This window comes from Nocardia terpenica (assembly GCF_013186535.1).
In the GTDB taxonomy this organism is placed as follows: domain Bacteria; phylum Actinomycetota; class Actinomycetes; order Mycobacteriales; family Mycobacteriaceae; genus Nocardia; species Nocardia terpenica.
The window spans coordinates 2328881-2386551 of record NZ_JABMCZ010000003.1 but is presented as its reverse complement, the minus strand read 5'-3'; the positions used below and the strand labels follow the sequence as shown (position 1 = coordinate 2386551).

57 protein-coding genes and 1 riboswitch (1 of these 58 cut by a window edge) are annotated in these 57671 nt (G+C 69.5%); of the genes, 22 read left to right on the top strand and 35 right to left on the bottom strand.

The genetic code is table 11. The features are described from left to right. Positions 1–100: 100 nt before the first annotated feature. The 3 genes from HPY32_RS32625 to HPY32_RS46650 form a co-directional block, all read right to left on the bottom strand. Positions 101–853, bottom strand: coding sequence for a class I SAM-dependent methyltransferase (locus HPY32_RS32625; protein ID WP_067578642.1), 753 nt, complete (start codon positions 851–853; stop codon positions 101–103). Positions 854–948: 95 nt separating this feature from the next. Beyond that, complete coding sequence (locus HPY32_RS32620; RefSeq protein WP_067578640.1) at positions 949–2049, bottom strand: amidohydrolase family protein; 1101 nt, start codon at positions 2047–2049, stop codon at positions 949–951. Between the two features lie 81 nt (positions 2050–2130). Beyond that, on the bottom strand, positions 2131–2262 hold the full coding sequence (locus HPY32_RS46650; protein WP_373686696.1) for a DUF3761 domain-containing protein: 132 nt from the start codon (positions 2260–2262) through the stop codon (positions 2131–2133). Between HPY32_RS46650 and HPY32_RS46645 the strand changes: the two genes are divergently transcribed. Continuing rightward, positions 2207–2533: a hypothetical protein gene (locus HPY32_RS46645; RefSeq protein WP_067578638.1), complete on the top strand. Its 327-nt coding sequence runs from the start codon at positions 2207–2209 to the stop codon at positions 2531–2533. The two genes, HPY32_RS46650 and HPY32_RS46645, sit on opposite strands and share 56 nt — an antisense overlap. A gap of 259 nt (positions 2534–2792) precedes the next feature. Here HPY32_RS46645 and ffh read toward each other — a convergent pair whose 3' ends face one another. From ffh to HPY32_RS32580, 7 genes are all read right to left on the bottom strand, one after another. Next, positions 2793–4364, bottom strand: coding sequence for a signal recognition particle protein (ffh, locus tag HPY32_RS32610; protein ID WP_067578636.1), 1572 nt, complete (start codon positions 4362–4364; stop codon positions 2793–2795). A 120-nt stretch (positions 4365–4484) separates the two neighbouring features. Then, entirely contained in the window at positions 4485–4796 is a 312-nt protein-coding gene (locus HPY32_RS32605) for a hypothetical protein (protein WP_231951333.1), read from the bottom strand. A gap of 155 nt (positions 4797–4951) precedes the next feature. Continuing rightward, entirely contained in the window at positions 4952–7390 is a 2439-nt protein-coding gene (locus HPY32_RS32600) for a [protein-PII] uridylyltransferase (RefSeq protein ID WP_373686686.1), read from the bottom strand. Between the two features lie 53 nt (positions 7391–7443). Continuing rightward, positions 7444–7782: a P-II family nitrogen regulator gene (locus tag HPY32_RS32595; protein ID WP_067578627.1), complete on the bottom strand. Its 339-nt coding sequence runs from the start codon at positions 7780–7782 to the stop codon at positions 7444–7446. Positions 7783–7786: 4 nt separating this feature from the next. Beyond that, positions 7787–9139 carry an ammonium transporter gene (locus HPY32_RS32590; protein ID WP_156674285.1) on the bottom strand — a complete coding sequence of 451 codons (1353 nt, stop codon included), beginning with the start codon at positions 9137–9139 and terminating at the stop codon, positions 7787–7789. A 225-nt stretch (positions 9140–9364) separates the two neighbouring features. Continuing rightward, complete coding sequence (gene ftsY / locus HPY32_RS32585) at positions 9365–11182, bottom strand: signal recognition particle-docking protein FtsY (RefSeq protein WP_171983143.1); 1818 nt, start codon at positions 11180–11182, stop codon at positions 9365–9367. A gap of 63 nt (positions 11183–11245) precedes the next feature. Continuing rightward, on the bottom strand, positions 11246–11653 hold the full coding sequence (locus tag HPY32_RS32580) for an RpiB/LacA/LacB family sugar-phosphate isomerase (RefSeq protein WP_067578621.1): 408 nt from the start codon (positions 11651–11653) through the stop codon (positions 11246–11248). Between the two features lie 161 nt (positions 11654–11814). Between HPY32_RS32580 and HPY32_RS32575 the strand changes: the two genes are divergently transcribed. The 3 genes from HPY32_RS32575 to HPY32_RS32565 all read left to right on the top strand — a co-directional run bounded on the left by HPY32_RS32575 (position 11815) and on the right by HPY32_RS32565 (position 13798). Next, positions 11815–12204, top strand: a complete 390-nt coding sequence (locus HPY32_RS32575) for a DUF2237 family protein (protein ID WP_067578619.1) — start codon at positions 11815–11817, stop codon at positions 12202–12204. Between the two features lie 90 nt (positions 12205–12294). Next, a complete protein-coding gene (locus HPY32_RS32570) occupies positions 12295–12831 on the top strand; it encodes a hypothetical protein (protein ID WP_067578617.1) in 537 nt (178 codons plus the stop codon). Between the two features lie 55 nt (positions 12832–12886). Beyond that, positions 12887–13798, top strand: coding sequence for a glycoside hydrolase family protein (locus tag HPY32_RS32565; RefSeq protein ID WP_231951332.1), 912 nt, complete (start codon positions 12887–12889; stop codon positions 13796–13798). A 5-nt stretch (positions 13799–13803) separates the two neighbouring features. On the opposite strand, the gene HPY32_RS32560 is transcribed toward HPY32_RS32565, so the two are convergent. Further along, positions 13804–14595: a TetR/AcrR family transcriptional regulator gene (locus HPY32_RS32560; RefSeq protein ID WP_067578616.1), complete on the bottom strand. Its 792-nt coding sequence runs from the start codon at positions 14593–14595 to the stop codon at positions 13804–13806. Between the two features lie 343 nt (positions 14596–14938). Here HPY32_RS32560 and HPY32_RS32555 point away from each other — a divergent pair, with 343 nt between their 5' ends. Further along, positions 14939–15769: an SAM-dependent methyltransferase gene (locus tag HPY32_RS32555; protein ID WP_067578614.1), complete on the top strand. Its 831-nt coding sequence runs from the start codon at positions 14939–14941 to the stop codon at positions 15767–15769. Positions 15770–15775: 6 nt separating this feature from the next. On the opposite strand, the gene smc is transcribed toward HPY32_RS32555, so the two are convergent. After that, positions 15776–19408 (bottom strand): chromosome segregation protein SMC, encoded by a 3633-nt coding sequence (gene smc, locus HPY32_RS32550; protein WP_067578613.1) that lies wholly within the window; start codon positions 19406–19408, stop codon positions 15776–15778. Between the two features lie 88 nt (positions 19409–19496). After that, complete coding sequence (locus tag HPY32_RS32545; RefSeq protein ID WP_156673894.1) at positions 19497–19937, bottom strand: hypothetical protein; 441 nt, start codon at positions 19935–19937, stop codon at positions 19497–19499. Positions 19938–20143: 206 nt separating this feature from the next. On the opposite strand from HPY32_RS32545, the gene HPY32_RS32540 reads away from it, so the two are divergent. Then, complete coding sequence (locus tag HPY32_RS32540) at positions 20144–21376, top strand: acyl-CoA dehydrogenase family protein (RefSeq protein ID WP_067578610.1); 1233 nt, start codon at positions 20144–20146, stop codon at positions 21374–21376. 3 nt (positions 21377–21379) lie between these two features. Continuing rightward, complete coding sequence (locus tag HPY32_RS32535; RefSeq protein WP_067578608.1) at positions 21380–22516, top strand: acyl-CoA dehydrogenase family protein; 1137 nt, start codon at positions 21380–21382, stop codon at positions 22514–22516. Between the two features lie 76 nt (positions 22517–22592). Here the strand turns inward: HPY32_RS32535 and thpD are convergent, their stop codons facing one another. The 6 genes from thpD to HPY32_RS32505 all read right to left on the bottom strand — a co-directional run bounded on the left by thpD (position 22593) and on the right by HPY32_RS32505 (position 27512). Beyond that, entirely contained in the window at positions 22593–23474 is an 882-nt protein-coding gene (thpD, locus tag HPY32_RS32530; RefSeq protein ID WP_067578606.1) for an ectoine hydroxylase, read from the bottom strand. Between the two features lie 26 nt (positions 23475–23500). Next, positions 23501–23893, bottom strand: coding sequence for an ectoine synthase (locus tag HPY32_RS32525; protein ID WP_067578604.1), 393 nt, complete (start codon positions 23891–23893; stop codon positions 23501–23503). A gap of 2 nt (positions 23894–23895) precedes the next feature. Continuing rightward, positions 23896–25158: a diaminobutyrate--2-oxoglutarate transaminase gene (gene ectB, locus HPY32_RS32520; protein ID WP_067578602.1), complete on the bottom strand. Its 1263-nt coding sequence runs from the start codon at positions 25156–25158 to the stop codon at positions 23896–23898. Further along, positions 25145–25699 (bottom strand): diaminobutyrate acetyltransferase, encoded by a 555-nt coding sequence (gene ectA, locus HPY32_RS32515; RefSeq protein ID WP_082871066.1) that lies wholly within the window; start codon positions 25697–25699, stop codon positions 25145–25147. The genes ectB and ectA overlap by 14 nt, the downstream gene beginning before the upstream one ends. A gap of 87 nt (positions 25700–25786) precedes the next feature. Next, a complete protein-coding gene (locus tag HPY32_RS32510; RefSeq protein WP_067578600.1) occupies positions 25787–26713 on the bottom strand; it encodes a HAMP domain-containing sensor histidine kinase in 927 nt (308 codons plus the stop codon). 88 nt (positions 26714–26801) lie between these two features. Then, positions 26802–27512, bottom strand: coding sequence for a response regulator transcription factor (locus tag HPY32_RS32505; RefSeq protein WP_067578598.1), 711 nt, complete (start codon positions 27510–27512; stop codon positions 26802–26804). Between the two features lie 309 nt (positions 27513–27821). Between HPY32_RS32505 and HPY32_RS32500 the strand changes: the two genes are divergently transcribed. The 3 genes from HPY32_RS32500 (at position 27822) to HPY32_RS32490 (ending at position 29904) form a co-directional block, all read left to right on the top strand. After that, a complete protein-coding gene (locus HPY32_RS32500) occupies positions 27822–29048 on the top strand; it encodes a L,D-transpeptidase (RefSeq protein WP_067578596.1) in 1227 nt (408 codons plus the stop codon). A 176-nt stretch (positions 29049–29224) separates the two neighbouring features. Further along, complete coding sequence (locus HPY32_RS32495; protein ID WP_067578595.1) at positions 29225–29590, top strand: type II toxin-antitoxin system RelE/ParE family toxin; 366 nt, start codon at positions 29225–29227, stop codon at positions 29588–29590. Beyond that, positions 29587–29904, top strand: a complete 318-nt coding sequence (locus HPY32_RS32490; RefSeq protein WP_067578593.1) for a helix-turn-helix domain-containing protein — start codon at positions 29587–29589, stop codon at positions 29902–29904. Before HPY32_RS32495 ends, HPY32_RS32490 begins: the two co-directional genes overlap by 4 nt. An 89-nt stretch (positions 29905–29993) precedes the next feature. Here HPY32_RS32490 and HPY32_RS32485 read toward each other — a convergent pair whose 3' ends face one another. The 5 genes from HPY32_RS32485 to HPY32_RS45065 are packed head-to-tail and all read right to left on the bottom strand — an operon-like array spanning position 29994 to position 34921. Continuing rightward, a complete protein-coding gene (locus HPY32_RS32485) occupies positions 29994–30902 on the bottom strand; it encodes a potassium-transporting ATPase subunit C (protein WP_067578592.1) in 909 nt (302 codons plus the stop codon). After that, the gene (gene kdpB / locus HPY32_RS32480) at positions 30902–33055 is read right to left on the bottom strand and encodes a potassium-transporting ATPase subunit KdpB (RefSeq protein WP_067578590.1); all 2154 of its coding nucleotides are present in this window, start codon (positions 33053–33055) and stop codon (positions 30902–30904) included. Before kdpB ends, HPY32_RS32485 begins: the two co-directional genes overlap by 1 nt. Position 33056: 1 nt before the next feature. After that, the gene (gene kdpA, locus HPY32_RS32475; RefSeq protein ID WP_067578588.1) at positions 33057–34730 is read right to left on the bottom strand and encodes a potassium-transporting ATPase subunit KdpA; all 1674 of its coding nucleotides are present in this window, start codon (positions 34728–34730) and stop codon (positions 33057–33059) included. Continuing rightward, positions 34731–34817: a K(+)-transporting ATPase subunit F gene (gene kdpF / locus HPY32_RS45070; protein ID WP_269456487.1), complete on the bottom strand. Its 87-nt coding sequence runs from the start codon at positions 34815–34817 to the stop codon at positions 34731–34733. Then, positions 34814–34921, bottom strand: a complete 108-nt coding sequence (locus tag HPY32_RS45065; RefSeq protein WP_231951331.1) for a potassium-transporting ATPase — start codon at positions 34919–34921, stop codon at positions 34814–34816. The genes kdpF and HPY32_RS45065 overlap by 4 nt, the downstream gene beginning before the upstream one ends. Positions 34922–35186: 265 nt before the next feature. On the opposite strand from HPY32_RS45065, the gene HPY32_RS32465 reads away from it, so the two are divergent. The 7 genes from HPY32_RS32465 to HPY32_RS32435 all read left to right on the top strand — a co-directional run bounded on the left by HPY32_RS32465 (position 35187) and on the right by HPY32_RS32435 (position 41385). Further along, on the top strand, positions 35187–35336 hold the full coding sequence (locus tag HPY32_RS32465; RefSeq protein ID WP_156673893.1) for a hypothetical protein: 150 nt from the start codon (positions 35187–35189) through the stop codon (positions 35334–35336). Further along, positions 35333–37828, top strand: coding sequence for an ATP-binding protein (locus HPY32_RS32460; protein WP_067578585.1), 2496 nt, complete (start codon positions 35333–35335; stop codon positions 37826–37828). The genes HPY32_RS32465 and HPY32_RS32460 overlap by 4 nt, the downstream gene beginning before the upstream one ends. A gap of 64 nt (positions 37829–37892) precedes the next feature. Beyond that, complete coding sequence (locus HPY32_RS32455) at positions 37893–38591, top strand: response regulator (RefSeq protein ID WP_067578583.1); 699 nt, start codon at positions 37893–37895, stop codon at positions 38589–38591. Between the two features lie 80 nt (positions 38592–38671). Then, positions 38672–39127 (top strand): OsmC family protein, encoded by a 456-nt coding sequence (locus HPY32_RS32450; protein WP_067578581.1) that lies wholly within the window; start codon positions 38672–38674, stop codon positions 39125–39127. A 1-nt stretch (position 39128) separates the two neighbouring features. After that, positions 39129–39410, top strand: coding sequence for an acylphosphatase (locus HPY32_RS32445; RefSeq protein ID WP_231951330.1), 282 nt, complete (start codon positions 39129–39131; stop codon positions 39408–39410). A gap of 25 nt (positions 39411–39435) precedes the next feature. Beyond that, positions 39436–40215 (top strand): hypothetical protein, encoded by a 780-nt coding sequence (locus tag HPY32_RS32440; protein ID WP_231951329.1) that lies wholly within the window; start codon positions 39436–39438, stop codon positions 40213–40215. Then, a complete protein-coding gene (locus HPY32_RS32435) occupies positions 40216–41385 on the top strand; it encodes a glutathionylspermidine synthase family protein (protein WP_067578579.1) in 1170 nt (389 codons plus the stop codon). On the opposite strand, the gene HPY32_RS32430 is transcribed toward HPY32_RS32435, so the two are convergent. From HPY32_RS32430 to HPY32_RS32400, 7 genes are all read right to left on the bottom strand, one after another. Next, on the bottom strand, positions 41386–42411 hold the full coding sequence (locus HPY32_RS32430) for a PHP domain-containing protein (protein WP_269456467.1): 1026 nt from the start codon (positions 42409–42411) through the stop codon (positions 41386–41388). It abuts the gene before it with no gap. Then, a complete protein-coding gene (locus HPY32_RS32425) occupies positions 42411–42992 on the bottom strand; it encodes a dihydrofolate reductase family protein (protein WP_067578577.1) in 582 nt (193 codons plus the stop codon). Before HPY32_RS32425 ends, HPY32_RS32430 begins: the two co-directional genes overlap by 1 nt. 58 nt (positions 42993–43050) lie before the next feature. After that, a complete protein-coding gene (gene mutM / locus HPY32_RS32420; RefSeq protein WP_067578575.1) occupies positions 43051–43917 on the bottom strand; it encodes a bifunctional DNA-formamidopyrimidine glycosylase/DNA-(apurinic or apyrimidinic site) lyase in 867 nt (288 codons plus the stop codon). A gap of 18 nt (positions 43918–43935) precedes the next feature. Next, positions 43936–44673, bottom strand: coding sequence for a ribonuclease III (gene rnc / locus HPY32_RS32415; protein ID WP_067578573.1), 738 nt, complete (start codon positions 44671–44673; stop codon positions 43936–43938). 21 nt (positions 44674–44694) lie between these two features. Continuing rightward, positions 44695–44877, bottom strand: a complete 183-nt coding sequence (gene rpmF, locus HPY32_RS32410; RefSeq protein ID WP_067578571.1) for a 50S ribosomal protein L32 — start codon at positions 44875–44877, stop codon at positions 44695–44697. A gap of 2 nt (positions 44878–44879) precedes the next feature. Beyond that, entirely contained in the window at positions 44880–45548 is a 669-nt protein-coding gene (locus tag HPY32_RS32405; RefSeq protein ID WP_171983142.1) for a YceD family protein, read from the bottom strand. Between the two features lie 119 nt (positions 45549–45667). Beyond that, complete coding sequence (locus tag HPY32_RS32400; RefSeq protein WP_067578567.1) at positions 45668–46414, bottom strand: DivIVA domain-containing protein; 747 nt, start codon at positions 46412–46414, stop codon at positions 45668–45670. 217 nt (positions 46415–46631) lie between these two features. Here HPY32_RS32400 and HPY32_RS32395 point away from each other — a divergent pair, with 217 nt between their 5' ends. Together HPY32_RS32395 and HPY32_RS32390 are read left to right on the top strand one after the other, a co-directional pair. Continuing rightward, positions 46632–47228 (top strand): GtrA family protein, encoded by a 597-nt coding sequence (locus HPY32_RS32395; protein WP_309247562.1) that lies wholly within the window; start codon positions 46632–46634, stop codon positions 47226–47228. Between the two features lie 287 nt (positions 47229–47515). Continuing rightward, positions 47516–48493, top strand: a complete 978-nt coding sequence (locus HPY32_RS32390) for a type IV toxin-antitoxin system AbiEi family antitoxin domain-containing protein (protein ID WP_309247561.1) — start codon at positions 47516–47518, stop codon at positions 48491–48493. Between the two features lie 90 nt (positions 48494–48583). Here HPY32_RS32390 and coaD read toward each other — a convergent pair whose 3' ends face one another. The 4 genes from coaD to HPY32_RS32370 all read right to left on the bottom strand — a co-directional run bounded on the left by coaD (position 48584) and on the right by HPY32_RS32370 (position 54032). Then, positions 48584–49069 (bottom strand): pantetheine-phosphate adenylyltransferase, encoded by a 486-nt coding sequence (gene coaD / locus HPY32_RS32385; protein ID WP_067578563.1) that lies wholly within the window; start codon positions 49067–49069, stop codon positions 48584–48586. Between the two features lie 9 nt (positions 49070–49078). After that, entirely contained in the window at positions 49079–49648 is a 570-nt protein-coding gene (gene rsmD / locus HPY32_RS32380; protein WP_067578562.1) for a 16S rRNA (guanine(966)-N(2))-methyltransferase RsmD, read from the bottom strand. A gap of 10 nt (positions 49649–49658) precedes the next feature. After that, positions 49659–53063 (bottom strand): pyruvate carboxylase, encoded by a 3405-nt coding sequence (locus HPY32_RS32375; RefSeq protein WP_067578560.1) that lies wholly within the window; start codon positions 53061–53063, stop codon positions 49659–49661. Between the two features lie 96 nt (positions 53064–53159). Continuing rightward, a complete protein-coding gene (locus HPY32_RS32370) occupies positions 53160–54032 on the bottom strand; it encodes a glycosyltransferase family 2 protein (protein WP_171983140.1) in 873 nt (290 codons plus the stop codon). A gap of 199 nt (positions 54033–54231) precedes the next feature. After that, positions 54232–54425: riboswitch (cobalamin riboswitch) on the top strand. A gap of 139 nt (positions 54426–54564) precedes the next feature. On the opposite strand from HPY32_RS32370, the gene metE reads away from it, so the two are divergent. The 3 genes from metE to HPY32_RS32355 all read left to right on the top strand — a co-directional run. Further along, positions 54565–56835, top strand: coding sequence for a 5-methyltetrahydropteroyltriglutamate--homocysteine S-methyltransferase (metE, locus tag HPY32_RS32365; protein ID WP_067584569.1), 2271 nt, complete (start codon positions 54565–54567; stop codon positions 56833–56835). A gap of 70 nt (positions 56836–56905) precedes the next feature. Continuing rightward, positions 56906–57091, top strand: a complete 186-nt coding sequence (locus tag HPY32_RS32360) for a DUF1737 domain-containing protein (RefSeq protein WP_067578556.1) — start codon at positions 56906–56908, stop codon at positions 57089–57091. A 123-nt stretch (positions 57092–57214) separates the two neighbouring features. Continuing rightward, a protein-coding gene (locus tag HPY32_RS32355; protein WP_082870615.1) for a short-chain fatty acyl-CoA regulator family protein crosses the window boundary here: on the top strand, positions 57215–57671 show its beginning. 965 nt of this gene lie beyond the right edge of the window; the window shows 457 of its 1422 coding nt (coding positions 1–457); the start codon lies at positions 57215–57217; its stop codon lies off the right edge, out of view.

The following is a 57671-nucleotide window of genomic DNA, read 5'->3' as shown; positions in this document are numbered from 1 at the left end:
TGCTCAGCTTCAGCTCCGTGCGCCTGGGCGGCCGGTCACCTCATTCCGGGCTACCTCGAGACCATTCTTGCATTCCGCTCCGACTGCGGTCCGGTATCCCTTACATCCTCGCGGGCGCCGTGGCGGAGATGGCCCTGGTGGCCACCCACGGCCCGCCGCACCACATCCGCCAGCCCAGCGATCGCACCGTGATATCGAGCGCACCGGCCTCGGCGAGAGTGTTCCGATATTTGGGCAGGTTGCGGATGTCGGCGATGAGCAGGCGACCACCGGGACGCAGCACGCGCAGCGCCTCGCGGACGGCATCGGCCCGGCCCTCGGTGGAGTTGATGTTGTGGATGGCGAGGCTCGAGACGACCACATCGAACTCGCCGTCGCGGAACGGAAGCCCGGTCATATCGCCGGTGCGCAGCTCGATGCGATCGGCGACGCCCTCGGCGGCGGCATTGCGCTCGGTGGCGGCCTGCTCGTTGCCGGACTGGTCGACCGAGCGCCACAGATCGACGCCGACCGCGCGGCCGTTCGGCAACCGACGGGCCGCGGCCAGCAGCACGGCGCCGCGCCCGCAACCCATATCCAGCAGGCGCTCGTCGCCGCGCAGGCCCAATCCGTCCAGCAGTTCGCCCCAGACCTGGAACTTGCCGCGGCGAGTGGCATGCATGTACAGCACGAACTGCACCGTCATCGCCACGGCCAAGGCGAAGAAGAACCAGCCGACCGCCGAACTGAAGGCCGGGCCCAGGGTCACCGCGAGCACCAGATAAACCACGGCGAACCCGCCGAGCATGAGCGCCACCGGCGGTGCGTCCACCCCGTACTGCCCGCGCCGCTCCTCCGCCGAGACCACACCCATCGCCTCGTCCTCTCACTCCGACTGCGGTCCGTTATGCCATAACATCGCCGTCCATGGCGAGGGATACGGCCGCAGAGACGGATACACCCCGCCCGTCAGCGATGTCCGGTGACCGGATCGCGGCGTGGGTACACCCGCCCGCGGAGCACCACGTAGGCGGGTGTGTCCAGTGCGGACCGGCCGCTGCGTGGGTCCGCCTCGTACACAACGAAATCCGCGGGGGCGTCGGGTTCGATGCTCGGGCGGCCGAGCCAGGCGCGGGCCTTCCAGGAGGCGGCGGCCAATGCCTCGTGGCGGGTGAGGCCCGCGGCTGCCAGGGCCTCGATCTCGTCGGCGATGCGGCCGTGGTGGATGCCGCCGCCCGCGTCGGTGCCGGCGTAGATGGGTACGCCCGCGTCGTGGGCGGCGGCCACCGTGTCTCGGACGCGGCGGTGCAGGTCGCGCATGTGGGTCGCGTAGGCGGGGTATTTGGTTGCGCCGTCGGCGATTTCGGGGAATGTCGCGATATTGATCAGGGTGGGTACGAGCGCGGTGCCGTGCCGGACCATCGCCTCGATGGTCTCGTCGGTGAGCCCGGTGCCGTGTTCGATGCAGTCGATGCCCGCGCCGATCAGGCCGCCGAGCGCGTCCTCGCCGAAGACGTGCGCGGTGACGCGGGCGCCCTCGCGGTGGGCGGCGTCGATGGCCTCCTTCAGGATCGCGTCGCTCCACAGCGGGCGCAGGTCGCCCGCCGCGCGGTCGATCCAGTCGCCGACGATCTTGACCCAGCCGTCGCCCCGCCGCGCCTGCTCGGCGACGATGTCCGGCAGATCCCGCTCGTCGTCCAGCTCGATGCCCAGTTCGCGGATGTAGCGCTTGGGCCGGGCGATGTGCCGCCCGGCGCGGATGATCTTCGGCAGGTCCGCACGCTCGTCGATGAAGCGGGTGTCGATCGGGGATCCGGCGTCGCGCAGCAGCAGCGCGCCCGCGTCGCGCTCGGTCTCGGCCTGGGCGATCGCACCGGCGCGATCCTCGTGCCCGCCGCCGTAACGGATGCCGACGTGGCAATGCGCGTCGACCAGTCCGGGCACGATCCAGCCTGTCGCACACAGGGTTTCGGCGTCGCGAATCGGCTCGAACGAGATCCGGCCGTCGCACACCCACAGATCGCGCACCTCGTCGTCCGGGAGCACCACTCCCCGCAGATGCAGCCGCATACCGCCTCCTGGTCGCCGTTCCCCTGGAAAGAGCAGTGGCATGACCGAGATCATGCCACCGTCGATTCCGGAGTGCGCCGGTCAGAAGAACACTGCTACACCACCGTGGCTCGAGCAGGTGCCGGAGCGGTGCGTGCTGAAACTGTAGGTCCCGTCCTTGCACTGCGCGGTCGCGCCCGGCGGCGGCGCCGAGGCCGATTCGGGGCGATGCACGCACTGCCCGTTCGAATTGACATACGAGCTCCGGTCGCAGCTGGCGGCCGGCTGCGGCACCGCGCCGAGATCGTTCGGGGCGGGTGCCGGTGCGGCCGACATCGGTGGCTCGGTCGTTCCGGCGGCCGGGAGCGGGGCGGCGGGGGCCGCGATCGTCGTCGGTGCGCTACTCGGGAGCGGGCCGCCGGAGGTGTTCGCCGAGGGTGTGCAACCGGCCAAGGCGATCGCCGCGGCGCCGCCCACCAACCAACCCGCCATGCGGAGCGTGTAATTCATCATTGTCCTTCTTCTGCGCCGCTGCCGGAGTTCACCGGCACGACGACGCGACCTTTGTTCACGGAATGCACGGTGCGTGATCTCAGGTCGAAATCGCCTGCGGCACAGGAAGATCAACAGGGACTGGCGCACGATACGCCCCCGATGTCGACGCCGCGACCGACGACGTTACGGCCGCCAGTCGAGCCCTCCTGACACCCGCCGACGCCGAACAGGGGCGAGCCGATCGGCTCGCCCCTGAATCCTGGCGCTGGCTAGTTCTTGGGGAACTTCAGCTTCGACAGATCGATGCCGTCGAGGCCCGGCGGCAGCTGGTCGAGACCGGCGGGCATGTCCGACAGGTCGGGGAAGCCCGCGGGCATGCCACCGGGCAGGGCGGGCATGCCGGGGAAGCCGCCGCGCATCTTCGGCGGGGTCGGGCCGCGGCCGCCCTTCTTGCCCTTCTTCCCCTTCTTGGCGTTCTTGCCGCCGCGGCGGGAGCCGGGCAGGCCCATCTGCCGACCCATGGCGGCCATCATCTTGCGGGCCTCGAAGAAGCGGTCGACCAGCTGGTTCACGTCCGAGACCGCGACGCCGGAGCCGTTGGCGATGCGCAGGCGGCGGGAGGCGTTGATGATCTTCGGGTTCGCGCGCTCGGCCGGGGTCATGCCGCGGATGATGGCCTGCACCCGGTCCAGTTGCTTGTCGTCGACCTGGGCGATGGCGTCCTTCATCTGGCCCGCGCCCGGCAGCATGCCTAAGAGGTTGCCGATCGGGCCCATCTTGCGGATGGCCAGCATCTGCTCGAGGAAGTCCTCGAGGGTGAGCTCGCCGGAGCCGATCTTGCGGGCGGCGTCCTCGGCCTGCCGCTGGTCGTAGACCTGTTCGGCCTGCTCGATGAGGGTGAGCAGGTCGCCCATGCCGAGGATGCGGCTGGACATGCGGTCCGGGTGGAAGACGTCGAAGTCCTCGAGCTTCTCACCGGTGGAGGCGAACAGGATCGGGACGCCGGTGACCTCGCGCACGCTCAGCGCGGCGCCGCCGCGGGCGTCGCCGTCGAGCTTGGTGAGCACGACGCCGGTGAAGCCGACACCGTCGCGGAACGCCTCGGCCGTGCTGACCGCGTCCTGACCGATCATGGCGTCGAGCACGAACAGCGTCTCGTCGGGCTGCACGGCGTCGCGGATGCCCGCGGCCTGCCGCATGAGCTCCTCGTCGATGCCGAGGCGGCCGGCGGTGTCGACGATGACGATGTCGTACTGCCGCTGCCGGGCCTCCTCGACACCGGCCTGCGCCACCTCGACCGGGTCGGCGGCCGTGACGCCGAGCGCGTTCTCGCCGCCGCCGATCGAGGTGCCCGGATGCGGCGCGAATACCGGCACCCCGGCCCGCTCGCCGACCACCTGCAGCTGGGTGACCGCGCCCGGGCGCTGCAGGTCACAGGCCACCAGCAGCGGCGTATGCCCTTGGCCCTTCAGCCATTTCGCGAGCTTGCCCGCGAGCGTGGTCTTACCGGCGCCCTGCAGACCGGCGAGCATGATCACCGTCGGCGGGTTCTTGGCGAACTGCAGCCGCCGCGTCTCGCCACCGAGGATGCCGACCAGCTCCTCGTTGACGATCTTGACGACCTGCTGCGCCGGATTCAGCGCCCCGGAGACCTCGGCGCCCTTGGCGCGCTCCTTGATCCGGGCGATGAACTGTCGGACCACCGGGAGCGCTACGTCGGCCTCGAGCAGGGCCAGCCGGATCTCGCGGGCGGTCGCGTCGATATCGGCCGGTGACAGACGCCCTTTACCGCGCAAATCCTTGAGGGCACCGGTCAACCGGTCGGACAGTGATTCGAACACCGATCGCGCTCCTGGGGTTACTCGAGGGACATCACTCGACATACCAGGGTACGGGGAACGCGCGACCTGACGGATTCGCCCCGGCCAAAAGCGTGCCGGGGCAAGAGTGAGTGCCGCGCCCTACTCGAGGGTGCGGCGGCGGGGGCGGGGGGTTTGGCGGATGTCGCGGTCTTCGGAGGTGACCATGCCTACGGCTTCGCGGGCGGTGAGGCCGAGTTCCAGGGCCATGTTGTCGAGCATGGACCATTCGGCTTCGGTCGGCTCGGTTCGGCTGACCGTGGCGGCGATGGTCATGGCGGTGACGGCCTGTTGGCCGGACAGGGTGCGGCCGGGCAACCAGGAGACCACCCAGCGATCGCCGCCGACGCAGCGTGCGATGTGCTGCGTTTCATCGCTGGTCATCATCGACGCGGAGACGACCTCAATTGCCACCGACCCGCTCCCCTCACGCACCGAGACAACCGGACCCGTCCGATAGTAGAGTGGCGCAGGTCACATGCGACAGAGGTTGCGGCAAATGGCAAGCAACAATCTTGTTAACCAGCAATCGACCAGTTTGCCGGCAACTTTCGGGTCGGGGCGACCATTCAGTAACTGCCCCCGGACCCGGTGTCGGCGTCCGTTTCCCCCGGCTTCTTCGGCTCCGGTTGCGGAACCACCGCGAGCACCGCGGCCTCGATCTCGGCCCGCCGCCGCGGCCCGTCGGAGTCCCCCAGATCCAGACAGAACACGTCCACCACGGCCGCGCCGTGGGTGACCACCTTCGCCCACCGCACATCGGCCCCGGCCCCCGACAGCGCCGCCGCCAACCGGCTGAGCAGCCCGATCCGGTCCTCGGCGCGCAGTTCCAGCAGCACCTGGCCGGGCATCGAGGTGTCGGTCCACAGCACGCGGGGCCGGGCGTGCGCGTACGGGCTGGGCCGCAGCCCGGCCTCGCGCTCCTTCTTCGCCAGCACCGCCGCCAGGTCCAGGTCGCCGTTGATCGCGCGGATCAGCTCCTGGCGCAGCAGCCCGGCGTCGGGCGGATCGCCGAATTTCGGGGTGACGACGAAGGTGTCGACGGTCGCCTCCCCCGCGCCGCCCAGCGACGCCGACAGCACCCGCAGCGAATGCAGGGCGAGCACCCCGGCGGCCTCCGACAGCAGGCCCGGCGTATCGGGGGCGATGACGGTGACGACGTGGGTGTAGCGGCCGTCGCCGGGCCGCAGCTCCACGTGCACGCCGCCCGCCTTGGCCTTGTCGAGCAGTTCGGGCGCGATCGGATCCGGTTGCGGCTGCGGCTCTCCCGCCATGGCCAGTCGGCAGCGGCGCACCAGATCGCCGATGAGCGACGCCTTCCAGTCGCCCCACACGCCCGGCCCGGTGGCCAGCGAGTCGGCCTCGGCGAGCGTGTTCAGCAGCTCCAGCAGCTGCGGATCGCCGCCGAGCGCGTCGACGACCATCCGCACCGTCGCGGGATCGGCCAGGTCGCGGCGGGTCGCGGTGTCCGGCAGCAGCAGATGGTGCCGGACGATCGCGCCCAGCGTGCGCACGTCCGAGGGCCACAGTCCCAGCCTGCGGCCGATGCTGAGGGCCAGTTCGGCGCCGACCACGCTGTGATCCTCGGTGCGGCCCTTGCCGATATCGTGCAGCAGCGCGCCGAGCAGCAGCAGGTCCGGGCGGGCCACGCGGGTGGTCAGCGCGCTCGCGTAGGCCACGGTCTCGACCAGGTGCCGGTCCACGGTCCAGATGTGCACGGCATCGCGCGGCGGCAGATCGCGCACCGCGCCCCATTCCGGAAACAGCCTGCCCCACAGGCCCGTCCGGTCCAGCGCCTCCACCGCGTCGACGGTGCCGCGGCCCGCGCCCAGCAGCACCAGCAGGTCGTTGACCGCCTCGCGCGGCCAGGGCTCGCGCAGCTCGGGGGCGTCCTCGGAGAGGCGGTTGAGCGTGGTGGCCGCCATCGGCAGCCCGCTCTGCGCCGACGCCGCCGCCACCCGCAGTATCAGGCCGGGATCGCGCCGCGGCCGGGCGTCGCGGGCCAGCACCACCTCCCCGGCGTGCTCGACCACGCCTTCGTCGAGCGGACGGCGCACCGGCATGCGGCGCAGCCGCGCCAATCCGCGTCGGGGCAGGGCGTTTCCGGCCGTGCGCAGGCCGACGTCGACGGAGTAGCCGACCGTGCGGGCGGCGTCGCTGAGCGTGCGGGCCAGGTCGAAACGATCGCCGATGCGCAGCGCGGCGCCGATCTCGTCGGCGTCCTGGGCGCGCAGCTGGTCGCGGGAGCGACCCGCCACCCGATGCAGTTCGGTGCGCACGTCGAGCAGCCGCCGGTGCGCCTGCTTCAGGCCGCCGCCCGGCACGTCCGGGCCGAGTCCGGGCATGGCATCGGTCAATTGGGCGATGGCGAGCGCGTCGAGCAGCTGGATGTCGCGCAGGCCGCCGCGCCCGTTCTTCAGATCCGGTTCGGCGCGGTGGGCGATCTCGCCGTTGCGCTTCCAGCGAGCCTGCGCCTGCTCCACCAGATCGCCGAAGCGGGAACGGATTCCGGTGCGCCACTCGCGGCGCACCCCGCCGATGAGCAGATTGCTCAGCTCGGCGTCGCCCACGATGTGGCGGGCGTCGAGCAGGCCGAGCGCGGCGGTGAGGTCGTCGGCGGCCACCCGCAGCGCCTGCGGCACCGAACGCACGCTGTGGTCGAGCTTGAGGTGGGCGTCCCACAGCGGATACCAGAGCCGGTCGGCCACCTCGGCGACCCGCGCCGGATCCACATCGTCGTGCAGCAGCACCAGATCCAGGTCCGAATACGGCAGCATCTCCCGGCGACCCAGCCCGCCGACCGCGACCACGGCGAGGCCGCTGTCGCCGGTGATGCCGAGCTCGGCCCCCTTGGCGGTGAGCCACAGATCGTGCAGATCGACCAGCGCCCCGCGCAGCGCCTCGGCATCGAGACGGGGGTGGCGGGTGTCGCCGCCGTCGAGCAACTGGTCCCGCGCCCGGACCAGATCCGTTGCGCCGCCCGAGAGTTCGTCACGCGCCTTGCCCACAACCCACCACCCCGCCACTCGATATCCGGTTCCGCCGCCGCCCGTGGTCGTCGCTACAGCGCGTCGGCGCCGCGCTCCCCGGTGCGGACCCGGATCACCGAATCCACCGGCGTCACCCACACCTTGCCGTCGCCGATCTTCCCGGTGCGCGCGGCCTCCACGATCACCTCGACGACCTTCTCCACCGAGGCATCGTCCACGACCACCTCGACCCGCACCTTCGGGACGAAATCGACCGAGTACTCGGCACCGCGGTACACCTCGGTGTGCCCCTTCTGCCGCCCGTAGCCCTGGACCTCGCTGACGGTCATGCCCAGCACACCTGCCTGCTCCAACCCGCTCTTCACGTCCTCGAGCGTGAACGGTTTGACGATCGCGGTAACCAGTTTCATTTCGTCATGCCTCCTTGACGGCGGTCCGGGCCGTGCCACCTACAACAGCGAAATCGTATGCCGTTTCGGCATGCTCCGATTCATCCATACCCTGGAACTCCTCTTCCTCCGAGGCCCGCACGCCGGTCGTGAGCTTGAGGATGTAGGCCAGGATCAGCGACACCACGAAGGAGAACGCCAGCACGGTGAACGCGCCCACGGCCTGCTTGCCGAGCTGGGCGAAACCGCCGCCGTAGAACAGCCCGCGGGCCCCGTTCAGCGCCGCCGACGCGCCGGATTCCGGGCACAGGAACAGGCCGATCATCAGGGTGCCGACCACACCGCCGACCAGGTGCACGCCCACCACGTCGAGCGAGTCGTCGAAGCCGAGCTTGAACTTGAGCCCGACCGCCAGCGCGCACAGCATGCCCGCGACCGCGCCGATGGCCAGCGCGCCGAGCACGTTCACCGACGAGCAGGAGGGCGTGATGGCGACCAGGCCCGCGACGATGCCCGACGCCGCGCCGAGGCTGGTGGGCCTGCCGTCGCGGATCTTCTCCACCAGCAGCCAGCCGAGCATGGCGGCACAGGTGACGAAGGTGGTGGTGAGGAAGGTGGAACCGGCCAGGCCGTTGGAGCTCACCGACGACCCGGCGTTGAAACCGAACCAGCCGAACCACAGCAGACCGGCGCCCAGCATGACGAAGGGGAGGTTGTGCGGGCGCATCGGCGACTTGGGCCAGCCCTTGCGGCGACCCAGCACCAGGCACAGCGCCAGGCCCGCGGCGCCGGCGTTGATGTGCACCGCGGTGCCGCCCGCGAAGTCGATGGCCTGCAACTTGTTCAGAATCCAGCCGCCCTCGTGGACCAGGTTGCCCGCCGGATCGCTGACATTGCCGTCGAACACCCAGTGCGCGACGGGGAAGTAGACGACGGTCACCCAGACGGCGGCGAAGATCAGCCACGCGCGGAACTTCAGCCGGTCGGCCACGGCACCGGAGATGAGGGCCACGGTGATGATGGCGAACATCAGCTGGAAGGCGACGAAGACGGTCATCGGGATGGTGCCCGACAGCGGGATGTCGGCCCCGTGCACGGCGGCGGCGCCGGTCGAGGGGTCGGCGGGCGCGGCCTTGACCCCGTTGCCGCCGATCAGTCCCTTCAGGCCGAAGAACTGGCCGGGATCGCCGAGGACGCCGAACGTGTTGTTGCCGAACGCTTCCGAGAAACCGTAGAGCGCCCACAGCACGCCGACGATGCCCATCGCGCTGATGCTCATCATGATCATGTTCAGGACGTTCTTCGACCGGACCATGCCGCCGTAGAAGAATGCCAGTCCCGGTGTCATCAGCAGGACGAGCGCCGAGCTCGCCAGCATCCACGCGGTGTCACCGGTGTCGGGAACACCGACCAGGGGATACGCCACCTTGTTTCCTCCTCATCTCGGGCCCGGCCAGACCTCGGCAACGAGCCTGCAGAGAAGGTTCGCGAGTGGGTGTTTCCTCCGTGCCGCCGTGATGTTTCACATGCGTGAACGGATGAGCGCCTTGTGTTTCGACCGTATTTCGCGCACGGTCGCGTATTCCCGTCCGGAAAGACCTGGTCAGCCCAGCAGTGCGTCGACGAAGGCGCCCGGCTCGAAGGGAGCCAGGTCGTCGGCGCCCTCGCCCAGGCCGACCAGTTTCACCGGCACGCCGAGTTCGTGCTGGACCTGGAAGACGATGCCGCCCTTGGCGGTTCCGTCGAGCTTGGTCAGCACGACGCCGGTGATGTCGACCACCTCGGCGAAGACGCGGGCCTGGGTGAGGCCGTTCTGGCCGACCGTGGCGTCCAGCACCAGCAGCACCTCGTCGACGGCGGCCTTCTTCTCCACCACGCGCTTGACCTTGCCCAGCTCGTCCATCAGGCCGGTCTTGGTGTGCAGGCGGCCCGCGGTATCGATGAGCACGACGTCCACGCCGTTATCGATGCCGGTGCTGACCGCGTCGAAGGCGACCGAGGCCGGGTCCGCGCCCTCGCGGCCGCGCACGGTGTCCGCGCCGACCCGCTCGCCCCAGGTCTGCAGCTGATCGGCGGCCGCGGCGCGGAAGGTGTCGGCGGCGCCGAGCAGCACCCGGCGGCCGTCGGCGACCAGCACCCGGGCCAGCTTGCCGGTGGTGGTGGTCTTGCCGGTGCCGTTGACGCCGACGACCAGCAGGATCGACGGGTGATCGTCGTGCGGCAGGGCGCGGACGGACCGGTTCAGCTCGGGGCGTAAGGCCTCGATCAGCACGTCGCGCAGCACCTGGCGGGCCTGGTCGGCCGTGCGCACGGTCCGCGAGGCCAGCTCCTCGCGCAGCCGCTGCACGACCGCGGTGGTGCTGGCCGTCCCGAGATCGGCCATCACCAGCGTGTCCTCGATCTCCTCCCAGGAGTCCTCGTCGAGATCCCCACCCCCCAGCAGCCCGAGCAGACTCTTACCAACCGCATTCTGCGACCGAGCCAGCCGCCCACGCAGCCGCGTAAGCCGCCCCGAGGTGGGCTCGATCTCCTCCACCTGAACGGGCGCGGACGGCACAACCTCAGCGGGAGCGGACGGCGCAGCCTGGGCCGGAGCAGACGATGGGGCCTTGGTGGGAGCAGACGGCGCGGCCTGGGCCGGAGCAGATGGCGCGGCCTTGGCGGGCGCAGACGACGCGGCCTGGGCGGGCGCGGACGGCGGGACCTTGGTGGGAGCGGAGGGCGCGGCCTTGGCGGGCGCCGACGACTCAGCCTCGGCGGGAGCAGACGACGCGGCCTCAGGGCGAGCAGACGACGCAGCCTCAGGGCGAGCAGACGACGCAGCCTCAGTAGAAGCGGACGACGCAACCTCAGCGGGAGCAGTTGGCGCAACCTCGGTGGGAGCAGACGACGCATCCCCGGTGGTACCGGACGGCGCAACCTCCGAAGAGTCGGTCGGCGCAGCCTCGGTGGGGGCGGTCGGCGCGGTGGATGTTGTCGCAGTGTCCTGCGCGGAGGCGGGCGAGGCTGCGCGCTCGGCCGTTTCGGCGGAAGGAGAGGATATCGGGGCGGCGGAGTCCGTCGGCGCCTGCTCGGTGGTTTCCGGTTCCGGAAGCCGGACATCGGTGATCGTGCGGCGGACCGAATCGCGCGGGATCGCGGCATCGTCGCCGATGTGCGGCTGGCCCTCGTCGTCGGTGCGCTCGATCGGCACCGGCTCCGGGCGCGGCGGCGGCGCGGTGGCGGTGCCGCCCTGACTGAAGCTGAATCCCCCGGACGCCGTATAGCCACCCGACCGGTCGGTCACTTCCTTCTCGGGAGCCTTCGGCGTCAGGGTCACCCGACGCCGCCGGTACAGGACGAATCCGGAGACGAACGCCACCAGGAGCACGGCGACGATCGCGGCGATCAGAATCCAAGCTTGCGCAGTCACGGGCCCCATCCTGTCAGAACCGGCGGTGTCGCCACGCAGGCGGCGGGAAGACCCCGGCGAAACCGCGGCAGGTCAGCCGAGCCGGGTGTAGTTGGCCGCCTCCGATTCCTCCGGGGCCGTGCCGAGGAAGGCGTCGAGCATCTCGTCGGCCACGGTGGCCGAGGTCAGGCGCAGGCCGAGGGCCAGAACGTTCGCGTCGTTCCATTTGCGCGCGCCCGCGGCGGTCTCGCGATCGGTGCACAGCGCGGCACGCACGCCGGGCACCTTGTTCGCGGCGATCGACACGCCGGTCCCGGTCCAGCAGCACACCACGCCGCGCTCGGCGCGCCCGTCGGCGACCGCCTCCCCTACCCCGCGCCCGACCTCGGGCCAGGCGATGTCCTCGCCGACCACCACGACCTCGTGCCCCCGCTCGGTCAACCACCGCTTGACATGCCGGGTGATCTCGGTGGATTCGTCGGTTCCGAACGCTATCCGCATGTCACGAGGGTAGTTCGCTTAGCACATCGGGCGGCGCGGCATTCACAGACACGCCGAAATCGAGTTGTGGAGACACTCCGACTACCGACCGGTCTGGTCATCTGCACACCACGCTGCCGAAGGCGCGGCGAATCCATCACAGAGACAATAGGATCGGCGACGTGACCGATCGAAATGTGCTTGGGGGACCGCTGGAGGAGTGTGGCACCGATCCTCTCACCGGCTTCTATCGGGACGGATGCTGCAGCACCGGCCCCGAAGACCTGGGCAGTCATACGGTGTGCACGGTCGTGACGCAGGAGTTCCTGGAGCACCAGAAATCGATCGGCAACGATCTGATCACCCCGCGCCCGGAGAACAACTTCCCCGGACTACAGCCCGGCGACCGCTGGTGTGTGGTGGCGGTGCGCTGGCTGCACGCGCACGAGGACGGCGTGGCCGCCCCGGTGGTGCTGGCCGCGACGCACGAGAACGCGCTCGAGGTCGTCCCGATGGAGACATTGCGCAAATACGCCGTCGATGTCCCCGACGATGTGAGCGACCTGCTGTGACCGCGGTGGATCGACACGCCGAGCGGCGAATCATGTTGGTCCCGGACAGGGTTGGGCGTGGCGATCGGAGCGCGGTCTAGCGTGACGGGCATGGGGATCGGGGCGAGAACGGCCCGGCTGCGGGCACTCATCGAGCATCCCGGCACCGGGGCCGAGGAGCGCGCGGTCGCCGAGCGAATGCTCGCGCGAGCGCTGCGCGGGACCGGCCCGGCGCGGGAAGGCGGAGCCGATCGCCGGTACGGCGCGCGGCACGGGCGAGGCGGGCGGCACGCCGGGCTCGCGCTGATCGCGGAGCTGGTGCGCGAGGACATCGACTTCGCACGGGCCTTCGCAACCCCCCGGCTGCCCGCGGAACTCGCGCTGCGCAGCCCGATCCGCGACGCGCCCGCGACCATCGCCTACCGCGTCGACACACCGTTCGACGGGCGGATCGTCGTCACGATCGACGGCGTCCCACCGGAGTGGGGATGGGTGCTCGAGGACGGCATCGAGTCGGTGAGTCCGGCCCTGCGCGCACTCGCCGACGAGGTGGCCGAGATCGTCGATGCCTACAACCACGAGGGGGCCGATATCGATAAGCGGTTCTTCGCCAGTGTTCGGGTGGGGGAAGAGACGCTGATCTGGTAGAGCCGTCTCGGCGTGTCAGCAAAGCGCTGAAGCTCGGCTCCCCGATAATCCCCCCGTGACGCCGGGACAGCTGTGCCGCAGGTCGTTGCTTGCCATGGCGGCGGGGCTGCCGTTGGGCATGCTGCCGAAGGGGTACGGCACGGCCGCCGCGGTACCGGAACCCGCCGTCCGGTACACCATGAGCGCCTTCACCAATTACAACGAAACCGATTTGTACATCTACGAATCGGCCGATGCCGTCGACTTCACGCTGCTGCGGGGTCCCGCCTACCGGCCGCCGACCGGCCTGCTGCGCGACCCGAGCATCTTCCGTCACACCGACGGCGCCTACTACCTCACCCACACCACCGACTGGAACGGGCAGACCATCGGATTCGCCCGCAGCACCGACCGGATCGCGTGGACCTTCCTGTGCGACTACCCCGTTGGGCTGCCCGACATCCAACACACCTGGGCGCCCAAGTGGTTCGTCGACCCGCAGGGCCGGGTCGCCGTGATCGTCGCCCTGGGCAACAGCCGATCCTTCCAACCGCACCTGATGACCGCCACCGACCCGTCGCTGACCGCCTGGACGCCCCTGCGCCCGCTGGCCGGACTCACCGCCGCCCCCGGAACCGTCGGCTATATAGATACCGCCCTGGTGCAGGCGGGCGGCCGCTACTACGCCTTCACCAAGAACGAATCCACCAAGTACATCGAGCTCGCCGTCGCCGATTCCCCGTGCGGCCCCTACCGATTCCTGCACACCGGCGACTGGGCCCGCTGGGGGCCGCTGCGCGAGGGACCGTGCGTCATCGCGCTCCCCGGCGGCGGCTGGCGCATCTACTTCGATGCCTACCTGGACCGCACGTACCTGTTCAGCGACAGCCGCGACCTGCACACCTGGGCCCCGCCGCGACAGCTGCCCGGCATCTCCGGAATCGTGCGCCACTGCACCGTCCTCCCGGAGCCGGTACCGGACCCGTAACGGATTCAGCGCCAGGCGGTCTCGCCGGAATTCGGATGCTCGGCGCGGACCCGGCGGCGGTGCGCCTTCTGCCGACAGGCCGCCGAGCAGTACCGGGCCGGGCGGCCGGTACGCGGCTGCCGCAGCGGGCCGTCACAGATCGGGCAGCGGCCCGACGTTTCGTTACCCACCCCGCTTTCGTTACGGGCCGCGCCGCCGGTTCCGAGTTTCGTCACGCCCCGGCCGTCGGCGCGCATCGCCTCCAGCAACAGCGCGGCGGGCCGGGACAGGGCCCGCCCCCGGCCCGAGACCCGCTGCATGGCAACGCCTCCGGTGAACACCGTCTGGACATCGCCCAGCGTGAGGTCCGAGCGGATCGCCCCCTGCCGCTGCGCCGCGACCAGCAGCGCCTCGACGGCCCGGCGGAAGCGCTCCCCCGCCCCGTGCACCAGCGTGCGCGGCCAGCCGTCGTCGGCCTCGAGCACGTCGCACAGCGCCCTGTGGCCCGGCGTGGTGGCGATGACCTCGGTGCAGAAGGCCAGGAAGGCCGCGCCGGGATCGGCGGCGTCGCGGTAGCCGACGGCCAGCGCGGTGAGCCGGTCGACCCGCTGCTGCACAACGGCTTCCAGCAGGTCCAGCTTGCTCGGGAAGTGCCGGTGCACGGTCCCGGCGCCCACCCCGGCCCGGCGCGCGATCTCCACCAGCGACACCCCGATGCCGTGCTCGGCGAACGCGCGCTGCGCGGCGGTGAGGATGAGGGCGCGGTTGCGGCGGGCGTCGGCCCGGATCACGGCGGGCGCCGGTGCGGCGGTGGTCATTTCGTTACGGCCCCTCTCGATCCAACTGGCCTGCACGAGGTCCCCGATCCCAGGGTGCGAATACGGGTTTGATGACCCGGATTCTACCGAAAGGAACCGACCCACAGATGGGCGCGTGTGGCAATCAACCCGCGAAGGCGTTGTGTGGCATGCCGACATCGATGCTCTCCGGGTGATTCATCCCGGTCCGAAGACCCTGCGCGGCTGGCTGGACGAGACCGGCGCGGCGCAGTTGAAGGCCATGATCGACGCGGCCGAGTGACCGGCGGGGTGATGTCGGGCTACTGTTGAATCCGCCCGCGCGGACGCGCGGGCGAGGCTCGATCAATGGACGGTTAGACCGATGTCCGACATCACCAGCAAACCCCCGCTTCTCCCCGACTGGGTCAGCGACGATATCGACCCCAAGGTGCCGAGCATCGCCCGCATCTACGACTACGCGCTAGGCGGTTCCCACAACTTCAGCGTCGATCGCGAACTGGCCGAGAAGAGCCGCGCGCGGTGGCCGCACAGCCTGCACTCCGCCTGGACCAACCGGGCGTTTCTGCGGCGTGCTGTTACCTTCTGCGCCGAGCAGGGGATGACCCAGTTCCTCGATATCGGTTCGGGCATCCCGACGGCGGGCAATGTGCACGAGATCCTGGCCGATCTCGGCGTCGACGCCCGCGTGGTGTACACCGACATCGATCCGATCGCGGTGGTGATGAGCCGCCGCATTCTCGCGGATCTGCCGTGGGCCACCGCGATTCGCGGCGACGCCCGCAATCTGGACGGCCTGGTCGACGATCCGGACGTGCGGCAGATGATCGACTTCTCCGCCCCGGTGGCGGTGCTGCTGGTCGCGCTGCTGCACTACCTCCCCGACAGCGCCGACCCCCGCCGCATGATCGCGCAGCTGCGCGACCGCCTCGCCCCCGGCAGCATGATCGCCGTCTCGCACATGACCACCGACGAGTGGCCCGCCCCGGATCTCGCCGAGGCGATCGAGATGGGCAAGCGGACCAGCACCCCCATCGTCATGCGCCCGATCACCGAAATCTCGGCCATGCTGGAGGGTTTCGAGCTCGTCGCGCCGGGCCTGGTCCGCGTCCCGCAGTGGCGTCCCGAACCCGGCGACGACACCACCGCCAGCTATTTCGACACCGTGGGCGCGGTCGGGATCAAACCGGCATAGGAGGGATCAGGCGGGAGAACCCACCAGGTTCTCCCCCCGCATCCGCTGGGAGATCACCTGGGTGATGCCGTCGCCGCGCATGCTGACGCCGTAGAGGGCGTCGGCGATCTCCATGGTCGGCTTCTGGTGGGTGATGACGATCAGCTGGCTGCGGTCGCGCAGCTGCTCGAACAGGCCGATGAGGCGGCGCAGGTTGGTGTCGTCGAGCGCCGCCTCGACCTCGTCCATCACATAGAACGGTGAGGGGCGGGCGCGGAAGATGGCCACCAGCAGGGCCACCGCCGTGAGCGACTTCTCGCCGCCGGACAGCAGCGACAGCCGCTTGACCTTCTTGCCCGGCGGGCGCGCCTCCACCTCGATGCCGGTGGCCAGCATGTCGCTCGGATCGGTGAGCAGCAACCGGCCCTCGCCGCCGGGGAACAGTTTGGCGAAGACCTGGACAAACTCCCGCTCTACATCCTGATATGCCTCGGTGAACACCTGCAGGATGCGCGCGTCGACCTCGGCCACCACGTCCAGCAGGTCCTGGCGGGCCTTGCGGACGTCCTCGAGCTGGGTGGCCAGGAAGTTGTAGCGCTCCTCGAGGGCCGCGAACTCCTCCAGCGCAAGGGGATTCACCTTGCCCAGGGTGGTGAGGTCCTTCTCGGCGCGCTTGGCGCGGCGCTCCTGGGAGGCGCGGTCGAAGGGCATCGGCTGCGGCTGGCTGACCTGGTCACCGCGCTCGCGCGCCTGCTCGTACTCCTGCATCTCCAGCGCGGACGGCGGCATCGGCACGTGCGGGCCGTATTCGGCGATGAGGTCGTCCAGCGCGATGCCGAACTGCTCGCCGATGGTCTGCTCCAATTGCTCGATGCGCAGCGCGGATTGGGCGCGGGCCACCTCGTCGCGGTGCACGGCGTCGGTGAGCTGGGTCAGCTGGGCGGACAGGGCGCGGGTGCGCTCCTTGGTCTGGTCGACCTGCGCGGCGCATTCGGTGCGGCGGCGCACCAGGTCGTCGCGGCGGGCGGCGGCCTCGGCCACCACCGTTTCCAGTTCGGCGGCAACGCGTTCGGCGGACTCGGCGACCACCGCGGCGACCTCGGCGGCCCGCCGCCGCGCGGCCTGGGCGCGTTCGGCGCGGGCGCGGGAGTCGCGTTCGGCGCGGGCGGCGCGGCGCAGCGAATCCGCCTTGCCCCGCACCGATTCCGCGCGTTCCTCGGCGGTGCGCACGGCCAGCCGCGCCTCCACCTCCATGGCGCGGGCCTCCGCCAGCGCGGCGGCGGCCTCCTCGCGCTCCTGACCGGCGGTCTCGGTGCCCGCGTCGGAGTCCGAATCCAGGTCCGACTGTTCGGATTCCGCGTGCCGCAGCCGCTGCTCGAGCTCGGCGAGCCGGTCGGAGTTGGCGTCGCGGGCGGTCTCGGCCTCGGCGCGCTGGGCCAGCAGCCGCTCGGATTCGGTCTGCGCGCTGCGCGCGGCCTCGCCGAGCCGCCCCAGCCGGTCGTAGATCGAGACCAGCGCCTGATCGGATTCGTGCAGCGCCAGCAGCGCCTGATCGACCGATTCCTTGCGGTCGGTCTGCTCGGCCAGCGCCCCCGCCAGCGCCGCCTCCAGCTCCCCCGCCTGCCGCTGCCAGGACTCCAATTCGCCGCGGGCGGAATCGATATCGGCCTGGATCTCGAGCTGGCTGGGCGCGCGATCGGAGCCGCCGACCACCCACCCGGTCCCGGCGAGATCGCCGTCGCGGGTGACCACCCGCAGCTCCGGCTGCCCCGCAAGCACTTCCGTCGCCGCGGCGAGATCGTCGACCACCACCGTGCGAGCGGTCAACGCCGAAATACCCTCGCGCACAGCGTCCGAGCAGTCCACGACATCCGCGAGCCAACGCGCCGAGCCGGGCAGCGCACCACGATTCCCACCGCCGACCTCATGTAGACCGGAACCAGCCGCTGCCGCGCCACCGAACACCAGGGCGGCGCGGCCCCCGTCGGCCTCGCGCAGGGCGCGCAGGGCGGCGTGCGCGGCGTCGCCGCTTCCGGCGGCCACGGCGTCGGCGAGGGGGCCGAGGGCGGCGGCGGCGGCGACCTCGAATCCGTTGTGTACCCGCAGCATTGCCGACAGCGGGCCGAGCAGGCCGTCGCCGCGATGTTCGAGCAGCCAGGCGCCGCCGTCCCGGCGGGCCAGGCCCATGGTCAGCGCCTCGATGCGCGCGGTCAGCGAGGCGACCTTCTTGCTGGCCTCGCGGTCCTTCTCGCGCAGTTCGGCGACGCGCTCCTCGGCAAGCTCGAGCGCCTGCGCGGCGTGTTCGTAGGCCGCGTCCAGGCTCTCCTCCCCCGCGTCGAGTTCGCTCAATTCGGCCTGCACGGACTCGAATTCGGCCTCGGCGGACTCGCCGCGCAGCCGCGCCTCCGCCAGCGCCGCGGACAACCGGGCGATCTCGCTGTCCGCGGACTGGGCGCGGGTGCGCAGGTTGTCGACCTGGCCCGACAGCCGGGCCAGGCCCTCGCGGCGGTCGGCGATGGCGCGCACCGCGGCCAGGTGCGCCTGTTCGGCGGCCTTGGCGGCCTGCTCGCGCTCGTGCAGCTGATCGCGGGCGGCTTCCAGTGTCTCGGTTGCGATCTCGACCGCCTCCAGCAGCTCGGCCTCCTCGGCCTCGACCCGCGCGGCCTCGGCCTCGAGCTGTTCGGGATCGCGCCCGGTGCCGGTGGGCTGCTCGATGGTCAGGTTGCGGGCGCGGTCGCGGGCGATCCGGATGGTGGCATTGACGCGCTCCACCAGCGCCGAGAGCTGGAACCAGGTCTGCGCGGCGGCCTCGGCGCCCGGCGTCAGCCGGGAGAGCTGGAATTCCTGCTGCGCCAGTGCGGCATTGGCGGCGTCGAGCTCGGTCTGGACGTTGATCTGCTGCTCGCGGGCGAAGGCTTCCTTGCTCTGCTGGCTCTCCAGCTCGCGGCGGCGGGTGACCAGATCGTCGGCGGCCAGGCGCAGCCGGGCGTCGCGCAGATCGGCCTGCACGGTGGCGGCGCGGCGGGCGACCTCGGCCTGCCGGCCCAGCGGCTTGAGCTGGCGGCGCAGTTCGGTGGTGAGGTCGGTGAGGCGGGCCAGGTTGGCCTGCATGGCCTCCAGCTTGCGGACCGCCTTCTCCTTGCGACGGCGATGCTTGAGCACACCGGCCGCCTCCTCGATGAAGGCGCGGCGGTCCTCGGGACGCGATTCCAGGATCGCCGACAGCTGCCCCTGACCGACGATGACGTGCATCTCCCGGCCGATGCCGGAGTCGCTGAGCAGTTCCTGCACGTCCATCAGGCGGCAGGAGCTGCCGTTGATCTCGTATTCGCCGGCGCCGTCGCGGAACATGCGCCGGGTGATGGAGACCTCGGAGTATTCGATGGGCAGTGCGCCGTCGGAGTTGTCGATGGTCAGCGTGACCTCGGCGCGGCCCAGCGGGGCGCGGCCGGAGGTGCCGGCGAAGATGACGTCCTGCATCTTCCCGCCGCGCAGGGCCTTCGCGCCCTGTTCACCCATCACCCAGCTGAGCGCGTCGACGACGTTCGACTTGCCGGAGCCGTTGGGGCCCACCACGCAGGTGATGCCCGGCTCGAAGCGCAGGGTCGTCGCGGACGCGAAGGATTTGAAGCCCTTCAGCGTCAGACTCTTCAGGTGCACAGCACGCCAGGCTACCGTGTCCAGCCCCGTTGCTCCGAGTATGCCGGGCGAATATGTTCGCCCGGCTGCTCGGATGCGGGAGCGGGAATCAGGACAGGGTGACGGTCAGGGTGTAGTCGGCGGCGTTGCCGTCGGTGGAGGTCACCTCGATCTGGTAGTCGGCGCCGTTGGCGTCGTCGATGTCGGCGTGCGGCACCCCGGCGGCGATCTGCGGGCCGACCAGCGGGGCCACCGACACGGCGGCGTTGTTGTTCTGGGAGGTGATGTCGAAGGCCAGGTGCTGCCCGGGCGCGGTGGAGATCGCGTAGCTGTCACCCTGGCCGCCGGCGATGCTGCCGCTGGCGCCGCAGGTGTTCTGGCCGGGCACGAACGCCAGCTTGTGCACGACGCTCGGGATGCCGGGGATTGCGGGCATCGGCGCGGCGGTGGCGACCCCGCCGACCGCGGTGAAGGTGGCTGCGGCAATGACGGCGAGGAGCACCGCGGGGACGGCACGCAACAGCGAACGGGACACTCGAGATGCGAACATGCCGAACATCTTTCCCCACATCGCCGTCAAGATCGCAAGCTACGGCGGGAAATTCGTGCTCGACACGCCGGAATCGCCGCGCCGAACACCCGCACCCACCCTCAGCCCACAGTGGGAGGTCGCGAGCCATTAAGTTAACGACCATTTGCGCTCGGGCGTGAGTAAATGAGAAGGTAGGGCAACATTTATCGCACAAGGAGTTGCCCGTGGATCTGGACTGGTCACCCACCGATCTGGCGTTTCGCGACGAGGTGCGGCGCTTCCTGGACGAGCACCTGACCCCAGACCTCCGCCGCGCCGGGCGGCTCGCCACCAGCGTCTACCCCGACCACGAGGCCAGCATGCGGTGGCAGCGCATCCTGCACGCGCGCGGCTGGGCGGCCCCGGCCTGGCCGGTGCAGCACGGCGGCTGCGACTGGAGCCCCGCCCAGCACTACATCTTCGACCGCGAATCCACGCTCGCGGGCGCACCGGCCCTGTCCCCCATGGGTATTCGGATGGTGGCGCACGCGATCATCGCGTTCGGGACCGCGGCGCAGCAGGCATACTTCCTGCCGCGCATCCTCACCGGCGAGGTCTTCTTCTGCCAGGGCTACTCCGAGCCGGAGGCCGGGTCGGACCTGGCCGCGCTGACCATGGCGGCCGTGGCCGACGGCGACGATCTGGTGTGCACGGGCAGCAAGATCTGGACCACCCACGCGACGGCGGCGAATTGGATCTTCTGCCTGGTCCGCACCTCCCGCGGCGAGCGCAAACAGCAGGGCATCACCTTCGTGCTCATCGACATGACCACGTCGGGCATTCGGGTGCGCCCGCTGGTGATGACCTCCGGCGAGCAGGTGCAGAACCAGGTCTTCTTCGACCAGGTCCGGGTGCCGCGGGCGAACGTGCTGGGCCGCGTCGACGACGGCTGGACCGTGGCCAAATATCTGCTGAACTTCGAGCGCGGCGGCGCGGCCTACGGCCCCACGCTGCAGGTGCTGGCCGAGGGGCTGGCCGCCCAGGCCGCGACCCGGCCCGGGCCGGACGGCGGTGCGCTGCTGGACGATCCGGCCTTCGCGGCCCGGCTCGCCGACGCCCGCATCCGCGCGGACGTGCTGGAGATCCTGGAATACCGGACCATGTCGGCGATCTCGCGCGGCCGGAATCCGGGCCCCGCGGCCTCGATGCTGAAGATCCTGGGCACCGAACTGAGCCAGCGGCTCACCGAATTGGCGCTCACGGCCGCCGGGCCGCGCGGGCGGGTGTATCAGCCGCACGCCACCATGCCCGGCGGGCCGATCGCCGCGTATGTGCCGCCCGCCGACGGATACGTCAGCGGCGAACCGTGGCAGGCGGTGGCGCCGCTGCGGTACCTCAACGACCGGGCCGGCTCGATCTACGCCGGTAGCAACGAGATTCAGCGCAACATCATCGCCAAGGCAACCCTGGGACTGTGACCGATGGACTTCGAACTCACCGCCGAACAGCAACTGCTCCGTGACACCGTCACCGAGTTTCTGGCGACCCGCTACGACCTGGAGCAGAGCAGGGCCGCGGCCCGCCTGGGCGCCGGATGGCAGCCGGAGATCTGGCACGCCCTCGCCGCCGAGGTCGGCATCCTCGGCGCCGGATTGCCCGACAGCGCGGGCGGATTCGGCGGCGGACCGGTCGAGACGATGATCATCGCCGAGGCGCTGGGCGCGGCGCTGGTGGTGGAGCCGTACGTGGACACCGTGGTGCTCGGCGGCGGGCTGCTGCGCCGCGCCGGGGGCGAGCGCGCCGCATCGCTGTTGCGCGGCATCGTTTCCGGCGAGGTGATCACGGCATTCGCGGCGCTGGAGGAGGATTCGGGCTACGACGTGCGGCGGGTGTCGACATCGGCTCGGCGCGAGGGCGATTCGTGGGTGCTCGACGGCGCGAAGACGGTGGTGACCACCGCGCCGCTGGCGACCCACCTGCTCGTCACCACGCGCACCGCCGACGCCGCGGGGCTGTCGCTGTTCGTGGTGGCGGCCGGTACCCCCGGGCTCACCCTGCACCCCTACCGCACCATCGACGACCGCAGCGCCGCCGACGTGCTGCTCGACGGGGTGCGCGTCCCGGCCGATGCGCTGCTGGGAACCGAAGGCGGCGCGGATGATTCGCTGGCGCGCGCCGTCGACGAGGCGGTGGCGGCGATAGCGGCCGAGGCGGTCGGCGGCATGCGCCGCGTCCTCGCCGACACCGTCGACTACGCCAAGCAGCGCCGCCAGTTCGGCGTGCCGATCGGCAGCTTCCAGGTGCTGGCGCACCGCCTGGTCGATATGCACCTGGAGCTCGAACAGTCCATTGCCGCAACGTATCTGGTCACGCTGAAGCTCGACGCCGACCCGACCGCCCGCGCTCGCGCGGCGGCCGCCGCCAAGGCCACCATCGGCCGCGCCGCCCGCTTCATCGGCCAGCACGCGGTCCAGCTGCACGGCGCCATGGGCATGACCGAGGAACTGGCCATCGGCCACTACTTCAAGCGGCTCACCGCCATTCAGTACGAGTGGGGCACGACCGACCAGCACATCGCGCGGTACGCGGCCCTACAGATCGGCCCGGCCGTCCGGTGACGCCTCGGACGGCCGGGCCGATCGCCTACGCCCGGTAGTGTCGTCCCGCTGAGTCGGCGAGGCCGGGCGTGGGTTTCTAGCGGACCGGGTCGAAGTCCCGGCTCGCGATGTAGGTCGGGCGCCGCGCGGGCGCCGAATACGGCTCGCTCAGCGTGTTCTCGACGCTGTTGAACACCAGGAAGATGTTCGACCGCGGGAACGGGGTGATGTTGTTCCCGGAGCCGTGCATGATATTCGAGTCGAACAGCAGCGCCGACCCGCGCGCCCCGGTGAACTGCGCGATACCGTACCGATCGGCCAGCTCGGTGATGTGCTCGTGCGACGGCACCCCGATCTGCTGCTCGCGCAACGACTCCCGATAATGGTCGGCCGGGGTCTCCCCCTGACACGGCACGAACGTCCGATGCGAACCGGGCATCACCATCAGGCTCCCGTTGAACGGATAATTATCCGTCAGCGCGATCGACAGACTGCACGCCCGCGGCGACGGCATCCCGTCCTCCGCATGCCAGGTCTCGAAGTCCGAGTGCCAATAGAACCCGGTGCCCTCGAAGCCCGGCATGTAGTTCACCCGGCTCTGATGGATGTACACCTCCGAGCCGAGCACCTGCCGGGCCAGCCCGACCACCCGCTCGTCGCGCACCAACTCCGCCACCGCGGCGCTGATCCGGTGCACCTCGAAGATCGACCGCACCCGGTTCGACTTCTTCTCGATGATCACCCGCTCGTCCAGGCGCAGCTCGGGATCGGCCGCCAGCCGGTCGATCTCGGCGGAGAAGGCGGCCACCTCCTCCGTGGACAGCAACTCGTCGATGATCGCGTATCCGTCGGCGTCGAAGCTCGCCAGCGCCGGCGCGGTCACCGCACCCCACACCGTGGGATCGGTCCGCTCGCCCGGCGGAGCGGCCGCCGAGGTGCGCGTCGGGTAGCGATCTATTCGACTGTCGGCCAACGTCATTGCAGTGTTCTCCTCCTCACCCGAACTTACTCGCCCACCGCGACCAAGGGGTAGACCCCGTTCTCGTCGTGGACCTCCTTGCCGGTCACCGGCGGGTTGAACACGCACAGCATCCGCATCTGCGTGCGGGTCTCGAGGCGGTGGCGCTCGTGCCCGTCCAGCAGATACATCGAGCCCGGGGCCAGCTCGTAGGTCACGTCGTTGTCGAGGTCGGTGAGCGTGCCCTCACCCTCGACCAGCCACACCGCCTCGATGTGGTTGGCGTAGTGGAACTCGTGCACCGTCCCGGCCTGGATCGTGGTCTCGTGGAAGGAGAATCCCACGCCGTCGCCGCCGAGCACGATCCGCTTGCTGCGCCAACCCTCGGCCGCCACGTCGCGGTCGGTGCCGGTGATCTCCGCGGTGGTCCGCACGATCATTGTCAGTTGCCTCCTCTGGCCGTCTCGACCGCCCGGCCCAGGATGCTCAGGCCGTGGTCCAGTTCGTCGTCGGTAATCGTCAGCGGCGGGAGCAGCTTCACCACCTGATCCTCGGCGCCGGAGGTCTCCACCAGCAGCCCCTGCTCGAAGGCGATCCTGCTCACCTTCCCGGCCTGCGACGCGTCCTCGAACACCAGCCCGTGCACCAGGCCGCGCCCGCGGGTGGACACCCCCTCATAAGTGTCCGCCAACGACGCGAACGCGGCATGGATTCGCTCACCCTTGGCCATCGTCGACAACGTCAGGCGATCGTCGCGCCAGTAGTGATCCAGCGCCACCGTGGCGGTGACGAACGCGGGGTTGTTGCCCCGGAAGGTGCCGTTGTGCTCACCCGGCGCCCACTGGTCCAGCTCCCGGCGCATCAGCACCAGCGCCAGCGGCATGCCGTAGCCGCCGATCGACTTCGACAGCGTCACGATATCCGGTGTGATACCGGCGATCTCGAAGGAGAAGAACGGGCCGGTACGCCCGCAACCCATCTGCACATCGTCGACGATCAGCAGAATCCCACGCGCCGAGCACAATTCGGACAGCTGCCGCAGCCACTCCGGCCGCGCCACATTGACGCCGCCCTCGCCCTGCACGGTCTCCACGATCACCGCCGCGGGCTTGTCCACGCCCGAGGAGTGGTCGTCGAGGGCCCGCGCCATCCACTGCAGCCCCTCGTCGCCGTCCAGGTAGCCGTCGTAGGGCATGGGATTCACGTGCACCAGCGGCACGCCCGCGCCGGCGCGCTTAGCCGCGTTGCCGGTGACCGACAGCGCGCCCAGCGTCATGCCGTGGAAGGCGTTGGTGAAGTTGAGAATCGTGGTGCGGCCGGTCACCTTGCGCGCCAGCTTGAGCGCGGCCTCGACGGCGTTCGCGCCGGTCGGTCCGGGGAACTGCACCTTGTAATCGAGTCCGCGCGGATCGAGCAGGACCTGCTCGATGGTTTCCAGCAGCTCCCGCTTGGCGACGGTGGCCATGTCCAGGCCGTGCGTAATGCCGTCGCGCCCAATGTAATCCAGCAGGGCCGTCTTGAGCACCGGATTGTTGTGGCCGTAGTTCAGCGCACCGGCGCCGGCGAAGAAGTCCAGGTACTCGCGTCCGCCCGCGTCCGTGATCCAGGAGCCTCGGGCGGTGTCGAACACTGTCGGCCAGGACCGGCAGTAACCGCGTACGTCCGATTCCAATGATTCGAAAACGGTCATCTCAGCGGTGGTCATCGATGATCCCTTCCTCTCTCTGCGCCACTGTGTGCAGTGGCGCGATCCGGTACAGGTCTTCGGCTTCGTGCCCGTCCGGAAAATCCTCGGGGCCGAACAGCTGCCTCCTGGTGAGTTCCGCACCGCGGCGGCGCGCCAGCGCGGCGAACATCGCCAGCGACGCCGCGTTGTCCGGCGAGACCGTGGTCTCCAGGGCCGAAATCCCCTGCCCGGCAACGCTGTCGACCAGACGCTCCAGCATCGAGACGGCGATTCCCCTGCCGCGGTAGGCGTGATCGACGGCGACCTGCCAGACGAACAACGTGTCCGGCGCCTGCGGGCGGAAGTAACCCGTCACGAAACCCGCGATGTCGGAACCGATTTCGGCGACCACCGAGGTGGCCGCGAAGTCACGACACCAGAGCAGGTACGCGTAGCTCGAATTCGCGTCCAACACCTGCGAGTCCACGGCGATCCGCCACAGCGCGGTCCCGTCGCCGGGGCGCAGGGTGCGGATGGTCGTGGTCTCGGAGGGAGGAGAAGGCAGCGTTCGGGTCTGCATCACCATTCCAGGGTTGCCCGCGAACTTTGAGGCAAACCGATCGGCTACTTTACGGTCGTGTTACAGAGGCGTTTTTGGTGAGTTACCTCACTTTTCCCGGGGTATACCGGGTAGCTTCACCGTGAAGCGCGCGCCGCCGCCGGGCCGGTCCGTGCACGACACCGTTCCGCCGTGCGCGGCGACGGTCTCCGCCACCAGGGCCAGGCCGATTCCGGTGCCGGTGCCCGATTTTCGGCTGCGCCGAACCGTGACGAAACGGTCGAAGATCCGCTCCCGATCCTCGGCTGCGACACCGGGTCCGGCGTCGTCGACTGTGACGATGATCTCGTCGCCGCGGCGTTCGACACCGACCCCGACCGCGCCGCCGCCGTGTCGCTGGGCGTTGTCCAGCAGGTTCACCACCGCGCGCTCCAGCTCCAATTTGCGCCCGATGACCAGGGCGTCGCGGCCCGTGGCCGTCGACAGCAGGTCGGGCGGGTACCGCAGCTCGGCCAGGGTGTGGGTGAGCAGATCGGGGACCGACAGCGGTTCCGCGTCGGCGGCGTGCATGCGCGCCTCGGCGCGGGCCAGGGCCAGCAAATCGTCCAGCAAACGACGCAGATGATCGAGTTCGGCCTGTACCAGGGCCAATGCCCGGCGGGAGCGCTCGGGCAACTCGTCCTCGTAACGGGCCATGACACCGACGCTGGTGGTGAGGGTGGTCAGCGGGGTACGCAGCTCGTGGCTGACGTCGCCGACCAGCCGCCGCTCGCGATCGATGCGCCGCTGCAACGAGTCGACCATCGTATTGAACGCCGCCACAGTCGGTTCCAGGTCCGGATCGTCGGTATCCGGTAGCCGCGTGCCCAATTCGCCCGACGCGATTCGTGCGGCCGTGCCGGTCACCTGACGCAACGGCTCCAGAAGCCTTCTACTGAGCCATAATCCGAAGATCGCGCCGATCGCGGTCCCGCACAGCGCGCCCAGCAGCAGCGTCTCCCACACGCCGCGGCCGACGACGGCGACGACGGCCACGAGCAGTGCGGAAACCAGACCGGCGGTGGCGGCGAACGCGACAACCGCACGGCCACGCAGACTTTGGCGTGTAGGCAGGCGACGACGCCTATCGCCGAACATCGAGTCGGTAGCCGAGCCCGCGCACCGTCACGACGACGGCGGGCTCGGACGGATCCCGCTCGATCTTGGTGCGCAACCGGCGCACATGCACGTCCACGATCCGCTCGTCGCCGAAAAAGCCGCGGTCCCAGACTCTTTCCAGCAGCACGCTGCGCGACAGCACCCGGCCCGGGGTCTCCGCCAGCTCGCACAGCAGCCGGAATTCGGTGAGCGTCAGGTGCAGTTCCTCGTCGCCGCGCCGCACGGTGCCGCCCTCCGGCGAAAGCAGCAGGGGCGCATCGGGATCGGCGTCGAGCACCACCTCCATCGGGGTGGGTGGCTCGGCGAACTGCTGGGCGCGCCGGCGCAGCGCGCGCATGCGGGCGGTGATCTCCTTGATCTCGAACGGCTTGGTGACGAAGTCGTCGGCCCCCGCCTCCAGCGCCGCCACCACGTCATGGGTGTCGTCGCGCGCGCTCACCACGATGATCGGCACATCGTGATCGCGGCGAATCTCCCGGATGCAGGAGAAGCCGTCCATATCTCCCAGCATGAGGTCGACGATCATCACATCCGGCGCCCCGTTGTCGCGCAGATGCTCGAGCGCGTCCTCGGCCTCCTCGGCCTCGGCGACGTCGTAGCCCTCGTCCTCCATTGCCAACCGCAGGGCACTGCGTACCCGGTCGTCGTCCTCCACGATCATCAGGTTTGCGGTCATGCCGCCGCCTCACCGGCGCTGGCTGTGTCGATCAATCGGTCGCTGCGCTCCCTCATAGCTCTCCACCCTTGCAGACCGAGGCCCGTAGCTCATGCATCCTTACGCACCGCTATCGGCAGCAGCGGTCGAACCGCTCTCGGGACATACATCGGTAGTGGGAGTACCCCGCTGGCCACCACGTAAACCTGGGGCAACACCTCGAGTGCCGGGCCGCGCGGGCGACCCGTAAACTACCCGTCAAGACAGTTAGGCGATTGGTGCGCTGCGGGGGCCCGTCCGCCCAGGCGCACGGCGAGCGCAGGAGACACCATGTCAGGTCGCCGCTGCCGATTCGGTATCGCACTGGGGTCCGCCCTGGTCGTGATGCTGATGGCCGCGTGCTCATCCCATCCGGACTCGTCGTCGAATTCGACGCCGGCGAAACCGGGTCCGGCGGCACCGATCATCTCGGTGACGCCCGGGGACGGCAGCAAGAACGTCGACCCGCTGGGCAAGATCGAGGTGAGCGCGTCCGATGGGGTCCTGACCGCGGTGAGCGTGACCAATGAGCAGGGCAAACCCGTGGACGGCATCTTCACGCCGGACAAGACCGCATGGAAACCGTCCGGTCCGCTCGGCTACGACCACACCTACACGGTCAAGGCCGAGGGCGTGACGATCTCCGGCCCGAGCGGCCCGACCACGGCCACGTTCTCCACCATCACGCCGAGCAATCAGACCAAGGCGTATCTGACCACCACCGGCGGGCAGCCGCTGGCCGACGGCGGCACCTACGGCGTCGGCACGGTCATCGTCGCCCACTTCGACGAGAACATCCCGGACCGGGCCGCCGCGGAGAAGCGGCTCACGGTCACCACCGATCCGCCGGTGCAGGGCGCGTGGTACTGGCTCGACGACCGCAATGCGCACTGGCGGCCGCAGCAGTACTGGGCGCCGGGCACGAAGGTGACCGTGCAGGCCAATATCTATGGCGCGCAACTGGGCCCGGGCCTGTACGGCCAGGAGGATTCCAAGTCCTCGTTCGTCATCGGCCCCTCGCACGTGTCCATCGCCGACGACAACACCAAACAGGTCCAGGTGTACGAGAACGGCAAGCTGATCCGCACCATGCCCACCTCCATGGGCCGCGGCGGCAGCGAGGTGGTCGGCGGGAAGACCATCTACTTCAACACTCCCTCGGGCGTCTACACCGTGATGGACAAGGGCAATCCGGTGATCATGGACTCCTCCACCTACGGCCTGCCGGTCAACTCCCGGCTCGGCTACAAGGAGGCCATCTACTACGCCACCCGCATCAGCGCCGACGGCATCTACCTGCACCAGCTCGACACCACCGTCTGGGCGCAGGGCAACACCGACACCTCACACGGCTGCCTGAACCTCAACCAGGCCAACGCCCAGTGGTTCTACAACTGGTCGATCCCCGGCGACATCGTCGAGGTCCGCAACACCAGCGGCCCACCCCTGCAAACCTGGGACAACGGCGACTGGACCGTGCCGTGGGACGACTGGGTCGCCGGCAGCGCCCTGCACTGACCCGAGAATCCAGCGCAGGCCCTCAGTCGACCTTCGGTCCGCAGGGCGAGGCGGGGCGGGCGGGCTCCGCATATTCCGCGCGGACAGCAACCAGGCCGGGATCGAGGCCAGCGCGCTGTCGCGAAGATCGCGGATTCACCTTCCGCTCGGTATAGTGATAGCTATACTTCTCCTCCGTGGCAGACCAGGAGCGGGAGATCTACGTTGTCAACGAGGTTCGCGAATGGATCATGCAGCTCGACAAAGCGAACTATCGGAGAGTTGTGCAGACTATCGACATGCTGGCCGAGTTCGGACCCGGACTGGGGCGGCCGCTGGTCGATACGATCGTCGGATCGACTCTCCCCAACTTGAAAGAGTTGCGGCCGGGGACCGTCCGCATACTGTTCGTGTTCGACCCGTGGCGAGCATGTGTGCTGCTGGTGGCCGGTGACAAGTGCAATCGGTGGAATTCGTGGTACCGGACCGCTATTCCGCTGGCGGAGCAACGGTACGAGGCGTATCTGATGGAGCGGCGAGAGGAAGAAGAGGGTCGGCGATGACCGGATACTCCCGATGGAAGGACATCCGAACGGAATTCGTCGAGCGGGCCGGAGGTGAGCAGGCCGTTGCCGCGGGTAAGGAGGAGTTGCTGGCGGAGATGGTTGGACATCGGCTGGCCGAGCTCCGTAAGCAGCGTGGTTTTACCCAGCAGCAGATCGCGGAACGGATGGGGGTTACCAAAGGTCGGGTGTCGCAGATCGAGCGGGGGCAGATTTCGGGGCAGGATGTTCTCGCGCGGTATGCCGTGGCGCTGGGGGGACGCCTTCATCAGGCGATCTACTTCGAAGACGGCGATATAGCGGCAATCGCCTGACGAATACCGATACGGTTCGGGCGCGAAAGGCGAAGGCCGCCCTCCTCTTTGGTAGAGGGGGCGGCCTTTGCGTTGTTCGGGGACGGGGTTCAGCCCTTGAATGGGTACTGCTTGTCGAGGGCCAGGTTGAGTTCCAGGACGTTGACTCGGGGTTCGCCCATGAAGCCTAGGGCTCGGCCCTGGGTGTGGGCGGTGACCAGGGTGCGGACCTGGTCGGGGGTGATGCCGCGGGCGTGGGCGACGCGGGCGACCTGGATGGCCGCGTAGTCGGGGGAGATGTTCGGGTCCAGGCCCGAGCCCGAGGCGGTGACGGCGTCGGTCGGGACCGCCGTGGCGGTCGAGGTGTCGCCCTTGACGGGGACGATCCGACCGGCCGAGTAGTCTTCGCCGATGGTGGCGCACTCGACCTTGACGCCTTTGTACGAGGCGAGGAACGGCGTCGCCGGGCAGGCCTCGTTGATGCTGATCACCTTGGTGGGCTTGTTCACGTTGCCCTTCAGGTCACGCGGGCCCATGACCGACAGCACCGCGCCGACCCCGCCGGGGGTGCAGAACGGGCGGCTGCCGTCCACGTGCTCGAGGTCGCCGACGGCCTTGCTGCGGGAGCAGACCGTGGACAGCAGGCTCAGTTTCGCCTTCTTCGGGTCGGTATCGAGGGTGTCGACGACGCTTTCCGGGCCCATATTGCCGAACGCGGAGTTGGTCGGGTCGTAGCCGTCGGGAATGCTGCCATCCGACGGCACCGAGTTGGAGGGGCGGCTCTGGAAGTACTGCACCAGCGGGCCGCCCTTACCATCGGTGAACGCCTGCCCGATCAGGCTGGACCCCACCACCTTCCCGTCGTGTGTGATCAGCGAGCCGTCGGCCTTGTCGTGCAGGCCGGGCAGCTGCGCGACCACGAACACCGCCAGCGGGTAGACGATTCCGGTGATCACCGTGAGCACCAGCAGCGCGCGCAGCGCGGCCAGGTGTTGCCGGATCCAAGTTGACATACGCATTAGGACATCCCCGGGAGGTACATGATGACGAGGTCGATCAGCTTGATACCGATGAACGGGGCGATGATCCCGCCCAGACCATAGATGTAGAGGTTGCGGCTCAACAACTTCGACGCACTGGAGGGCCGATAGTTCACACCCCGCAACGCCAGCGGGATCAACAGCACGATGACGATCGCATTGAAGATCACCGCCGACAGGATCGCCGACTGCGGACTGTGCAACCGCATAATGTTCAACACGTCCAGCCCCGGGAACAGCGCCACGAACAACGCCGGAATGATCGCGAAGTACTTGGCGATATCGTTGGCGATCGAGAACGTCGTCAACGCGCCCCGCGTGATCAGCAACTGCTTGCCGATCTCCACGATCTCGATCAGCTTGGTCGGATCCGAATCCAGATCCACCATATTCCCGGCTTCCTTCGCCGCCGAGGTCCCGGTATTCATCGCCACACCCACATCGGCCTGAGCCAGCGCGGGAGCATCGTTGGTGCCGTCACCGGTCATCGCGACCAACCGGCCCCCATCCTGCTCCTTCCGGATCAGGGCCAGCTTGTCCTCCGGGGTGGCCTCGGCGAGGAAGTCGTCGACACCGGCCTCGTCGGCAATCGCCTTCGCGGTCAACGGATTATCCCCGGTGATCATCACCGTGCGGATACCCATGCGGCGCATCTCATCGAAACGCTCCCGCATGCCTTGCTTCACAACGTCTTTCAGATGAATGACGCCCAGCACCCGCGCGGCGCCACCGGCGATCTCACCGACCACCAGCGGCGTACCGCCGGAAGCCGAGATCCCGTCCACGGTCTGGCCCAGCTCGACCGGCACCGCGCCACCCGAGGACCGCACCCATTCCGTGACGGCGCTGGCCGCGCCCTTGCGCAGCTGATGCCCGTCGGACAGGTCCACCCCCGACATGCGGGTCTGCGCGGTGAATTCCACCCACGTGGCCCCGACCAGCTCACCGGGAGTCCGCTCCCGCTTGTTGTACGCCTGCTTGGCGTACACCACGATCGACCGGCCCTCCGGGGTCTCGTCCGCGAGGCTGGAAAGCTGTGCGGCATCGGCCAACTCGTCGGCCGTCACGCCCGGCATCGGCACGAAGTCCGCGGCTTGCCGGTTGCCGAGGGTGATGGTGCCGGTCTTGTCCAGCAGCAGCGTGTTCACATCGCCCGCGGCCTCGACCGCGCGCCCCGACATGGCCAGCACATTGCGCTGCACCAATCGGTCCATGCCCGCGATCCCGATCGCGGACAGCAACGCCCCGATGGTGGTCGGGATCAGGCACACCAGCAGCGACACCATCACGATCCCGGTCACACCGTTGACGTCCAGCGACTGGCTGTCGGCGACACCGGGGTTGTCGGCCTTGGAGAAGATCGCCAGCGGCTGCAGGGTCGCCACCGCGAACACGAATATGATGGTGAGCGCGGCCAGCAGGATGTTCAGCGCGATCTCGTTCGGCGTCTTCTGCCGACTGGCGCCTTCCACCAGCGCGATCATCTTGTCGATGAACGACCCACCCGGCTCCTGGGTGACCTTCACGACGATCCGGTCCGACAGCACGGTGGTACCGCCGGTGACCGCGGACCGGTCACCACCGGACTCCCGGATCACCGGCGCGGATTCGCCGGTGATGGCCGACTCGTCCACCGACGCAATACCTTCCACCACATCGCCGTCACCGGGAATCACCTGCCCGGCCTCGACCACGACATAGTCACCACGCTGCAACTCCGGAGCCGCCACGCTCTCCTCGGTGACGCGCTCGATCCCCGGATGCCATTCCACCAACCGCCGCGCGACGGTATCGGTCTTGGCCTTGCGCAATGTATCGGCCTGGGCCTTGCCGCGCCCCTCGGCGACGGCCTCGGCCAGGTTGGCGAAAATCACCGTCAGCCACAGCCATACGACGATCGCCCAGGCGAAGAAGGTCGGTTTGTAGATCGCGAGCACGGTCGACCAGACCGCACCCAGCTCCACGATCAGCATCACCGGATTGCGCCACAGCGTGCGCGGATCCAGTTTCCTGACCGCGTCGGGCAGCGACTTGACGAGCATCTTGGGATCGAACAGGCCGCTCGCCACCCGGCCCTTGGCCTCGGCCGAGTGCTGCTGTTTCGACGCAGCGGTGTCGAGAGTGGTTGTCATTTCAGTGAATTCCTTCGGCGAGCGGCCCGAGCGCCAGCGCGGGCAAGAAGGTGAGGGCGACCAGGATGACCGTCACACCCGCCACCATGCCGACGAACTGCGGCCGATGCGTCGGCAGGGTGCCGACGGACTCCGGGGTGTGGCCCTGCTGCGCCAGCGAACCGGCCAGTGCGAGAACGAAAACGATCGGAATGAACCGGCCCAACACCATGGCCAGACCCAGCGCGGTATTCCACCAGACGGTATTGCCGCTCAGGCCCGCGAACGCCGAGCCGTTGTTGTTGGCCGCGGAGGTGAACGCGTACAGCACCTCCGACAATCCGTGCGCCCCCGTGTTCGCCATACCCGCGCGCTCCCCCGGCAACGCCATCGCAATGGCGGTCCCCACCAGCACGATCAGCGGGCTGACCAGGAAATACGAAGCGGCCAGCTTGATTTCGCGCGGGGTGATCTTCTTACCCAGGTACTCCGGGGTGCGGCCGACCATCAGGCCCGCGATGAACACCGTGATCACGGCCAGGATCAGCATGCCGTACAGACCCGAACCGGTACCACCCGGCGCGACCTCACCCAGCTGCATATTGAACATCGTCATCAAGCCGCCGAGGCTGGTGTAGGAGTCGTGCGCGGAATCGACCGCGCCCGTGGAGGTCAGCGTGGTCGCGGTGGCGAAGGTCGCCGAATTCGACACCCCGAAGCGGGTTTCCACCCCCTCCATGGCCGCGCCGACCGCGGTGGGCACGGTGCCGTGGTGCCGCATCTGGAAGAAGTTCTGCAGCACCAGGCTGAACAGCGCCAGCGTGGTCATGACCGACAGGATCGCCCAGCCCTGCTTGGTGTTGCCGACCATGCGCCCGAAGGTGCGCGGCAGCGAGAAGCTGATCACCAGCAGCAGGAAGATCTCGACGAAATTGGTCCACGCCGTGGGGTTCTCGAACGGATGCGCGGAGTTCACATTGAAGAACCCGCCACCATTGGTCCCCAGCAGCTTGATGACCTCCTGGCTCGCCACCGGACCTCCCGGCAGGGTCTGCGCGCCGGTGTTGCCCACCGTGTGCGCGGCCTGGTCGAGCACGTGGAAGTTCTCGATGACGCCGCCCGCGACCAGCACGATCGCGAACACGAACGCGATCGGCAGCAGAATGCGGATGGTTCCCCGCACCAGATCCACCCAGAAGTTGCCGAGATCGCCGGTGTGATGACGGGCGAAGCTACGCACCAGCGCGATCGCCACCGCCATACCGACGGCCGCCGACACGAAGTTCTGCACCGCCAGGCCGCACATCTGCACGATATGCCCCAGCGTCGACTCACCGGCATAGTTCTGCCAGTTGGTATTGGTGACGAAGCTGATCGCGGTGTTCCACGCCAGATCCGCGGACATCTTGGTCCCCGGATCATGCGGGTGCAGCGGCAGTTTGCCCTGCACCAGTTGCAGGAAGAACAGGAACAGCACGCTGACCGCCGAGAAGGCCAGCACACTGCGGGCATACACCGCCCAGGTCTGCTCCACGCCCGGCTGCACCCCGATGGCGCGGTAGATCACACGCTCGGCGCGCGAATGCTTCTCCGAGGAGTAGACCCGATACATGTAGTCGCCCAACGGAATATGAACGACGGCAAGGGCGATGACCAGGGCCGCCGCGAAGACGATCCCTGCGGTAGTCGTGTTCACCTAGAACCTCTCCGGAAACAGCAGCGCGGCAATGAGATACACGGCGATGGCGACGGCGAGAACCAGACCGATGATGTTCTGCGTCACAGCCGTTCCACTCCCCGTTGGATCAGGCCGAGCAGCGCGAAAATCGCCACCGTCAGCACCGTGAACACCACGACAGACATGTGTTGGAACCTCTCTTCGAACACGACGCACCCGCGATGCGCCGGAGTGAGTCAAGCGTCGATATCGGTCGTTTTCGAGGCCGTTAACGCCTTCTTAGCGTCCCAGACGTCCGGATTGACGGGCCGCTTACGGGTGACCCCGGTGTGTCGCCGGAAAGGCATAAAGGTCGATGTCACAGCCGTCAAGAAGGCGTAAAGACCACGGTAGCTCCGGATGCGGGCGGTAGACAGTGGTGAGCTCGGCCGCGGCAGGTGACGGCCGGCGTCGGGATGAGTAAGGAGAGGGACGGTGCCGGACTTCACGGTCACGCTGTGTGTGATTCTCGGCTTCCTGGGCTGCGCGCTGCTCCTGCGCGTGCTCGCCAACCCGGGCACGCAAACCAGGACACGCGTGCCGGGGCGTTCGCGACGCACGTCACGCGCGATGATTGACGAGTGAAACGCGGTCAATTACGGATCTACCTGGGCGCCGCCCCCGGTGTGGGCAAGACCTACGCGATGCTCGGTGAGGCGCATCGGCGCCTGGAACGCGGCCGGGACGTGGTGGCCGCGGTGGTGGAGACCCATGGTCGCAAGAAGACCGCCGAGTTGCTGGAAGGCATCGAGCGCGTCGCACCGAAGATGATGTCCTACCGCGAGACCACCATCGCGGAACTCGATGTCGACGCCGTGCTGCGGCGGCGGCCCACGGTGGTGCTCGTCGACGAACTGGCGCACACCAACGTGCCCGGCTCCCGCAACGAGAAGCGCTGGCAGGACGTGCACGAACTGCTCGAGGCCGGCATCGACGTGGTGTCCACGGTCAATGTGCAGCACCTGGAGAGCCTCAACGACGTGGTCGAGCAGATCACCGGCGTGGTGCAGCGAGAAACGGTGCCGGACTGGGTGGTTCGCAGCGCCGATCAGGTGGAGCTGGTCGACGTCACGCCGGAGGCGTTGCGGCGCAGGCTCTCGCACGGCAACGTCTACGCCGCCGAGAAGGTGGACGCCGCGCTGCGCAACTACTTCCGGCCCGGAAACCTCACGGCGCTGCGGGAATTGGCGCTGCTGTGGCTGGCCGACCAGGTCGACGCCGCGCTGGCGAAGTACCGCGCCGACCACAAGATCACCGAGCTGTGGGAGGCCCGCGAGCGGGTCGTGGTCGCGGTGACCGGCGGCCCGGAATCGGAGACCATCGTGCGGCGCGCCAGCCGCATCGCCACCAAGTCCAGCGCCGATCTGATCGTGGTGCACGTGGTGCGCGGCGACGGACTGGTGGGCGTGTCCACGCAGCGGCTGGGGCGGCTGCGCGATCTGGCCAACAGCCTCGGCGCCAGCCTGCACACCGTGACCGGCGAGGACGTGCCGAGCGCGCTGCTGGACTTCGCCCGCCAGGTCAACGCCACCCAGCTGGTGCTGGGCACCTCCCGCCGCTCGCGCTGGGCCCGCATCCTGGACGAGGGCATCGGCTCGACCGTGGTGCAGATGTCGGGAAAGATCGACGTGCACATGGTCACCCACGAGGGGGCCAAGACCGGGTTCCGCTGGTCCTCGGTGGCGCCGCGGGAACACAAGACGATCTCCTGGCTGGCGTCGCTGCTCACGCCCGTCGTGATCACCGCGATCTGCTACTTCTGGCTGGACCGGCACCTGGACCTGGGTGGCGAGAGCGCGCTGTATTTCATCGGCGTCATCGCGGTCTCGCTGCTGGGCGGCGTCGCCCCGGCCGCGCTGTCGGCGGTGCTGGGCGGCCTGCTGCTGAACTGGTTCTTCGTCTCGCCCACCAACAGCCTCACCATCGCCGAGCTGAACAACTTCCTCACCGTGGTGGTGATGGCCATGGTCGCGGTCGCGGTCGCGGCGCTGGTGGACCTGTCGAACAAGCGAACCCGCGAGGCGCGCAAGGCTTCCCGCCAGGCCGAGCTGCTGATCCTGTTCGCGGGCTCGGTGCTGCACGGCGCCGACCTGCACGATCTGCTCGAGCGCGCCCGCGAGACCTACGGCCAGCGCGCGGTCAGCTTCGCCACCGACGACGACGTCATCGCCTGCGTCGGCGAGAACCCCGCCCGCCGGGTCGCCGACGCCGACACCGCCATCGAGGCGGGCGACGACACGCACTGGCTGCTACTCAACGGCCGTGCCCTCACCCCGGGCGATCGGCTGGTGCTGGGCGCGGTCGCCAATCAGGCGGCCGGGCTGGTGCGCCAGCGCAAGCTGTCCGACGAGGCGCAGGCCGCGGCCAGCGTGATCGAGGCCGACCGGCTGCGCCGCGCGCTGCTGTCGGCGGTCAGCCACGACCTGCGCACCCCACTGGCGGCGGCCAAGGCCGCGGTGTCCAGCCTGCGCAGCGACGACGTGGAGTTCTCCGCCGAGGACACCGCCGAATTGCTGGAAACCATCGAGGAATCGGTCGATCAGCTCACCGGGCTGGTCGGCAACCTGCTGGACTCCTCGCGGCTCGCGGTGGGTGTGGTGAAACCGCAGCTGCGCCGGGTGTATCTGGAGGAGGTCGTCAATCGCACGGTCGTCGGCATCGGCATGGGCACCCGCGGGCTGCGGCGCGCGGCCATGGACCGGGTCAAGGTCGAGGTCGGCGACGTCTCCGTGCTCGCCGACAGCGGCCTGCTGGAACGGGTGCTGGCCAACCTGATCGACAACGCGCTGCGCTACTCCCCCGCCGACTCGCCCATCCGGGTGACCGCCGAACGCACCGGCGACCGCGTGTCGATCACGGTGGTCGACTCCGGTCCCGGCGTGCCGACCGACCTGGAGGACCAGCTGTTCGAGCCCTTCCAGCGGCTCGGCGACCGCGACAACTCCACCGGTGTCGGCCTGGGCCTGTCCGTGGTCCGCGGCTTCGTCGAGGCGATGGGCGGAACCGTGCACGCCGAACCGACACCCGCCGGCGGTTTGACGATGGTGGTCGATCTACCGGCCGACTCGGAGGCATGATGAGCGACAATGATCGGGTTGCTCGTCGTGCCCACACAGACACAGATCGAGAACAGGAGATCGGGTGACGACACCTGTGGCGCCGACCAAGGTTCTGGTGGTCGACGACGAACCGCAGATCCTGCGAGCGCTGCGCATCAACCTCTCGGTGCGCGGCTACGAGGTGATCACCGCGTCCACCGGGGCCGCGGCACTGCGAGCGGCGGCCGAGAAACACCCCGATGTGGTGGTGCTCGACCTCGGCCTGCCCGATATGGACGGCATCGACGTGCTGGCCGGGCTGCGTGGCTGGAGCCAGGCGCCGGTCATCGTGCTGTCGGCGCGCACCGATTCCACCGACAAGGTGGAGGCGCTGGACGCGGGCGCGGACGACTATGTCACCAAGCCCTTCGGCATGGACGAGCTGCTGGCCCGGCTGCGGGCCGCGGTGCGCCGGGCCGCGGCCACCGCCGACACCACCGACCCGGTGGTCGAAACCTCCTCGTTCACCGTCGATCTGGCGGCCAAGAAGGTCACCAAGCACGGCACCGACGTGCACCTGACCCCCACCGAGTGGGGCGTGCTGGAGATGCTGGTGCGCAACCAGGGCAAGCTGGTCGGCCGCCGCGAGCTGCTGCGCGAGGTGTGGGGGCCGTCGTACGCGACCGAAACCCATTACCTGCGTGTCTATCTCGCCCAGTTACGCCGCAAACTCGAGGACGACCCCTCCCATCCCAAGCACCTGCTCACCGAGGCGGGCATGGGCTATCGCTTCAGCGCCTGACCGCCGTCCACCGTCGCCGCGATGACGCAGACCACAGCGCCAGGTGTGTCACCGCGGCACGCGAATGGCAGGATCGAGATATGGCTGAGCAGACCTCCGTATCTCCCGCCGCGACCGCCCCGGCGCAGACCGAGCTGTGGGTCGAGCGCACCGGCGTTCGCCGCTACACGGGACGCAGCTCCCGCGGCGCCGAGGTGCTGATCGGCTCGGAGAGCGTTCCGGGCGTGTTCACCCCCGGCGAGCTGCTGAAGGTCGCGCTGGCGGCGTGCACCGGAATGAGTTCGGACTTCCCGCTGTCGAATCGGCTCGGCGACGGCTACGACGTGACGATCCGGGTGTCGGGCGCCGCCGACCGGGAGAACGAGGTCTACCCGGAGCTGGACGAGGTGGTCGAGCTGGATCTGTCGGAGCTGGACGAGGCCGGGCGCGAACGGCTGCTGGTGACCGTGCAGCGGGCCATCGACAAGGTCTGCACCGTCGGCCGCACCCTGCAGGCGGGCACCAAGGTCACCCTCTCGTTCCAGGTGGAGTCCTGACGTGACGGCCGGTCCGGTCCGGTTGAGCGCCTGGGTGCACGGGCGGGTGCAGGGCGTGGGATTCCGCTGGTGGACCCGCTCGCGGGCACTGGAACTCGGGCTGGTCGGCTACGCGCGCAATACGCGCGACGGCCGGGTCCACGTCGTCGCCGAGGGTCCGCGCGAGCGGGGCGAGCGGCTGCTGACGCTGTTGCGGTCCGAGGACACACCTGGTCGGGTCGACCTCGTTGTGGAAGACTGGGACGCCGCCCAGGGCGATCTGGTCGGCTTCGAGGAACGATAAGTGGTGGGGAACAGGGAGTCGATCGTTGGCAACTGAACATCCGGGCTTCTCGCCCGACGATCACAAATCCTCCGACGATGTCACGGAGAAGTTGACGACACCCGGCTTCGCGGAGCCCGCGGCGGCGCTGCCCGGCATGCCGAATCCGCTCGAACCGCCCTCCGGCGCAACGGATTCCGACCCGACCGCGGACACCTCCGCTCAGGGCGAGCCGACGCGCCGCATGCGCGGCAGCATCCAGCGGCAGGAGGAGGGCATCACCAAGCCCCGGCCGCCGACGCTGGCCGAGACGCGGGCGCGGGAGAAGGCGCGCAAGCGGGCCGAGGAGGCCGAGCGGGCGGCCGCGGAGGCGTTGGAGGAGAAACGCCGCCGCCGCAAGAAGATGATGATCGGCGGCGCGGCCGTAGTCGGCGTGGCGGCCGTGGTGGGCGCGGGGTATCTCGTCTACGAGGCGGCGACCACTCCCGACGAACCCGTCACCACCGCCTACTGCACCGTCACCGACCCCAACGGCAATCCGAAGACCGTGGTCGACGACGACGAGTGCGTGCGGGCCCAGTCCTACGCGACCGGTGCGGGCACCTATCACGCGGGTATGCCGCCGATCTTCATCCTCGGCAACGGCACCCAGTATCGCTATTACTACGGCGGCAACAACACCGTCGGACGGCCGCCCACCGGCGGCAGCACCATCGAGCCCAGCCGCGGCACCGTCAGCACCAAGAGCGGCACCGTCGTTCGGGGCGGGCTGGGCGCCAAGAGCGGAGGGAGCTCCGGCGGGGGCTCCAAGAGTGGAGGTTCTTAAGTGCGGCGCGTACGCGGCCAGGCCCGAGGCGGATGGCAGCGCATCATTGCAGAGCAGGGTCTGGTGTACGGCTCCCCCGGCGTCGACACCAACGGGCGGCCCCGGCCGTACTGGGACGAATCGGTGCACTACGAGTTCGACCTCGACGAGATCCTCGGCCTGGAGGCCCAGGTCGAGGTGCTGCACTCGATGTGCCTGGCCGCCTGCGAGCAGATCGTGCTCACCGAGCGGTTCGCCGAATTCGGTCTGCCGGAATGGAGTTGGGGCCCGATCAAGGAGTCGTGGCAGCGCTCGGACCCCTACGTCTACGGCCGGTTCGATCTGCGCTACGACGGCCGCGGTCCGGCGAAACTGCTGGAGTACAACGCCGATACGCCGACCTCGCTGCTGGAGGCGGCGATCGTGCAGTGGCACTGGCTGACCGACGTCCACCCCGGCGACGATCAGTGGAATTCGCTGCACGAGAAGCTCGTCGAGCGCTGGACCGAACTGCGCGAACACAGCCTGCCGACCACCCAGCTGCACTTCACCTGGTCCTCGGCGGACGCGAGCGGCGAGGACAACGTCACCACCGCGTACATGCAGGAGACCGCCGCCGAGGCCGGATTCGACACGGTGGCGCTGGCGATCGAGCAGGTCGGCTGGGACACCGAGCTGGAACGGTTCGTGGACCTGGCCGAGGCGCCGATGGAATCGGTCTTCAAGCTGTATCCGTGGGAGTGGGTGCTCGACGACGATTTCGGCAAGCGCGTGGTCGACTCGCTGCCGAGCACCACGTGGATCGAGCCGCTGTGGAAGACCATGCTGTCGAACAAGGCGCTGCTGGCGGTGCTGTGGGAGATGTATCCGGGGCACCCGAACCTGCTGCCCACCTACCTCGACGATCCGCACGAGCTCACCGAGTACATCAAAAAGCCCAAGCTGGGCCGCGAGGGCGCGAATATGACGATCGTCGGCGCGGGCCTGGAGACCGCCACCGGCGGCGTGTACGGCGAGGAGGGCTACGTCTACCAGCTGCTGGACCCGCTGCCCGACTTCGACGGCATGCGACCGGTGCTGGGCGCGTGGATCGTCGGCGACACCGCCGCGGGCATGGGCATCCGCGAGACACCGGGCCTGATCACCGACGACAGCTCCACCTTCGTCCCGCACCGCATTCCGGCCGAATAGTCACTGTGCCACGAACGCCAATAACTCCTCCACCGCCCACGTATCGATAACCCGTTCCGCCGCAACGCCGTTGGCGAGGGCGCGCTCGCATCCGTAACCCTGCCAGTCCAATTGGCCGGGCGCGTGGGCGTCGGTGTCGATGGAGAAGTAGCAGTCCATCTCCGCGGCGAGCCGGATCAGGCGGCCGGGCGGGTCGCGGCGTTCGGGGCGGCTGTTGATCTCGACGGCGGTGCCGTAGGTACGGCACGCCTCGAACACCACCTCGGCGTCGAACTCCGATTCCGGGCGCAGCCCGCGCTCGCCCGCCACCAGCCGCCCGGTGCAGTGGCCGAGGATGTCCACGTTCGGGTTCGCGACCGCGTACACCATGCGGCGGGTCATGGTCTCGGCGTCGTCGCGCAGGTGCGAATGCACGCTGGCGACGACGATGTCGAGCTCGGCCAGCAGATCGGCCTGCTGGTCGAGCCGACCGTCGTCGAGGATGTCGACCTCGATGCCGGTGAGGATGCGGAACGGGGCCAGCTCCGCATTGAGCTCGGCCACCACGTCCAGCTGCCGCCGCAGCCGGTCCGCGGACAGGCCGCCCGCCACGGTGAGCCGCGGCGAATGATCGGTCAGCGCACAGTATTCGTGCCCGAGCGCGATGGCGGTGCGCATCATCTCCTCGATCGGGCTGCCGCCGTCGGACCAGTTGGAGTGGGTGTGCAGGTCGCCGCGCAGCCGGGCACGCAGGGCCGCGCCCTCCGGCGCGATGGGCCGCGCCTCGGCGCGCAGCTTCTCCAGCTGATCGGGCAGCTGTCCCGCGCACGCCTGCGCGATCGCCGCGGCCGTCTTCGGGCCGATGCCCGGAAGCTGCTGCCAGTTCCCGTCTTCGCGGAACCGCTCGCGGTCGGCGTCCGGCAGGGCGGCCACGATATCGGCCGCCCGCCGGTACGCCTTGACCCGGTGCGTCTGCGCCCGGGAGCGCTCCATCCAGAACGCGATCTCCCGCAGCGCCTCGACCGGGCCCGGAACCCCCTGCGCCACTATCGAATCCGGCTGTACTTGAGGAAGGCGACACCGTCGGAGAAGACCCGGCTGGTGAGCACCCGGAATCGGGCGGGCTCCGGCAGCTGCCCGCCCGCACCGAACAGCGGGCGCCCGCGCCCCAGCACGATCGGATACAGCTTCAGGAATACCTGATCGATCTCGGGCAGCAGTTCCTGCGCCAGCTCACCGCCGCCGCACAGCCAGATGCCGAGTCCCTTCTCCCGCTTGAGTTCTCGCACCCGCCCCAGCGGATCCTCGGAGATCAGTTCCACATCCGGGTCGGGCCGGTCGGGCAGTGTGGTGGACACCACCAATTGCCGCAGGTGCGCATAAGGGCTCGAGGTCCCGGTGCGGACGCCGAAATCGTGGGTCTTGCGGCCCATCAGCACGGTGTCGAAGGTGCTGCCGAGCTTGTCGACGCCCAGCGACTCGCGCACCTTCGCCGGTAGTGTCTCCGGATATTGCGCGGTGATCGCGGGCCCGTGATCACCCCCGACCGGGAAGAAGTCGACCGAACCGTCCTCGGTGGCGATGAAGCCATCGATGGTCGATGCGACGTAGTAGGTCAGCTTGCGCATCCGTCCTCCCTTTCCCGAACCGTGGTTGCACGGCGGTTACAGGAAAAACGTTAGCGCTTCAATCGGTTCGACGGCGCGGCTTGGGCTGGCACCGGGGACAGGAGAACGACGACCGGTTCATGAACTTCTCCCGCCGGATGGGCGCACCACAGCGGCGGCACGGCTCGTCCTCACGCCCGTAGGCGGCCAGCGACCGCTCGAAATACCCGGACTCACCGTTGACATTCACGTACAGGGCATCGAAGGAGGTGCCACCCGCATGCAACGCGTCGGACATGACCGCCCGCACCTCGGTCAGCAGCCCGTGCAGGGCGGGCCGGGTGAGGGTGGCGGCGATACGCTCGCCGTGCATGCTGGCGCGCCACAGCGCCTCGTCGGCGTAGATATTGCCGATGCCCGACACCACGGTCTGGTCGAGCAGCACCCGCTTGATCTCGGAATGCTTGGCGCGCAACCGTTTCACCACGGCGTCGGCGTCGAAGAGCGGATCCAGCGGGTCGCGGCCGATGTGCGCGACGGACTCGGGCACGGCCGTGCCGTCGACCTCGACGATCGTATTGAGCGCCCAGCCGCCGAAGGTGCGTTGATCGACGAAGCGAACCTGCTCACCCGAATCGAGGGTGGCGACGATGTGGGCGTGCTTCTCCAGCGGCGCGCCGGAGGGCTGCACCAGCATCTGCCCGCTCATGCCCAGATGCACCACGAGCGCGGTGTCCGGGTCGTCGAAGGTCAGCCACAGGAATTTGCCGCGCCGCTGCGCGGATTCCACCCGCAGACCCGCCAGCCGGGCGGCCAGATCGTCGCCACCGAGCTCGTGGCGGCGCACCGATCGGGGGTGCTTGACCGTGACGGATTCGACGATGCGGCCGACGACATGCTCGGCCAGTCCGCGACGGACGACCTCGACCTCGGGAAGTTCGGGCATATGAAGTTTCTCGGCGTTTCAGCTCTCGGCGGTGAGGGCCTGCCAGGCGGCGCCCGCGGCCTTCTGTTCGGCTTCCTTCTTGGAGCGGCCGACGCCCTTGCCGTATGCCTGACCACCGATCACCGCCGTGGCGGTGAACTCCTTGTCGTGGTCGGGGCCGGTCGAGGTGATCTCGTAGCTGGGCACGCCGAGGCCACGCTCGGCGGTCAGCTCCTGCAGGCTGGTCTTCCAGTCCAGGCCGGCGCCCATGCGGGGGCCGCGCTCGAGCAGCTCGGCGAACAGGGTGAGCACCACGTCGCGCGCCACGTCGATGCCGTGCTGCAGATGCACCGCACCGAGCAGCGACTCCATGCCGTCGGCGAGAATGCTCGGTTTGTCGCGGCCGCCGGTCAGCTCCTCGCCCTTGCCGAGCAGCAGATGACGGCCGAGGCCACCCTCGCCGAGACCGCGGGCGACCTCGGCCAGGGCGTGCATGTTCACCACGCTGGCGCGCAGCTTGGCCAGCTCGCCCTCGGACTTGTCCGGATGCTCGAGATACAGGCGCTCGGTGATGCTCAGGCCGAGCACCGAGTCGCCCAGGAACTCCAGGCGCTCGTTGGTCGGCAGACCGCCGTTCTCGTAGGCGTAGGACCGGTGCGTGAGGGCGAGCCGGAGCAGGTCCGGGCGCACGTCGACGCCGAGTGCCTCGAGCAGGCTCGAATGGTCGGCGTACTCACCCGCTGCGGGGTCGTCCGCTCCGTCCTTGCTGGCGGTCACTGTCGGCTACCGATCGCGCGATCAGACCGCGGCAGCGACCTGGCGGCCCTTGTAGGTGCCGCAGTTGGGGCACGCGATGTGCGGCAGGGTCTTCTGGCCGCAGGCCCGGTTCGGGCAGGTGATCAGGGCCGGCGCGGTGGCCTTCCACTGGCTGCGCCGCGAGTGGGTGTTGGCACGAGACATCCGGCGCTTCGGAACGGCCACGACTACTTCTCCTCTGTCTTCGAACTTCCCGAGCCGTTGCGGCCGGCAAGCGATCGGTCTGCGTCTGATTCAGCTTCGGCGTCTGCGACACCGGCACCGGGGATATCGGCCGCGAAGTTCGCGAGCCCCGCCCAGCGAGGGTCCAGTATCTCATGCTTGTGATCGGAACCTGCAATCGCCATCCGCACACCGCATTCGGGGCACAGTCCGGCGCAGTCGGGTTCGCACAGCGGCTGCAGCGGCAGCTCCAGGCCGACGCCGTCGATGATCACCGGTTCCAGGTCGATCATGTCGTCGACGAGGCGGTGGATCTCGTCTTCCTCGGTGGTCTGCTCGGTGGCGCTGTCCGGGTAGGCGAACAGCTCGGTGAGCCGCAGGTCGACCGTGTCGGTGAACGGCTCGAGGCAGCGCGAGCACTCGCCCGCCAGCGGCGCGGACACCGTGCCGGTGACCAGGACACCCTCCGAGACCGACTGCAGGGTCAGCGCGAGGTCGACCTCGGCGCCGACCGGGACGGCGACCAGATCGAGCCCGATCCGCTCCGGCGCGGTGACGATCCGATGTACCTCGCGCATCGAACCCGGGGCCCGGCCCAGGCTGCGTGTGTCCAGCACGAAGCCCGCGTCGGTCGGACGACGACGACGCGAACCGGAACCGGATTCGGCAGGCATCAGGAACTCACTCACTCAGTGTGTGGGAATTGGGCAACCACTCAACAATACGCGAATCCGCATGGATCCCTCAAATGCACCGCATTTCGGACCATTCCGACCGGTATCGAAAATCCCGCTCAGCGGCGGAATTCCGCCGCGTAATCCGGCACGCCGCCGCCGCTGCGCAGCTGCTGGCGGCCGCGGCCGACCGTGCGCAGCGTGCTGTGCAGGGTCTCCTCGAAATCGGCGAGGGTGCCGTCGACATAGCGGTCGCATTCCTCGCGCAGGCGGTCGGCCTCGGCGGTGGCGGCGTCGATCAGGCGCGCGGATTCGCCGTGCGCGGCGCGCACCACCTCGGTCTGCGAGACCAGGCGTTCCTGTTCGGCGCGGCCGTCGGACACCGAGCGGTCGTAGGAGGCTTGACCGGCGGCGATCATGCGATCGGATTCGGTGCGGGCCCGGCCGGTGAGCGCCTCGTACTCGGCCTTGCCCTCGGCGACGATCCGGTCGGCCTCGGCGGTCGCGGCGGCGACCATGTGTTCCGCGTGCGCGCGGGCCTCGGCGACCATCCGGTCGGCATGCGCCTTGGCGTCGGCGAGGATGCGGTCGGCCTCCTCGCGGGCGCCCGAAACCGTCTGCGCCGCCTGCTCGTTCGCGCCGGTGACCGCGAGCTCGGCGGCGTCGCGGGCGTCGTTGACGATCTTGTCCCGGTGATCGAGCACGTCCTGCGCGTCGTCGAGCTCGCCGGGGATGGCGTCGCGGACGTCGTCGAGCAGTTCCAGGACGTCGCCGCGCGGAATGATGCAGTTGCGAGTGGGTGGGATGCCGCGTGCCTCTTCGACGATCGCGACCAGTTCGTCGAGTGCCTCGAATACGCGGTACATCAGCTGACCCCACTCTCCTGCCGAACATTCACTCGCCCCAGTGTGCCCCGCGTCACGGGCATCTGCCCAGTTCACTACCGGTGTGTCGGAGGGGTGTTTCGAAGACCACATCGATCAAGTGGAGGGAATCTCTCCGCTTGGTGTTATGTTTCTACCGAGCGGTAGACAGTCGGCCTCGTCGTCGCGGCGGGACCGGCGAAGTTCGATCGGAAAGACAATGACTGTCCTGTATCCGATGCCCCCGGGCATGTGGGTCGACCCCCAGCACGACCCGGTCGTATCCGCCATCGTTGTCGACAAGCCCGTGCCGCAGGAGAATTCCCGGGCCCACGAGCCGGAGACCGCCGCGGCCGCGGCCGCACTCACCCCCGAACCCGACGCCGAGCCCACCGCGCTCGGCGTATTCGGGCGACTGGGTGTATTCCTGCGCGGCGACCGATGGTTCGCGCAGCTCATCCGTTTCGCCCTGGTCGGCGGCCTCAGCAATGTGGGCTACTTCCTGCTGTTCCTGGCCTGCTACGGCGGCGGCCCGCAGTTGGCGAACCTCACCGGCTCGATCGTGAGCACGGCCCTGGCCAACGAACTACACCGCCGCCTCACCTTCCACGCGTCGGGCCGAGTCGGCTGGCTCACCGCCCAACTCGAAGGCGGCGGCCTGGCCCTCGCGGGCCTGGCCATCACCTCCGCCGCCCTGGCAATCCTCGATGTCACCGCCCCCGGCCTCAACGACATAGCCGAAGCCATCGCCGTCATCACCATCACCGCCGCCGTAGGCACCCTCCGCTTCGTCACCCTCCGCCTCTGGGTCTTCTAACGCCCCCGGCCTTACACGGCCTCGCCTCACATTTCACGCAAGAGGTGCGTTTGTGACCTGGTCGAATGGCCAGGGAACCGGGCGGGGGAACCCGGCGTCATACGAGGGCAAACCCACATTCTGCAGGGGAGGTCAGTAATGGAACGTCGTCGAGGGTGCCGGTCGTCGGGGCGGAATACGGTGAGCCCGCGGCTGTCTCGCGTCCACGTGGATGGTCGGCCCGCCGTACCGTGCGTGCGCTTCGCCACGCCGCGGACCCGGCGTCCGCACACCGATACCGGGCCGCAGTGAGCGGGGCCGAATCGGCCGGGCCCGCAGCAGGTTCCGGTGCGCGTCGGGACGCGGGGGTGCGTCATCGGCGCGACATCGTCCGGGCGGGGATCTCCGACGCCGAGATCCGCCGCCGGTGCACGGGCGGGCAGTGGCAGCGGGTGCGCCGCGGGTCGTATGCGGACGAGGCGGCCTACGCGAGCATGAATGCGGTGGCGCGGCACCGGGTTCAGGTCGCCGCGGTGCTCTCCGGCCTGGCCGCCGACGCGGTCGTCAGCCACCAGTCCGCCGCGGTGCTGTACGGGGCGCCGGTGCGGATGGCGCAGCTGGATCGCGTCGGGGTGACCCGCAATCGGCGCAACGGCGGACGGATCAAACCCGGGCTGAAGGTGCACTGCGCGCCGGTGGAGACGGTGGCCGTGGTCGGCGGGCTGCTGCTCACCACCCCGGCGCGGACCATCGTCGACGTGGCCCGCACCGCGCCGCTGGAGTCGGCGGTCGTCATCGGCGACGCGCTGGCCCGCGAATACGGCGTCACCGCAGCGGATCTGGCCGCCGAACTGGAGCTGGCCCGGTGCCGCACGGGCATCGGCGCCGCCCGGCGGGCGGTATCGCTGCTCGACCCGCACAGCACGAGCGTCGGCGAATCGCGCGGCCGCCTGCTGCTGCACCGCCTCGGCCTACCCGTACCCCGGTCCCAGGGCGAGGTCTTCACCGCCGACGGCCGCCTGCTCCGCCGCGTCCCCTTCTACTTCGGCAGAACCGGCGTACTCGGCGAATGCACCGACCGCCCCGACCCCGACTGCCGGGAAGAGGCCCTGCGCGCCAACGGATTCCACCTCGTCCGCTGGACCTGGGCCCAACTGTCCACCGGCGAGGCCGCGTCCCGCCTCCGCCACGCCCTCATCCACGCCCGCTACGACCCACCTCTCGGATACATCCGGCAGGTGCCGCTCCCGGAGCCGAAGCGACTGATGCTGCGACCGTTGCGATGACGCTGACCCTTGGATTCCGGCGTGCTTTCGGCCGGAATCCTCGGTGAGATCCCGGCCAAAAGCACGCCGGGATCAAGGGGGGCGGGGGAATCAGCCGCGGCGTTCGGCGATTCGGGGGAGGAGGCGTTTGTGGACGGCGGGGGGGAGCATGTCGGTGACGTCGCCGCCGAAGGTGGCGACCTCCTTGACGAGGGAGCTGGACAGGAAGCTGTAGGCGGGGTTGGTGGCGAGGAAGTAGGTGTCCACGCCGGACAGCTTCTTGTTCATCTGCGCCATCTGCAGTTCGTATCCGAAGTCGAAGGCGTCGCGCAGGCCCTTCACGATGGCGGTGATGCCCTGCTCGCGCGCGAAGTCGACCAGCAGCCCGTGCCACGATTCGACCCGCACATTGGGCAGGTCGGCGGTGGCCTCACGGAGCATGTCCACGCGCTCGTCGACGCTGAACATGGTCTGCTTCTTCTTGTTGATCGTCACGGTCACGACGACCTCGTCGAATTGCGCGGCCGCCCGCGCGATGACGTCGAGATGCCCGTTGGTCACCGGATCGAACGACCCGGGGCATAGTGCTCCAGCCATGATCGAACGCTAACAGCCGGTCGGCGTCTCGTACTCGGCGAGTTCGATGCGAGTCTCCCCGTAGCGGCGGGGCTTCTCCGGCGCGAAGCCCGCGGGCCAGGCGATTTCGGGCGACCGGGTGGGGCGTTCCACGACCACGAGGGCCCCGTCGTGCAGCCAGCCGTTGTCGACCAGACAGGTCAGGTCCGCGGCCGAGTCGCCCGCCTCCCGCGCGTACGGCGGGTCCGACAACACCAGGTCGTACCGCCGCGCCGGGGCGGTCCGCAGCACGGAACCGACCGTGCCCCACCGCAATTCGGCCCCGGGCAGGCCCAGATCGGCGATATTGCCGCGGACGATCGCGGCCGCCTTGCGGTCGGATTCGACCAGCAGGGCGTGCGATGCGCCGCGCGACAGCGCCTCCAGGCCCAGCGCGCCCGACCCCGCGTACAGGTCGAGCACGCGAATGCCGTCGAAGTCCAGCCGGGACGCGAGCAGGCTGAACAGCGCCTCGCGCACCCGATCCGAGGTGGGCCGGGTGCCCGCGGGCGGCACGCGCAGCCGCCGCCCGCCCGCCGTGCCCGCCACGATGCGGGTCATCGGATCGCCCTCACTCGGCCGCGGCCTCGGTCAGGCTCACCTCGACCAGCAGATCGCCGCCCTCCACCTGCTGCACCTTGCCGATGGCGACCCGGCGCACCACGCCGCCGCGCGGGGCGGTGATGGCCGCCTCCATCTTCATCGCCTCGATGGTGCCGATGGTGTCGCCCGCCGCGATGGTCTCCCCCTCGGCGACGACCAGGGTCACCACGCCCGCGAACGGCGCGGCCACCTGGCCCGGATTGGTCTTGTCGGCCTTCTCGGCGGTGGGCACCTCGCTGGCGATGGACCGGTCGCGCACGGTGACCGGGCGCAGCTGGCCGTTGAGGATGCACATGACCGTGCGCATGCCGCGCTCGTCCGGCTCGGAGATCGCCTCCAGCCCGATGAGCAGGGTGACGCCCTTCTCCAGCTGCACCCGGTGCTCCTCGCCGTGGCGCAGGCCGTAGAAGAACTGGTTGGCCGACAGCCCGGAGGTGTCGCCGTATTTCTCCCGGTGCGCGAGGAATTCGGCGGTCGGGCCGGGGAACAGCAAGCGGTTCAACGTCTCCCGGCGCTGCTGCGAGGAGCCGCGCAGCGCCGCGTCGTCGGCGGGCGAGAGCGCGGTCTCGGGCTTGGCGGGCCCGCGCCCGGCCAGCGCCTTGCTGCGGAACGGTTCCGGCCAGCCGCCCGCCGGGGTGCCGAGTTCGCCGCGCAGGAAACCGATCACCGAATCCGGAATGTCGTAGCGGCCGGGATCGCGGGCGAAGTCCTCCACGTCCACGCCCGACCCGACCAGCGCCAGCGCGAGGTCGCCGACCACCTTGGAGGACGGCGTCACCTTGACCAGACGGCCCAGCAGCCGGTCGGCCGCCGCGTATTTCGCCTCGACCTCTTCGAACCGGTCGCCCAGCCCCAGCGCGATGGCCTGCTGCCGCAGATTCGACAGCTGCCCGCCCGGAATCTCGTGGTGATAGACCCGCCCGGTCGGCCCCGGCAGCCCGGATTCGAAGGGCGCGTAGCCCTTTCGCAGCGCCTCCCAGTACGGCTCGAGATCGCAGACCTTCTGCAGATCGATCCCGGTGTCGTAGGGCGAGTGCGCCGCCGCGGCCACGATCGCCGACAGCGCGGGCTGCGAGGTGGTGCCCGCCATGGGCGCGGACGCGCCGTCGACCGCATCGGCCCCGGCCTGCCACGCCGCCAGGTAGGTGGCCAGCTGCCCACCCGGGGTGTCGTGGGTGTGCACGTGCACCGGCAGGTCGAAGTTGCTGCGCAGCGCGGTGACCAGGGTGTGGGCGGCCGGTGCGCGCAGCAGCCCGGCCATGTCCTTGATGCCGATGACGTGCGCCCCGGCCGCCACGATCTGCTCGGCCAGCTTCAGGTAGTAGTCGAGGGTGTAGAGGTCCTCGTTCGGGTCGGACAGGTCGCCGGTGTAGCTGAGCGCGACTTCCGCGATGGCCGTGCCGGTTTCGCGGACGGCATCGATGGCGGGCCGCATCTGGTCGACATTGTTGAGGGCGTCGAAGATGCGGAAGATGTCGATACCGGTCGCGGTGGCCTCGGACACGAACGCGCGCGTGACCTGCTCCGGGTACGGGGTGTAGCCGACGGTATTGCGCCCGCGCAGCAGCATCTGCAGGCAGATATTGGGCACCGTCTCGCGCAGCGCGGCCAACCGCTCCCACGGGTCCTCGTAGAGGAACCGCAGCGCCACGTCATAGGTTGCGCCGCCCCAGCATTCGATGGACAGCAGCTCCGGCGTCATCCGCGCCACGTACTCGGCGGCCTCGAGCAGACCGTTGGTCCGCACCCGGGTCGCCAGCAGCGACTGGTGCGCGTCGCGGAAGGTGGTGTCGGTGACGCCGACCGCCCGCTGTTCGCGCAGCGACCGCGCGAAACCCTCGGGGCCCAGTCGCAACAGCCGCTGCCGCGAGCCGTCCGGCGGCGGCACGGTCAGATCCAGCGGCGGCAGCTTGTCGTGCGGGTACACCGCCGTCGGCCGCTGGCCGTGCGGCTTGTTCACGGTGACGTCGGCGAGGTAGCGCAGGATCTTGGTGCCCCGGTCGGCCGAGCCGCGCTGGGTCAGCAGGTGCGGGCGCTCGTCGATGAACGAGGTGGTGACCCGCCCGTCCCGGAAGTCCTGGTCGTCGAGCACCGCCTGCAGGAACGGAATATTGGTCGCCACACCGCGAATGCGGAACTCGGCGACCGCCCGCCGCGCCCGCGCCACCGCCGCGCCGAAGTCCCGGCCGCGGCAGGTCAGCTTCACCAGCATGGAGTCGAAGTAGGCGCCGACCTCGGCACCCAGATTGGCGCCGCCGTCCAGGCGGATGCCGCCGCCGCCCGGGCTGCGGTAGGCGGTGATGCGCCCGGTGTCGGGCCGGAAGCCGTTGGCCGGGTCCTCGGTGGTGATGCGGCACTGCAGCGCGGCGCCGTGGATCGAGACCGAATCCTGGCTCAGGCCCAGCTCTTCCAGCGTCCGCCCGGCCGCGATGCGCAGCTGCGCCTGCACCAGGTCGACATCGGTGATCTCCTCGGTCACCGTGTGCTCCACCTGGATTCGCGGATTCATCTCGATGAACACGTGGTTGCCGCGCTCGTCGAGCAGGAATTCCACGGTTCCCGCGCAGCTGTAACCGATCTCCCGGGCGAAGGCCACCGCGTCGGCGCAGATGCGTTCGCGCAGTGCGGGATCCAGGTTCGGCGCGGGCGCGAGCTCGATCACCTTCTGGTGCCGCCGCTGCAGCGAGCAGTCGCGCTCGAACAGGTGCATGACGTTGCCGTGCTGGTCGGCGAGGATCTGCACCTCGATGTGGCGGGGGTTGACCACCGCCTGCTCCAGGAACACCGTGGGGTCGCCGAACGCCGATTCGGCCTCGCGCATGGCGGCCTCGATCGACTCGCGCAACTGCTCGCGCTCGGCGACCCGGCGCATGCCGCGCCCGCCGCCACCGGCGACGGCCTTGACGAAGACCGGGAACTGCATCGACTCGGACGCGGTCAGCAGCTCGTCCACCTCGGCGGAGGGGGCGCTCGAGTTCAGCACCGGCAGCCCGGCGGCCTTGGCGGCGGCGATGGCGCGGGCCTTGTTGCCGGTCAGTTCCAGCACCTCGGCAGAGGGCCCGATGAAGGTGATGCCCTCGCGCACGCACGCCGCGGCCAGGTCCGGATTCTCGGACAGAAAGCCGTAACCGGGGTAGACGGCGTCGGCCCCGGCGGTCTGGGCGGCCTTGATGATCTCGTCGATGGAGAGATACGCCCGCACCGGGTGACCGGGGACGCCGATCTGATAGGACTCGTCGGCCTTGAGCCGATGCACCGAGTTGCGATCCTCGTAGGGAAAGACCGCGACGGTCCCGACGCCGAGTTCGTAGGCGGCGCGGAACGCTCGGATCGCGATCTCACCGCGGTTGGCGACCAGCACTTTCGAGAACATTGGATCAAGGTACCCGGACACCGACTATGGCCGCGTAGCGAATGCGGGCTTCGCAGCGAACCTCACACTCCGGACATACCCCCGGCAACCGGGCGGTTACCACCAGTGCAACGTGCGGTAGCGCATCCCCCCGAGCAGCTGCCCCATGGTGATCCCGAGCAATAGACCACGCTCTTCTCCGGTGAGGCGGAGGTTGGCCGAGACCGCCGCGAGGCTGAGCAGCAGCAGCGGCAATCGGGGTTCCGGCAACCCGTTCCCCGGAAATTCGGCGTGCAGCCGAGCCAACCCGACACCGCGCGGGCGCCCCTGCCGGTACCCCGCGCGCAGCCCGCGCCGGTATCGGTAGGCCACCAGCGCCTCCGGCAGGAATCCGACCCGGTATCCCTCCCGGTGTGCGCGCCAACCGAATTCGATGTCCTCGTTGGCCGCGTAACTGGTGTCCAGACCGCCCAGTTTGCGATAGACCGCGGCGCGCACCCCCATGCTGCACCCGACGATCTGCGGCGCGAACACGCCCGGCGACTGGAAGTTCTCGGGGGCGGGCAGCTCGACGGCGCCGCGCGGATTGGCGGCATTGAGCGTGCGGCCCTCGACCGCGGAGCCGACCACGTCGTAGCCCTCGCCGAGGAAGCCGACCAGCCGCGCGATCCACTCCGGATACACCCGGTCGTCGTGATCGCAGAACAGGACGTACTCCCCCGTCGCGCTCGCCGCCCCGGCATTGCGGGCATAGGAGGCGCCGCGCACCGCGGTCGCCTCGATATGGCGTAATCGCAACGACTCCCGCAGCGGATGCTCGGCCAGATGGGCCCGCACATCGACCGGGGAGTCGTTGTCGGCGACGAGCACCTCGAACTCCGGCGCGTCCCGCTGCTCGGCGAGCGCCGCGAGCTGCACGTCGAGCAGCTCCAGCCCGGCCCGGCCGCGCAGGTACGCGGGCACGACGACGGACACTGTCGGCTCTGACACGTTGACCACTTCCCCGGACGATCCCACTGTTCGAACAATCTTCGAGTCGGAAATACCGTAGTGACTTCGGGGCCGGGCGCAACCCGAAACGACCGCCCAGTCTTGAAATAGGGCCCTTCGGAATAGAAACGGCCGCGTCGTGGCTTATGCTCAGAACGCAGCTGGTTCGCTGCGCCGACGAGTTGGAGCCCCGAGCGTCGTCCGCAGCGCCGAAACCGATCCGCACGGATCGGCGAGAGGGAACCCGGTGGGAATCCGGGACTGTCCCGCAGCGGTATACGGGAACGACCGCCGTCATCGGCACTGGGCACGAGCCTGGGAAGCGACGGCCAGTAGGTGGCTCCAGGGGCCGCGCCCGCAAGTCCGAAGACCTGCCGGCTGTGCCGGATACGCCGTATCCGGCGGCCACCGCCTCGTGGATCGGGCGGGCGGACACCAGTGCGCACACCGGACGACCCGGTGCGGCAAAGCAACTCGGGCTCCGTCTGCTCTGTCGGCGGTGACCCGTGGCTTCCCAGCACTGGAGACAACCGTGACTGTCACATCGCAGAACCCCTTCACCGCAACGGTTCTCGGGCTCCCGCGGATCGGGCCGCGGCGCGAGCTCAAGCGCGCGATCGAGTCCTACTGGGCCGGTCGCATCGACGCCGCCGAACTGCGCGCCGTCGGACGCACCCTGCGCCGCGACCAGCTGACCGCGCTGGCGGCGGCCGGGCTGGACTCGATCCCGGTCGGTACCTTCTCCCACTACGACCAGATGCTCGACACCGCAGTGCTGTTCGGCGCGCTGCCGCCGCGCGTGGCGGGTATCGCCGACCCGCTGGACCGGTACTTCGCCGCCGCCCGCGGCGCGCAGTCGATCGAACCGCTGGAGATGACCAAGTGGTTCGACACCAACTACCACTACCTGGTGCCCGAGATCGGCCCGGACACCGTGTTCACGCTGCACCCGGACAAGCTGCTGGTGGAGCTGACCGAGGCGCAGGAGCTGGGTGTCGCGGCCCGGCCGGTGGTGATCGGCCCGCTGACCTTCCTGAAGCTGGCCAAGGGCGTCGACGGCGTCGCACCCTTGAACCGGCTGCCCGAGCTGCTGCCGCTGTACCGGGACCTGTTGCGGCAGTTGGCCGCCGCGGGCGCGCAGTGGGTGCAGATCGACGAACCGGCGGTGGTCACCGATCTGACCGAGGCCGAGCTCTCGCTGCTGCTGGAGACCTATGCCGATCTGACGGCCGCGCCGGATCGCCCGAAGCTGTTGGTGGCGACGTACTTCGGTGACCCCGGCCCGGCGCTGGCCGCGCTCGCCTCCACCTCGGTGGACGGCGTCGCGGTCGACTTCACCTCCGGGACAACGGTTTCCGACGTCGCGTCGGTGCCCGCGCTGAGCGGCAAGCTGCTGGTGGCCGGGGTGGTGGACGGCCGCAACGTGTGGCGCACCGATCTGGACGGGGCGCTGACCACCCTGGGCACCCTGCTGGGCAGCGCGGGCGCGCTGGCGGTGTCCAGCTCGAGTTCGCTGCTGCACGTGCCGTATTCGCTGGACGCGGAGCCGGATCTGGACCCGGTGCTGCGCTCGTGGCTGGCGTTCGGCGCGGAGAAGGTCGCCGAGGTGCGGGCGCTGGCGACCGCGCTGCGGGACGGCACCGACGCCATCGCCGACGAGCTGGCCGCGGCCCGTGCGGCCGCGCGGAGCCGCCGCACCGACGCGCGGCTGCGCAACGACGCCGTGCGCGCCCGGCTGGACTCGCTGGGCCCGGAGGCGATCCACCGCGCCCCCGCCGACGAACGCCGTGCGCTGCAACGGGATCGGCTGCGCCTGCCGCTGCTGCCGACCACCACGATCGGCTCCTACCCGCAGACCGGGGCGATCCGGCTGGCCCGCGCCGCGCTGCGCAAGGGCGAGCTGACCGCGGAGCAGTACCACGAGCGGATGCGCGCCGAGATCGCCGATGTCGTTGCGCTGCAGGAGAAGCTGGGCCTGGACGTGCTGGTGCACGGCGAGCCCGAGCGCAACGACATGGTGCAGTACTTCGCCGAGCAGCTCGACGGCTTCGCCGCCACCGCCAACGGCTGGGTGCAGTCCTACGGCACCCGGTGCGTGCGCCCGCCGATCCTGTTCGGTGACGTGGTGCGGCGCGAGCCGATGACGGTGGAGTGGATCGGCTACGCGCAGTCGCTGACCGACAAGCCGGTCAAGGGCATGCTGACCGGCCCGGTGACCATTCTGGCGTGGTCGTTCGTGCGCGACGACCAGCCGCTGGCCGAGACGGCTCGCCAAGTGGCGCTGGCGATTCGGGACGAGACCGTCGATCTGCAGGGCGCGGGCATCCGCGTCGTCCAGGTCGACGAGCCGGCGCTGCGGGAGCTGCTGCCGCTGCGCGCCGAGGCCAAGCAGGCGTACCTGGACTGGGCGGTGGCGGCCTTCCGGCTGGCCACCAGCGGCGTCTCCGATGCCACCCAGATCCACACCCACCTGTGCTACTCGGAGTTCGGCGAGGTCATCGGCGCGATCGCGGCCCTGGACGCCGACGTCACCTCGATCGAGGCGGCCCGCTCGCGCATGGAGGTGCTCGACGACCTCAATGCCGTCGGCTTCCACCTGGGCGTCGGGCCGGGCGTGTACGACATCCACTCGCCCCGGGTGCCGAGCGTGGAGGAGATCACCGCCTCGCTCCGGGCGGCGCTGAAAGCCGTTCCGGCCGAGCGCCTCTGGGTCAACCCGGACTGCGGCCTGAAGACCCGCGGCCCGGCCGAGGTGGAGCAGTCGCTGCGCAATATGGTCGCGGCCGCGCAGGCCGTGCGCTGACGGCGCGAGGTCCCGCCCGGGTGCCGGGCGGGACCTCGCCCGTTGTCGATCACCGCCCTATGCTGGCGGTATGACCGATGCCCAACCGCCCCGCTACCGGGTCATCACCGGCCCCGACGACGCCGCCTTCTGCGAGCGGGTCAGCACGATCCTCGACAGCGGGTACCGGCTGTACGGATCCCCGGCGGTGACCTTCGACGGAACGAATGTCATTGTCGCGCAGGCGGTCATCCGCGACTCCGACGAAACCGACTGATCGCCTACTTCGCACGCTACGCAGCGACGAACGGACGCGAAAATACCTTGCAGTAACGGATTTTTGTCGGCGACAACCATTGAAATTGCAATGTTTGCGAAGATTATTGGGTAGCATCGCACCGTGCGCAAGATGTATGCGGGTGCCCGACTACGGCGGTTGCGCGAGGAACGGCGGATGACCCAGGCCGCGCTGGCCAAATCGCTCGAGCTGTCCCCGAGCTACCTCAATCAGCTCGAGCGCGACCAGCGGCCGCTCACGGTTCCGGTGCTGCTGAAGCTGAACTCCACCTTCGACCTGGACGTGCAGTTCTTCGCCGCCGACTCGGACGCGCGCCTGGTGTCGGACCTGCACGAGGTGCTGGTGGAGGCCGCCGGCGGCACCCCGCCACCCGCCGCCGAGGTCGAGGATCTGGCCAGCCGCCTGCCGGAGGTCGCCCGGACCATCGTCGCCATGCACCGGCGGCTGCGCGCGGCCACCGATCAGCTGGATCTGTTGTCGTCCAAGGTCGCGACGCCCACGGGCGCGCCCGGCGTGCCGATGCCGTACGAGGACGTGCGCGACTTCTTCTACGACCACC

Bases quoted from the DNA above. Each gene is read 5' to 3' on its own strand.
- HPY32_RS32625 (WP_067578642.1), bottom strand. From the start codon at position 853: ATGGGTGTGGTCTCGGCGGAGGAGCGGCGCGGGCAGTACGGGGTGGAC.
- HPY32_RS32620 (WP_067578640.1), bottom strand. From the start codon at position 2,049: ATGCGGCTGCATCTGCGGGGAGTGGTGCTCCCGGACGACGAGGTGCGC.
- HPY32_RS32595 (WP_067578627.1), bottom strand. From the start codon at position 7,782: ATGAAACTGGTTACCGCGATCGTCAAACCGTTCACGCTCGAGGACGTG.
- HPY32_RS32590 (WP_156674285.1), bottom strand. From the start codon at position 9,139: ATGCTGGCGAGCTCGGCGCTCGTCCTGCTGATGACACCGGGACTGGCA.
- ftsY (WP_171983143.1), bottom strand. From the start codon at position 11,182: ATGGGGCCCGTGACTGCGCAAGCTTGGATTCTGATCGCCGCGATCGTC.
- HPY32_RS32580 (WP_067578621.1), bottom strand. From the start codon at position 11,653: ATGCGGATAGCGTTCGGAACCGACGAATCCACCGAGATCACCCGGCAT.
- HPY32_RS32570 (WP_067578617.1), top strand. From the start codon at position 12,295: ATGGGGATCGGGGCGAGAACGGCCCGGCTGCGGGCACTCATCGAGCAT.
- HPY32_RS32560 (WP_067578616.1), bottom strand. From the start codon at position 14,595: ATGACCACCGCCGCACCGGCGCCCGCCGTGATCCGGGCCGACGCCCGC.
- HPY32_RS32555 (WP_067578614.1), top strand. From the start codon at position 14,939: ATGTCCGACATCACCAGCAAACCCCCGCTTCTCCCCGACTGGGTCAGC.
- HPY32_RS32545 (WP_156673894.1), bottom strand. From the start codon at position 19,937: ATGTTCGCATCTCGAGTGTCCCGTTCGCTGTTGCGTGCCGTCCCCGCG.
- HPY32_RS32535 (WP_067578608.1), top strand. From the start codon at position 21,380: ATGGACTTCGAACTCACCGCCGAACAGCAACTGCTCCGTGACACCGTC.
- thpD (WP_067578606.1), bottom strand. From the start codon at position 23,474: ATGACGTTGGCCGACAGTCGAATAGATCGCTACCCGACGCGCACCTCG.
- HPY32_RS32525 (WP_067578604.1), bottom strand. From the start codon at position 23,893: ATGATCGTGCGGACCACCGCGGAGATCACCGGCACCGACCGCGACGTG.
- ectB (WP_067578602.1), bottom strand. From the start codon at position 25,158: ATGACCACCGCTGAGATGACCGTTTTCGAATCATTGGAATCGGACGTA.
- ectA (WP_082871066.1), bottom strand. From the start codon at position 25,699: ATGCAGACCCGAACGCTGCCTTCTCCTCCCTCCGAGACCACGACCATC.
- HPY32_RS32505 (WP_067578598.1), bottom strand. From the start codon at position 27,512: ATGACCGCAAACCTGATGATCGTGGAGGACGACGACCGGGTACGCAGT.
- HPY32_RS32500 (WP_067578596.1), top strand. From the start codon at position 27,822: ATGTCAGGTCGCCGCTGCCGATTCGGTATCGCACTGGGGTCCGCCCTG.
- HPY32_RS32490 (WP_067578593.1), top strand. From the start codon at position 29,587: ATGACCGGATACTCCCGATGGAAGGACATCCGAACGGAATTCGTCGAG.
- HPY32_RS32485 (WP_067578592.1), bottom strand. From the start codon at position 30,902: ATGCGTATGTCAACTTGGATCCGGCAACACCTGGCCGCGCTGCGCGCG.
- kdpB (WP_067578590.1), bottom strand. From the start codon at position 33,055: ATGACAACCACTCTCGACACCGCTGCGTCGAAACAGCAGCACTCGGCC.
- HPY32_RS32450 (WP_067578581.1), top strand. From the start codon at position 38,672: ATGGCTGAGCAGACCTCCGTATCTCCCGCCGCGACCGCCCCGGCGCAG.
- HPY32_RS32425 (WP_067578577.1), bottom strand. From the start codon at position 42,992: ATGCGCAAGCTGACCTACTACGTCGCATCGACCATCGATGGCTTCATC.
- mutM (WP_067578575.1), bottom strand. From the start codon at position 43,917: ATGCCCGAACTTCCCGAGGTCGAGGTCGTCCGTCGCGGACTGGCCGAG.
- HPY32_RS32405 (WP_171983142.1), bottom strand. From the start codon at position 45,548: ATGCCTGCCGAATCCGGTTCCGGTTCGCGTCGTCGTCGTCCGACCGAC.
- HPY32_RS32400 (WP_067578567.1), bottom strand. From the start codon at position 46,414: ATGTACCGCGTATTCGAGGCACTCGACGAACTGGTCGCGATCGTCGAA.
- HPY32_RS32395 (WP_309247562.1), top strand. From the start codon at position 46,632: ATGACTGTCCTGTATCCGATGCCCCCGGGCATGTGGGTCGACCCCCAG.
- coaD (WP_067578563.1), bottom strand. From the start codon at position 49,069: ATGGCTGGAGCACTATGCCCCGGGTCGTTCGATCCGGTGACCAACGGG.
- rsmD (WP_067578562.1), bottom strand. From the start codon at position 49,648: ATGACCCGCATCGTGGCGGGCACGGCGGGCGGGCGGCGGCTGCGCGTG.
- HPY32_RS32375 (WP_067578560.1), bottom strand. From the start codon at position 53,063: ATGTTCTCGAAAGTGCTGGTCGCCAACCGCGGTGAGATCGCGATCCGA.
- HPY32_RS32360 (WP_067578556.1), top strand. From the start codon at position 56,906: ATGACCGATGCCCAACCGCCCCGCTACCGGGTCATCACCGGCCCCGAC.